This is a genomic window from Pseudomonas mucoides (genome assembly GCF_015461845.1).
GTDB classification, from domain to species: Bacteria; Pseudomonadota; Gammaproteobacteria; order Pseudomonadales; family Pseudomonadaceae; genus Aquipseudomonas; species Aquipseudomonas mucoides.
This window is the reverse complement of sequence record NZ_JACOPW010000003.1, coordinates 803,531-858,634: the sequence shown is the minus strand read 5'-3', so window position 1 is coordinate 858,634 and position 55,104 is coordinate 803,531. Positions and strand designations below refer to the sequence as shown.

The following is a 55,104-nucleotide window of genomic DNA, read 5'->3' as shown; positions in this document are numbered from 1 at the left end:
ACCCCAGCCTGCTCGAGCTGTAAGACCCATTCAGCAGTGGTCTTAAAGACTGTCGCTTGGCGGATCAGCGGAATCAACACCGCCCTGTTCGCCACTCGCAGCTTATTAGTCGCAAAGCGTGGGTCATCCGCCCACTGCGGTTGCCCGGCCACTTCAGCAAACTTGCGGAACTGACCATCGTTCCCAACGGTAAGGATGAAGTCGCCGTCCGCCGTAGGAAAATCCTGATAAGGCACGATGTTCGGGTGCGCGTTACCCAAGCGCTTGGGCGCATTGCCCGTCGTCAGGTAGTTCATCGCCTGGTTAGCCAGACAGGCGACCTGAACATCCAGCAACGCCATGTCGATGTGCTGACCGCCGCCGTCGTGATCCCGATGCGCAAGTGCTGCCAGAATCGCCACCGTCGAATAGAGCCCGGTCAAAATGTCTGTCAGCGCCACACCGACCTTCACCGGGCCGGCGCCCTCATCCCCTTCCGGCCGCCCCGTGAGGCTCATCAGGCCGCCAAGCCCCTGGATCATGAAGTCATAACCGGCACGCTTGGCGTAAGGACCGGTCTGACCAAACCCGGTAATCGAGCAATAGATCAGATTCGGATTGATGGCTTTAAGCGACGCATAGTCCAGCCCATAAGCCGCCAACCCACCGACCTTGAAGTTCTCGATCAGGATGTCCGATTTGGCGGCCAAATCACGCACCAACTTCTGACCTTCCGGACGCGTGAAGTCGATGGTGACCGATTGCTTGTTACGATTGGCCGACAAGTAATAGGCGGCCTCGCTGGTGTTCTCGCCATAGGCATCTTTTAGAAAAGGAGGCCCCCAAGCGCGCGTGTCATCGCCATTGCCCGGGCGCTCGACCTTGATCACCTCAGCGCCAAGGTCAGCCAGGATCTGCCCGGACCAAGGCCCAGCCAGTACCCGCGATAAATCCAGTACCCGCAGATGCGAAAGCGCGCCCATGGACGTTCTCCTATTAATAGAACGCCTGGATGCCGGTTTGCGCGCGACCGAGAATCAGTGCGTGGACGTCATGCGTACCTTCATAGGTATTCACCACTTCCAGGTTGACCAGATGGCGCGCGACACCGAACTCATCGGAGATGCCGTTGCCGCCCAGCATGTCGCGCGCCATACGAGCGATGTCCAGGGACTTGCCGCAGGAGTTGCGCTTCATCATCGAAGTGATCTCGACCGCCGCAGTGCCTTCGTCCTTCATACGCCCCAGACGCAGGCAGCCTTGCAGCGCCATGGTGATTTCGGTCTGCATGTCAGCGAGTTTCTTCTGGATCAACTGAGTGGCAGCCAATGGACGACCGAATTGCTGACGATCCAGGGTGTATTGGCGAGCGGTGTGCCAGCAGAACTCGGCAGCCCCCAGCGCGCCCCAGGAAATGCCATAGCGTGCGGAGTTGAGGCAGGTAAACGGCCCCTTCAAACCGCGGACGTCCGGGAAGATGTTCTCTTCAGGAACAAACACGTTGTCCATGACGATTTCGCCAGTGATGGACGCGCGCAAGCCAACCTTGCCGTGAATCGCCGGAGTGCTCAGGCCTTTCCAGCCCTTCTCCAGAACAAAACCACGGATGTCGCCGGCGTCATCCTTGGCCCAGACCACGAACACATCAGCGATCGGGCTGTTGGTGATCCACATCTTGCTGCCGGTCAGGCTGTATCCGCCTTCCACTTTGCGTGCACGAGTAATCATCGCGCCCGGGTCGGAGCCGTGGTTAGGCTCGGTCAGACCGAAGCAGCCAATCCATTCACCGGTAGCCAGTTTCGGCAGGTACTTCTGCTTCTGGGCTTCAGTGCCGAATTCATTGATCGGCACCATCACCAGCGAGGACTGCACGCTCATCATCGAGCGATAGCCGGAATCGACTCGCTCGACTTCACGAGCGATCAGACCGTAGCTGACATAATTGAGGCCGCTGCCGCCGTACTGCTCAGGGATGGTCGCGCCCAACAGGCCGACTTCGCCCATTTCACGGAAGATCGCCGGATCAGTCTTCTCATGACGGAAAGCTTCGAGAACGCGCGGTGCGAGTTTCTGCTGAGCGAATTGCTCGGCAGTGTCGCGAATCATGCGTTCTTCTTCAGTGAGCTGTTGATCCAGCAGCAGAGGATCGATCCAGTTGAAGCTAGCTTTACCGCCCATGAGTGTGTCCTCTCGAATCGGGTCAAATTGCGTGGACTGATCCTAGGCCGGGTTCGGCGTTACGGCAAACGAGGATTTTGCATACTGTTGTGCTAATTTCTCACTCCGTAACATCGCAAAATAGCCTTTATGCGATGGATTAGTGAGGTTGACGTACATGCGCAGGAAAATCCCCAGCACAACGGCCCTGATCAGTTTTGAAGCGGCTGCACGCCACGAAAGCTTCACCAAGGCTGCCCAGGAGCTTTCGCTGACCCAGGGTGCCATTTGCCGACAGATTGCCAGCCTGGAGGAATTCCTTGGCGTCGAACTGTTCCGACGCTCGCGGCGTGGTGTGAAGCTGACAGAAGCCGGACTTTCCTACAGCCGTCGCGTCGCCACGCAACTCGATGCGGTGGAGCGGGACACGTTGTCGGTGATGGGGCAACAGGGCGCCAACGTGATCGAACTGGCAGTGGTTCCGACCTTTGGCACCCAGTGGCTGCTGCCACGACTCAAGGACTTCCAGCAGAAGCATCCGGAAGTGACGGTTAACCTTACAAACCGTACCCGGCCTTTTCTGTTTGCCGACACTGACTTCGATGCAGCGATCTACTTCGGTGACGCCGACTGGTCCGGTACCGAATCCCACAGGTTGATGGGCGAAAATCCGATGCCAGTGTGCAGCCCTGCCCTATTGGGCAAGAAGACAAATCTGACATCCGCTGAGATCGCCGAACTCCCCCTTCTGCAGCAGACCACCCGCCCTTATGCATGGCGTCAGTGGTTCAACTCGCAGCACCTCAATATCCCACGGGACATGACAGGACCGCGCTACGAGCTATTCTCCATGCTTGCCCAAGCGGCCATGCATGACATGGGCATCGCGCTGATTCCACCGTTCCTTATTCAGCGTGAATTGGCCGAGAAGCGCCTGGTGATTGCCAACCCGCAGGCACTGTCGAGCATCAAGGCTTATTACCTGATGATTCCCGAGCGAAAGGTGGAATCGGCGTCCTTAAAGGCATTTCGCGACTGGCTGCTCAATCAGGCGAACAGCTACAACCTAGAGGGTTAAAGGGTTCAGCCAATTAGCTGACCCCGTAGTCAGCATAATAAAAGCCCTACAGATATAACTATATGTCGCATATACACAGACTGTGTGGACAAGCAGCACAAACGTCCCACAAGCGCCTGATGACGTGGCTTTGCGCCGCTATCGGCAGGCAATGACGCCTCATTCACAGTAAAGATATGTAATTTGTCAATTTTCAACAAAGTCCCTTACAAGTCACGGCCTGCAAGGGCTTGAGCCAGTTAGTTGCGACATTCGGTCACGGGGTGACTTGTAGTTAATTTTCCGTCACCCGTCATAATCCCTTGAAGGGCACAAAGTTCGCCTGCAAAATGCCGCGCCCCGCCCTGATTCGGCGGGATCGTGCTGATCGGCCGCCCCAGCCGCACCATCCGAAGTGCCTGGGTTTACTCAATAAGATCACGCAGGAGATTTGACGTGCACATTGGTGTTCCTCTCGAAACCCAGACGGGTGAAACACGGGTTGCTGCAACCCCGGAAACCATCAAGAAGCTGATCGGCCAGGGTCATAAAGTCACTGTGCAAAGCGGCGCCGGCATTAATGCCAGCGTTGTCGACAGTGCTTATGAAGCGGCAGGCGCAACGATTGGCAGCGCCAACGATGCGTTTGGTGCCGAGCTGATTCTCAAGGTGGTCGCTCCCAGCGACAGCGAACTGGCGCAGATTAAAAGCGGCACCGTTGTCGTGGGCATGCTCAATCCGTTCAGCAATGAAACCATCGCCAAGCTGGCCGACCGCGGCATCACCGCCTTCGCCCTGGAGGCCGCGCCACGCACCTCCCGTGCGCAGAGCCTGGATGTGCTGTCCTCGCAAGCGAACATCGCCGGCTATAAAGCCGTGTTGTTGGCCGCTCATCACTATCCGCGCTTCATGCCGATGCTGATGACCGCTGCGGGCACCGTGAAAGCGGCGCGCGTGCTGATTCTCGGCGCGGGCGTGGCCGGCTTGCAGGCGATTGCGACTGCCAAGCGTCTGGGCGCGGTAATCGAGGCCTCGGACGTACGTCCGGCGGTGAAGGAACAAATCGAATCCCTGGGTGCGAAGTTCGTCGACGTGCCGTACGAAACCGATGAAGAGCGCGAATGCGCCGTCGGTGTCGGCGGTTACGCGCGGCCAATGCCCGCCAGCTGGATGCAACGTCAGGCCCTGGCCGTGCATGAACGCGCCAAGCAGGCTGACATCGTCATCACCACCGCACTGATTCCCGGCCGCAAGGCCCCGACGCTGTTGAGCGCGGAAACCGTGGCGCAGATGAAGCCGGGCTCAGTGGTCATCGACCTCGCGGCGGCTCAGGGCGGCAACTGCCCACTGACCGTGGCGGATCAGGTCGTAGTCGAGAATGGCGTGACCATTTGCGGCCCGACCAATCTGGCCGGTGCAGTGGCGGCAGACGCTTCGGCGCTGTATGCACGCAACCTGCTGGACTTCCTGAAGCTGGTCTTCAACAAAGACGGCCAGTTCGAAGTGAACCTCGAAGACGATATCGTCGCCGCGTGCCTGATGTGCCGCGACGGCCAAGTCATCCGCAAAAACGCCTAAGCAGGGATTCAGACGATGGAAGAGCTTATCTCCCCCGGTATCTACAACCTGATCATCTTCGTGCTGGCGATTTATGTCGGTTATCACGTGGTCTGGAACGTTACACCTGCACTGCACACGCCATTGATGGCCGTGACCAACGCCATCTCGGCCATCGTTATCGTCGGCGCCATGCTGGCGGCGGCGCTGACCGTCACGCCCCTGGGCAAAACCATGGGGACCCTCGCGGTGGCCCTGGCGGCGGTGAACGTGTTTGGTGGCTTCCTGGTAACCCGCAGGATGCTTGAGATGTTCAAGAAAAAAGCCCCGAAAGTCGTAAAAGAAGAGGCGCCCAAGTAATGAGCATGAACCTTGTCACGACGCTCTACCTGATCGCGTCGATCTGCTTCATCCAGGCCCTTAAAGGCCTGTCGCACCCAACCACGTCCCGGCGCGGCAATGTGTACGGCATGCTCGGCATGGCGTTGGCGATCCTCACCACCGTTGGCCTCATCTACAAGCTGGGCGCCGAGCTGGCCACTGCCGGTATCGGTTACGTCATCGTCGGCCTGCTGGTCGGCGGCACCGCCGGCTCGATCATGGCCAAGCGCGTCGAGATGACCAAGATGCCGGAACTGGTCGCCTTCATGCATAGCATGATTGGTATGGCCGCCGTGTTCATCGCCATTGCTGCGGTTGTTGAGCCGCAGTCCCTGGGCATCGTCAAGCAACTGGGCGACGCGATTCCAGCGGGTAACCGTCTGGAGCTGTTCCTCGGCGCAGCCATCGGTGCAATCACCTTCTCCGGTTCGGTGATCGCTTTCGGCAAGCTGTCGGGCAAGTACAAGTTCCGCCTGTTCCAGGGCGCACCGGTACAGTTCGGCGGCCAGCACAAGCTGAACCTGCTGTTGGGCCTGGCAACGCTGGGCCTCGGCGTGACCTTCATGCTGACGGGCAATCTGAGTGCCTTCGCCTTGATGCTGGCCCTGGCCTTCGTGCTTGGCGTGCTGATCATCATCCCGATTGGCGGCGCGGACATGCCGGTCGTCGTGTCGATGCTCAACAGCTACTCCGGCTGGGCGGCGGCGGGTATCGGCTTCTCGCTGAACAACTCGATGCTGATCATCGCCGGTTCGCTGGTGGGCTCCAGCGGTGCGATCCTCTCGTACATCATGTGCAAGGCGATGAACCGTTCCTTCTTTAATGTGCTGCTTGGCGGCTTCGGCAACACAGCCGATGCGGGTCCGGCCGGCGCCAAGGAAGCCCGCCCGGTGAAATCCGGCTCGGCTGACGACGCGACGTTCCTGCTGACCAACGCCGACACCGTGATCATCGTTCCTGGCTACGGCCTGGCGGTGGCACGGGCGCAACACGCGCTGAAAGAACTGACCGAGAAGCTGACCCATCGTGGCGTGACCGTGAAGTACGCGATCCACCCGGTTGCCGGTCGGATGCCTGGCCACATGAACGTATTGCTGGCCGAGGCCGAAGTGCCTTACGACCAGGTGTTCGAGATGGAAGACATCAACTCCGAGTTCGGTCAGGCCGACGTGGTGCTGGTGCTGGGCGCCAACGACGTGGTCAACCCGGCCGCGAAGAACGATCCGAAATCGCCGATTGCCGGCATGCCGATTCTGGAAGCGTTCAAGGCCAAGACCATCATCGTCAACAAGCGCTCGATGGCCAGCGGCTATGCCGGTCTGGACAACGAACTGTTTTACCTGGACAAGACCATGATGGTTTTTGGCGACGCCAAGAAAGTCATCGAAGACATGGTCAAAGCCGTCGAGTAACCCTCATCGGCACACAGAACGCCCCGACTCGTCGGGGCGTTTTTGTTTGCGCAAATCGTCCAACAAAACTACGCTTTTGTTACCGATCCGGTAATGGTGTTTTGCTCAAAAGGCCCGAAATAGACGCCTCGTTTGCGACCTTGGTAGCGGGACAGGAGTCGGTGTAATTCACTAGACTGCGCATCCTGCTTCCCGTTGCCCGAGATAACAATCCATGTACCGTGACCGTATTCGCCTGCCTTCCTTGTTGGATAAAGTGATGAGCGCCGCCGACGCCGCTGCTCTGATTGAAGACGGCATGACCGTCGGCATGAGTGGCTTCACCCGCGCCGGCGAAGCCAAAGCCGTCCCCCAGGCATTGGCCGAGCGCGCCAAGGTCTCGCCGCTGAAAATCACCCTGATGACCGGCGCCAGCCTGGGCAACGACCTCGATAAACAGCTCACCGAAGCCGGCGTACTGTCGCGACGCATGCCGTTCCAGGTCGACAGCACCCTGCGCAAGGCTATTAATGCGGGCGAGGTGATGTTCATCGACCAGCACCTCTCGGAAACCGTGGAGCAACTGCGCAACCAGCAACTCAAGCTGCCGGACATCGCGGTGATTGAAGCGGTGGCAATCACCGAGCACGGCCATATCGTGCCGACCACGTCGGTTGGCAACTCAGCCAGCTTCGCGATTTTCGCCAAACACGTGATCGTCGAGATCAACATGGCGCACAACCCGAATCTCGAAGGCCTGCACGACATCTATATCCCGACTTATCGCCCGACCCGCACGCCGATTCCGCTGGTGAAAGTTGATGACCGTATTGGCAGCACCGCCATCCCGATCCCGCCGGAGAAAATCGTCGCGATCGTGATCACCAATCAGCCGGACTCGCCGTCCACCGTATTGCCACCCGACGCCGATACCCAAGCCATCGCGGACCACCTGATCAACTTCTTCAAGCAAGAGGTGGCCGCCGGGCGCATGACCACCAAGCTCGGCCCGCTGCAGGCCGGCATCGGCACCATTGCCAACTCGGTGATGTGCGGCCTGATTGATTCGCCGTTCGAAGACCTGACCATGTACTCCGAGGTGCTGCAGGATTCGACCTTCGACCTGATCGACGCCGGCAAACTGAGCTTCGCATCCGGCAGCTCGATTACCTTGTCGAGTCGTCGCAACGCTGACGTGTTTGGCAACCTCGAGCGCTACAAGGACAAACTGGTCCTGCGCCCACAGGAAATCTCCAACCACCCTGAAGTCGTGCGCCGACTGGGTATCATCGGCGTCAACACGGCGCTGGAGTTCGACCTGTACGGCAACGTCAACTCCACCCACGTCTGCGGCACACGGATGATGAACGGCATTGGCGGCTCGGGCGACTTCGCGCGCAATGCGCATTTGTCCGTCTTCGTCACCAAATCGATCGCCAAGGGCGGCGCGATCTCCAGTGTCGTGCCGATGGTCAGCCACGTTGACCACACGGAACATGACGTCGACATCCTCGTTACCGAGATCGGCCTCGCCGACTTGCGTGGACTGGCACCCCGGGAACGGGCGCGAGTCATCATCGACAACTGCGTGCACCCGGACTATCGCCAGGCCCTGGACGACTACTTCACCGCCGCTTGCGCGATTGGCGGGCATACGCCACATATCCTGCGTGATGCACTGAGCTGGCACATCAACCTGGAAGAAACCGGGCGCATGCTCAGGGCGTAATTGGTACAGATGGAGGCTGACGCAAACACAATTTCGTCAGCCTGCCGTTGCCAACGAAAAATCTGTTTAAAACTGTACTGCTGTACTGGTCATTTCCTACCGTAAATACCTACCTTTTCAGACCAAACGAGCAAAAATGCACGATATCGGTGCGGACAGGTACAGTTGCCTCAATTTCGACCAGTACACCCACTATTAACAGTTAACTGGTCCCTCACAATACAGGTGAACTGTATCTACAGAGACTAGGCAAACGAGAGGATCATGGGCACCAGTTAAACCACTACCTAATCCCGCCACAAGCGGAAGGATGTCAATCATGGAACGTACACTCAGTTCCGACCTGTTCTTCGAAGACACTGCTGCAAAAACCCAGGCTTCCATGCCTCTGCGCGTTATCGCCAACCTGATGCTGTGGCAGCGCCGCATCTCCAGCCGCCACCAACTGGCTCGCCTGGATTCGCGTCTGCTGGCTGACGCCGGGATTAGCGAAGCACAACGCTACGAAGAGCTGAGCAAGCCGTTCTGGCGCTAACTTAGCGTCGCTGGCCCTGACCCATCGGGTCCACTGCCAGCATCCCAGATTGAAAAAACAAAGCCCGTCGTGGGAAACCACGACGGGCTTTGTCGTTTTGGGTCCGTGAAATCCGAAAAACAAAGAGAGCTCTATAAAACCAGTACAGTTAGTTAATAACTGACATTGTACAAGTACAATTTCAGCGCGGTGTGCCTGTTTCGCAAGAACAGAGGGGATCACCATGGAATCTCATTCCAAGCACAAGGATCGCGCCATGAATAACTTACAAGATGTTTCCGCTCTTGCGCCGCAATCGAAACCTCGTTTCACCACACTTCAACATGCGTGGACAGCGCTCTCCCGTTGCCTGGAACGGGCCAGAACCCGGCGCTTGTTGGGGCGACTCGACGCGCAGCAATTGTCAGACCTGGGCATCAGCCACGCCGACCGCCTCAACGAACTGGATAAACCGTTCTGGCGCTAATGTTCTGCCAGTACAGACGGGGCTGTTTGAATGGATAAAAGCGCCTAATATTCGATCAGAACGTGGCGAGCGCTGTAGGACAGACGTCTGATCCCGCAGATACCTCGCCACCTCTCAATCGGTTTTACAAAGGAGTTACACCATGTCCCGTCTTCGCTTTCTCAGTGTCGCAGCCCTGCTTGCCGTGGCTGCCAATGCTCACGCCTCCAGCTTTATCGTGACCACTGACTCTGTCGTCAGAGCGTTAAAGGCCACATCCGATGCAACCACCGACGTCGTTTCATCTTCGTTCAAGGACAACAAGATTGTGCGTGAAGCTCGCGATGATGCCGCCAGCTTCGTCGCCAGCGAAGGCGGCATCCGTGGCGTAAAACTGGAAAGTGCACTCGATTACATTCGCCACCAGTCGCCACAGCTGAACGCATCCGATGCACAACTGGCACAAGCCATCCTGACCATCTAAGCGACACTCCTGACGCGGGACACGCCCAACGTGTCCCTATGTTTCGGCGCTGGCTCTAGCCCGGGTGTTGCGCTAGCCTTGGGACTCGCTTTCAGCTAACGAGTCTCATGCATTTTCATTCAAGGTTGCTGTTCACACCCCTATTGCTTGTGGCCTGCTGGTCGGGCTTGGCACACGCTTTCGATGCCTTCAATCTTTCTACACAAGGCACTGTCGCCAGTGGTTATGGCTCCAGTCTGGTGACCTCCGCGCCCTTCGACCGTAAACTGCTGCTCGCCGCGCACGATGATGCCGCTGCCTTCATCGCCAGTGACGGCCAATTGCGCGGAGCACAGCTGGAATCGGCCCTGATTTACCTGCGCCATTCCCGGCCAAAACTTCATGCAAGCGACCTTGAACTGGCACAAGCAATTCTCGTCCAATAGTTATCCTTGTTTCTCCGGAGTTGTTCCATGCGTAACCCGCTGATTGCCGCCACCCTTGGCCTGCTGTTGTTGGCTGACGTGGCCCAGGCCCATACCCTGGTTGCCACCAGTAACATGCTCATTCGTGCCACTCAGCGCACGCTTGATTTCACCTCGGACACCACCACCTCCATCCGTGACTCGAAGATCATTCGCGAAGCCCACGATGACGCCGCCAGTTTCGTCGCCAGCGATGGCGATATCCGCGGCGCGCACCTCGAAGCGGCCTTCAATACCCTACGCATTCGCGTGCCGGAAGCCCGGGATGCCAGTGACCAGGTACTCGCCGAAGCCATCCTCGCACTGTGAGGCCGTCAGCCGCCTGGCTGCTGGCCGGGGTCATGATGCTAATCGGCAGCACGGCCCACGCCAGCCTGCAATTACAGCTCAAGACTGAAGGCCTCAGCCCCGCACAACAGCAAGCCAGCCAGGCATTGCTCGATGAAGCCATGCAGGCGCTGCCGCCACGGTTCATCGAGCAACTGGACCGGCGTATCGATGTCGGCTGGACCGACGACATGCCGAGCAACGCCTACGGCCAGGCGACGCTGGTGTCCGAACTCGACTTGAATCGCAACCTGCTCGCCAGCCTCACCGACGGCAGCGCCGCGACCCGCAAAACCAATCGCCCCCACGGCACCGTCCGCCGCGAAATGCTCGCCACGGTGCTGCACGAACTGACTCACATCTATGACCGTTCGCGCCTTTGGCCAGATGCCGAGCGCAAACTGATTCAACACTGCACCCGACGGAGCAACAGCGCCGGACTGGTGGGAATTCCCGATCAGTGCCGTGGCCAGAATGATCGGCGCTTCACCCTCAGCGACGATCCGCGCCTCCTCGACCTCGCTGGCTGGCAACAATACGTCGGCCGTCGCGGTGAACGTGAACAGCACAACCGGCAGATAGCGCGCAGCCCGGACATTTACGAAACGGACAGCCCCAAAGAGTTCGTTGCGGTCAACATGGAGTATTTCCTCCTCGACCCGAGCTACGCCTGCCGTCGTCCGGCGCTGTACCGCTACTACCAGGAACACTTCGGCTGGGCGCCGGCGGCGAAAGACACCTGCGCCAAAACCTTCGCCTTCCTCAACGCCGGCAATGACTTTGCCAAAACACCCCTCGGGCAGGTTGATCCGGAACGGGTCTATGCCGTCGACTACTTGCTGGCCGAAGCCAATCAGAACTGGGTCAGTCGCTGGGGTCACAGCATGTTGCGGCTGGTGATCTGTGCGCCGGGACGACCACGAGGCCCCGACTGCCGTCTCGATCTGGACCAGCATCTGGTCTTGTCCTACCGCGCCTTCGTTGGTGATGTGCAGCTCTCGAGTTGGGACGGACTGGTCGGCAAATACCCGTCGCGCCTGTTTGTCCTGCCGCTCGCCCAGGTTATCGACGAGTACACCAAGACCGAACTGCGCAGCCTGGCTTCGGTGCCGCTGAACCTGTCGCGCAACGAGATCGAAGATGTGGTGGAACGTGCCGCCGAGATGCACTGGAGTTACGACGGCAACTACTTCTTCCTCTCCAACAATTGCGCGGTGGAAGAGCTGAAACTGCTGCGAGGCGGCACCAACAACCCAAAACTGGTCGGGCTCGATAACATCATGCCCAACGGCTTGCTGGCGGTGCTGAAGGGCCGGGGGCTGGCCGACACCAGCGTGCTGGACGATCCACGCGAAGCGCTACGACTGGGCTATCGCTTCGACTCCTTCCGTGACCGCTATCAAGCCATGTTCGACGTCCTGAAAAAGCGCTTGCCGATCAAGCAGGACAAAGTCGAGGACTGGCTGGCATTGAAAGCGGTCGAGCGCCGGCAATGGTTCGAGCAGGCGGACCTGCGCACCAGCGCGGCATTGCTGTTGCTGGAACAAGCTGCCTTCCGCCAACAATTGCTGCTGGCCCAGGACGAAGTGAAGCAACGCTACCTCGGCGCGCGAAATCTGGAAAACGGCGGCATGGACAAGGCCAATGCGACCTTGCAACAGCTCCTCGCCAATAGCGGCTACCTCAGTCGCCCGGCTGAACTGCTTGGCAGCGGCGGTTACGGGTTGCCCCAACCGAGTGAATGGCAACGCCTGGAATCGGAAAGCAGCCTGCGCCAAAAGCAATTACTGATGCTGACGGGCGATCTGGACAAGGAAGTTCGCGCACTGCTCGAACCGGATCGTGCAGCGGAAATGGCCGCCAATGAAGCCAACCTGAAGCAGGTTGGCGAACATCTACGCAAGCTGCACAAAGCAGCCGGCGGGTTGGAACTGCCATAAGAAAAAGGGCTTCGTGGAAAATCCGCGAAGCCCTTTTTTTGCACGTTAGATCAAAGCACCCCTTCCAGAACTTCGTACACAATCCCGGTGCCGACGGCGATCAGCACAATGTCGCTCCCTGCCCGGCGCCATTCGTACCCCGGGTAATACGGCAGGCGACCCAGCGCTCGATTGTCCAGACGCTCACCGTAATAGCCGTGAGGCAATGGCCGGCCGCGCTCCAGATGAATGCCTGGAGGTGGCGGCGCACCGCGCACGAAATACTCGTGGTGTTCGTGGATCGTCTGACGCACCGGACCGAAGTCGCGCGGCGGTGGGCCACCGCGATGGTTGTCCTGATGATCGCGGTGATCATCACCATGATTGTCGCCATGGTTATCGTACTGACCCTGTTGCGGGCCGCCGTGGTCGTGATTGTCGCGCTGATCGGCGTTCGCGTGCAGCAACGGGGTCGCGCTCAGCATCAGCACACCCAGGCTGGCAATCAGACGTTTCGGCATTTTCATCGGGTCTTTCCTCACGGCACCTACAGCAAAAAGGGCTTCAGAACGTAGTCCTGAAGCCCTCGGTCTTGCTGTTTAGTCTGTGCCGCGTGGCGCTAATTCCTCTGTATCAGGAACTTTACCTTCAGCTGACGCGAGCCTTACGCACGCCTTCTGCCAGCGCCGCGCAAAGGCTCAACACGCCATCAATCGCCTGATCAGGCGTTGAAGCATTGGCGATGTGATCGATTAATGCCGAGCCCACCACAACACCGTCCGCCAGACGCGCAATGGACGCGGCTTGCTCTGGAGTCCGAATGCCGAAACCGATGCTGATCGGCAAATCAGTGTGGCGACGCAGACGGGCAACCGCCTCTTCAACGTGTTCCAGCGTCGCCGCGCCCGCGCCGGTCACACCCGCCACCGACACGTAGTAAACAAAGCCGGAGCTGCCGTTCAGAACGGTCGGCAGGCGCACGTCATCGGTGGTCGGCGTGGTCAGACGAATGAAGTCCAGGCCCGCAGCCTGAGCCGGGTCGCACAACTCGCCGTTATGTTCCGGCGGCAAGTCGACCACGATCAGACCATCAACGCCGGCCTCTTTGGCGTCGGCAATGAAACGCGGCACGCCATACATGTGGATCGGGTTGAAGTAACCCATCAACACCAGCGGCGTCTCGGTGTTGCCTTCACGGAACTCGCGAACCATTTGCAGGGTTTTCGCCAGGTTCTGCTTGGCGCCCAAGGCGCGGATGTTGGCCAGCTGAATCGCCGGGCCATCGGCCATCGGATCGGTGAAGGGCATGCCCAACTCGATCACATCGGCGCCCGCCGCGGGTAAGCCTTTAAGGATCGCCAGGGAAGTGTCATAGCTCGGGTCGCCGGCGGTGACGAAGGTCACGAGGGCGGCGCGGTTCTGTTCCTTGAGTTCGGCAAAGCGCGTTTGCAGGCGGCTCATCAGTGTTTCTCCTGCGTCGATTGTTCCATATGGTGCATCACGGTTTGCATGTCTTTGTCGCCACGGCCGGACAGGTTGACCACCATCAGGTGATCTTTCGGCAGGGTCGGTGCGCGTTTGAACACTTCGGCCAAGGCGTGGGCGCTTTCCAGTGCAGGAATGATCCCTTCCAGGCGGCAGCATTTGTGGAACGCATCGAGGGCTTCGTCGTCGGTCACCGAGGTGTACTGAACGCGGCCGATGTCATGCAACCACGCATGTTCCGGGCCGATACCCGGGTAGTCGAGGCCGGCGGAAATCGAGTGGGCGTCGATGATCTGGCCATCGTCGTCCTGCAACAGGAAAGTACGGTTGCCGTGCAGCACGCCCGGTACGCCGCCATTCAGGCTGGCCGCATGCTTGCCGGTTTCGATGCCGTAACCGGCGGCTTCAACACCAATGATCTCGACGCTCTTGTCGTCAAGGAACGGGTGAAACAGGCCCATGGCGTTGGAACCGCCGCCGATGCACGCCACCAGGCTGTCCGGCAGACGGCCTTCCTGGGCTTGCAGCTGTTCACGGGTTTCCTTGCCGATCACGGCCTGGAAGTCGCGAACCATCGCCGGATAAGGGTGCGGACCGGCCACGGTGCCGATCAGGTAGAAGGTGTTGTCGACGTTGGTCACCCAGTCACGCAGGGCTTCGTTCATCGCGTCTTTCAACGTACCGGTGCCGGATACTACCGGGATCACTTCGGCGCCCAACAGCTTCATGCGGAACACGTTGGCTTGCTGACGTTCGATGTCGGTGGTGCCCATGTAGATCACGCAATCGAGGCCAAAACGCGCGGCCACGGTGGCAGTGGCCACGCCGTGCATGCCTGCACCAGTTTCAGCGATGATGCGTTTCTTGCCCATGCGCCGCGCCAGCAGGATCTGGCCGATGCAGTTGTTGATCTTGTGCGCGCCAGTGTGGTTCAGCTCTTCGCGCTTGAGGTAAATCTTCGCGCCGCCGCAGAACTCGGTCAGGCGTTCGGCATAGTAAAGAGGGCTTGGACGTCCGACATAATCACGCTGGAAGTAGGCCAATTCTTCTTTGAATGCCGGATCTTCCTTGGCCGCTTCGTATTCGCGGGCCAGGTCAAGGACCAACGGCATCAGGGTTTCGGCGACGTAGCGGCCACCGAACGCGCCAAACAGGCCGTTGGCGTCGGGGCCGGTGCGCAGATTAGTCTGGGTCATGGGTCGCTCCAGTGAATGCGTGAGATGACAATGGACTTAACTCTACCCCTGACGCCCCGACCTGAAAACCGATAAGATCGCCGCAACCTGTCAGGAAAACTCACAGATCACATGAGCCACGACCTTCCCCCGCTGAACGCCCTTCGCGCCTTTGAAGCCACTGCTCGTCTGAACAGCGTCAGTCAGGCCGCCGAACAGCTGCACGTCACCCATGGCGCGGTCAGCCGCCAGCTCAAGGTGCTCGAAGAACACCTCGGGGTCAGCCTGTTCGTCAAGGACGGTCGCGGCCTTAAACTCACAGATGCCGGCATTCGATTGCGCGACGCCAGCGGCGAAGCGTTCGAGCGGTTACGCACGGTGTGTGCGGAGCTGACGCGAAGCACCGCCGATGCGCCCTTCGTGCTCGGCTGCTCGGGAAGTTTGCTCGCACGCTGGTTTATTCCACGCCTGGGACGGCTGAATGCAGACCTGCCAGATCTGCGCCTGCACCTGTCCGCCGGCGAAGGCGATCTCGATCCACGTCGGCCGGGGCTTGATGCATTGCTGGTGTTTGCGGAGCCGCCATGGCCCGCGGACATGCAGGTCTATGAATTGACCAGTGAGCGGATCGGCCCGGTCATGAGCCCGCGATTCGCCGGCTACGAAAGGTTGCAAGGCGCGCCGGCCACAGCGCTGCTGAACGAACCGTTGCTTCACACCACCTCACGACCCCAAGCGTGGCCGAGTTGGGCGCAGCAAAGCGGCCTCGACGCCAAGGCGTTGAAGTACGGTCAGGGATTTGAGCATTTGTATTACTTGCTGGAAGCCGCTGTGGCCGGACTTGGAGTGGCGATTGCGCCGGAGCCACTGGTGGCCGAGGACGTGAAGGCCGGTCGCCTGGTTGCGCCATGGGGCTTCAGTGAAACCCCGGCGCAACTGGCATTGTGGCTACCCAAGCGCGCCGCGGACGGGCGGGCTCGGCAACTGGCGCAGTGGCTCAAGAACGAACTGCACCGAGCGGATTAATCCCCGCGTTTGCACAGCAGGTAGGCCGCTAGAAGACCCAACGCACCCACGGCAACACCGGCCGTCGTCCAAGGGTGTTCCTGGGCGTAGTCCCGAGTGGCGATCCCGGTTTCACGGGTTTTGACTTTGACGTCTTCGTACGCATCGCTGAGCAGATGACGGGAATGTTTCAGCGCGCTTTCGGCGTTGGCTTTCAGGGTTTTGAGGGTTCTACGCGACTCGTCCGACGCATCGTCCTTCAGGCTTTCCAACGATTTCAGCAGACTCTCGATTTCGGCTTCCATGCTTTGCAATGAGGCTTTACGTAATGAAGTGTTGGCCATGGTGGCTCTCCTGCATTGATTGAGTGGCGTGTGTTGGTTGGGACTTCAGGGGTTGGAGAAAGTGCAGTAAATCTGCACGTCCCTTTCAGATTGGCCGACGCCAGTAAGACGAAAAATCACTGCTAGGCTGTAATTCACACCCTGAGGAGAACGCCATGACTGACCATCACACCTACAAAAAAGTCGAACTGGTCGGCTCGTCCACCAGCAGCATTGAAGACGCCATCAATAACGCACTGGCCGAAGCCAGCAAAAGCCTCAAGTACATGGAATGGTTTGAAGTGACCGAAACCCGCGGGCACATCAAAGACGGCAAGGCGGCGCACTTTCAGGTGACGCTCAAAGTCGGGTTCCGGATTGCCAGCAGCTGAGTTTGAGCTAGTCTTCTGAACTTGCGCGCTGGCCGAGTGCCATAGGGAATGGCAAAGCGCTACATGTGTGTATCCGGCGAATCGCTGGATGCCCCTATTGATCCGACCAGGGAATGCGACCGATGAAGAAATTTATGTTGGCAGTTGGTTTGTTGAGCCTTGCGGGTACTGCGTTTGCGGGCGGCAAATCGTGCGAAGAGCTGAAAGCCGAAATCGCTGCGAAGCTGGATGCCAAGGGCGTTGCCGGTTACTCGCTGGAAATCGTCGATAAAGGTGCCGCTGCCGGCGGGAAAATTGTCGGCAAATGCGAAGCGGGCACCAAGGTCATCGTCTACAAGAAGTAACCTGATTGCGCTTTAAATGAAAAAGCCGACGCACTGCGTCGGCTTTTTTATGGGCGCTTTAATCTCAGCCCTTCATGACCTGTGCCAGCAGTTCATAGGAGTGGACACGGTCGGCGTGCTCATACAGATCGCAGGTAAAAATCAGCTCGTCGGCTTGGGTCTGCTCAACCAGCACATCCAGCTTGGCGCGGATTTTCTGCGGGCTGCCCACCATGGCCAATCCGAGGAAATCACTGACCGCTTCGCGCTCATGCGGCAACCACAACCCGTCCATGGTTTTCACCGGCGGACGTTGCACCAGACTCTGTCCACGCATCAACGCGAGAATCCGCTGATAAACCGACGTCGCCAGGTAATCGGCCTGCTCATCGGTATCCGCCGCCACCAGTGGCACGCCGAGCATCACGTAGGGTTTATCCAATACCGCTGAAGGCTTGAAGTGATTGCGGTAGACGCGAATCGCCTCATGCATGAAACGCGGTGCGAAATGGGAGGCGAAGGCGTAGGGCAACCCGCGCTCGCCGGCCAGTTGTGCACTGAACAGACTGGAGCCCAGCAGCCAGACCGGGACATTGGTGCCGGTGCCGGGCATGGCGATGATCCGCTGGTCCGGGGTGCGCGGGCCGAGGTAACGCATCAGTTCGGCCACGTCTTCCGGGAAATCGTCGGCGCTGCCGGAACGTTCGCGGCGCAGCGCGCGGGCAGTCATTTGATCGGAACCGGGCGCGCGGCCCAGGCCCAGGTCAATACGCCCCGGATACAGACTTTCCAGAGTGCCGAACTGCTCGGCGATCACCAACGGCGCGTGGTTAGGCAGCATTACGCCACCCGAACCGACCCGAATGGTCGACGTGCCACCCGCCAGATAACCCAGCAACACCGACGTCGCCGAGCTGGCGATGCCGTCCATGTTGTGGTGTTCGGCGACCCAGAAGCGGTTGTAGCCGAATTTTTCGACGTGTTGCGCCAGGTCCAGGGAGTTGCGCAGCGACTGGGCCGCGCTGCCGTTTTCACGCACGGGCACCAGATCAAGGGTCGAGAACTTGATGTCGGACAGTCGTTTCATAAACCTGCTACTCCAATTGAGGTCGCAGGTTTTTTCTCGTAAACGAAAACCTGCCGAATCCATAAGCGTGTTTCATCAATAAGGGCATATACCCGAGTTTCAATAGCCAAGGCAAAAAAACCTACGTAAACGGTAGGAATTAACCCGATCGGGTGAACTTTGCACCGCCGACTATCCTCAGAACCCTTAGCAACCGAAAACCACGAAGGCGCGACGCTCGTGCCGGGAACTTGAGGAGGCAGATATGGCTATTACGAAGAAAGCATCGGCTCATTGGGAAGGTGACCTGAAAACCGGCATCGGCTCGATCTCCACTGAAACCGGCGTGCTCAGAGAAGCGCCTTACGGCTTCAAGGCGCGCTTCGAAGGCGGCAAGGGCACCAATCCGGAAGAGTTGATCGGTGCCGCACACGCGGGCTGTTTCTCGATGGCGTTTTCAATGATTCTGGGCGATGCCGGTCTCAAGGCTGACAGCATCGACACCAACGCCGAAGTCACCCTGGATCAGGTGGACGGCGGTTTTGCGATCACCGCCGTGAAGTTGATCCTCAAGGCGAAAATCCCTGGGGCGACTCAGGCGCAATTTGAGGAACTGAGCAATAAAGCCAAAGAAGGCTGCCCGGTTTCCAAAGTGTTGAATGCGAAAATCAGTCTGGATGCGACGCTGCTCAGCTGAGCCGCAGTCTCGGATAAAAGATCGCAGCCTCAAGCAGGTTGCGGTCTTTTTTTGCGCTCGGACAAAACCTGACCCGCGAAAATGTGGTCGAATAAATGACAGCAGTGAAAGCGCATTACCCTGCGCACTGCTTCAAAGGAGCTTCAACCATGAAACGTTTTGCCTTGACGGTTATCTGTTGCGCACTGGCTACATCGGCCTTTGCAGCGCCGAAATCGTGTGAAGAACTCAAGAACGAGATCGAAATCAAGATTCAGGCAAACGCCGTGCCCTCCTACACGCTGGAAATTGTCTCGAAGGAAGAAGCCGAGAAGCACGACATTGCGATGATTGTCGGCACGTGTGACAACGGTACCAAAGCCATCATCTATCAAAAAAATGACCGCTGATTCGCCTCACATGAGGCAATAGGACTCACTGTCTTCAGCGACGATCTCGCGCTTGGCGTTGTACAACCGGGCACCAGGCGTAAACACGATCGACTGGCCGACCAGCACATAACGCTGACCGGCTTCGAAATGATCGTACTTGATGGTCAGGTAGCACAGCCGTTCCGTTGGACCGTCCATGACCCCCAACCCGCCACCACCGGGGATTTCAAAGTCGAATCGAACGAGCAAGACGTGGCTGCCGGGCGTAACCTGGAAAAAACGCCCGTCGTTCAACCGCTGTTTATCCAGTCGCTCGGCCATCAACAACTTGTCGTTCGGGAATGGCGTAGAAAAGTCGACCCAGGCCATCTGCGGATTAACCGCCGGCAATGGGCTCTGACAGCCAGCAACCACACTGGCGGCGAGCAACAGCATCAACCTGCGCATGATGAATGTCCCACTGATTCGGACATTCAGCATAACGCTGATCAGGTGTGTTGGCAGCCTGCCGGTGTGCCTTGGCCAATCACTTTTCGCTGTTGGTTATAGAGTTTTGCCCACGGCCGAAAACCGATGTTCCCCGCTTGCAGCTGATAGCGTTCACCAGCGTTGAAGTCGCTGAATTTCACATTCAGCTGGCAGTCACGCCACAACGGCTCGGCGTCAGGACCGATGTTGGTCGGCTGAACCGCGAACTGGTAGCGCACCGTCAGCTCATGACTACCGGGCTGCACCTGGAAATAGCGCTTGTCGTCGGAGGCTTTGTCATCGACTTCCACTGCTTGCAGTGCCGTGTCTTGCTGTTTTGATTCCAGGTCAATCCACGCTTGCGCCGGATCGTGGTGAGGGAATCCGAATCCAGCACAGCCCGTCAGCAACAACAGGCCCCCCGTCAGCATCAACTTGTGCATAGCGCAGCTCCAGTCAGGCGGGATAGTCTTGCGGGCAGACTTTCCAGGGATGATTTTATTTTGATCAGGCCGTTTCCAAGCCTTGGGTTACTTGATCGCGTTTTGCGCGTTTTGTTTCCGGGTGTGTTGCTTTTGTTGCTCAACGGTTGTGCCAGCGTCAGCTATTACGGCCAATTGGCCAGTGGCCAGCTGCAATTGCTGCGGGCCCGTGAGCCGGTTGCCGAGGTGATTGCCGATCCATCCCGCGATCAGAAACTTCGTGCGCACCTGGCCCAATCGCAAAAAGCCCGGACATTCGCCAGTGAGCATCTGCACCTGCCGGACAATCAAAGCTATCGCCTGTACGCCGATATAGGCCGTCCGTTCGTGGTCTGGAATGTCTTCGTCACCCCGGAATTTTCCCTGAAGCCGCAAAACCATTGCTTCCCGATCGCCGGCTGCGTCGCCTATCGCGGCTACTACAGCCAGAGCGCCGCCCGAGGCGAGGCCGCCGTGCAGCGCCTGCAAGGTATGGACGTTTCGATTGGGGGTGTCGAGGCGTACTCGACGCTTGGCTGGTTCAACGATCCGATCATCAGCTCAATGATGGGCTGGGGCGACGAGCGGCTGGCGACCCTGATTTTCCATGAGCTGGCGCATCAACGTGTTTATGTGAAGGATGACACCGAGTTCAACGAGTCTTTCGCCAGCTTTGTCGAGCAGGAAGGCACGCGCCAATGGCGCGCATCCCGAGGCCTGCCACCGGACAACGGCGCCCAGGTGCGGCGCCGGGATCAATTCACCCGATTGGTGCTGGAGACTCGCACGCGCCTTGAAACGCTTTACGCCCTGCCCTTGCCTGTGGATCAGATGCGCCAACGCAAGGCCGCTGAGTTCGAGCGACTGCGCAGCGAATACCGGCAGTTACGTGACAGCCAATGGGCGGGGGACAGACGCTATGACGCCTGGGTTAATGCGCCGATGAACAATGCCCGGCTGGTGCCGTTTGGGTTGTATGACCAATGGGTGCCGGGGTTTACGGCGTTGTTTCGGCACGAGGGTGGAGATTGGGTGAGGTTCTATGCGGCGGTCGAGAAGCTAGGGGTGCTGCCGGTTGGGGAGCGGAAGGCGGCGTTGAAGGCGTTGGCAGAATCTGGAGCTTTTGCTGGCTGAGCGGCCTCATCGCGAGCTTGCTCGCGATGGCGATCCAACTAGCGCTGCAAAAACGCCCGATGCATCTCATCCAGCGTTTCAAAGTGATAAGTCGGTGCTTCTGCACTCAACTCTTCGTGGCTACCAAACCCATACCCCACAGCCGCCGAGTCCAGCCCATTACTGCGCGCACCGATCAGGTCATGCTTACGATCGCCAATCATCAGGGTATTGGCAGGATCCAGCCCCTCTTCAGCCATCAAATGCGCAATTAACTCGACCTTATTCGTCCGCGTGCCATCCAGCTCACTGCCGTAGATCACCTTGAAGTGCTTCGCGAAATCAAAGTGCCGGGCGATTTCCCGGGCAAAGACCCATGGCTTGGACGTCGCGATGTATAACTGACGCCCTTGCCCACCCAAGGTTTCCAGCAGCGGGGTGACGCCGTCGAACACGCGGTTCTCGTAGAGGCCGGTGACCTTGAAACGTTCGCGATAAAAACTCACCGCCTCCCAGGCCTTGGGCTCATCGAAGTCGTAAAACTGCATGAACGCCTGCAACAACGGCGGGCCGATGAAGTGTTCCAGCTTGGTCAGGTCAGGCTCATCGATGCCCAGTTTGCTCAGGGCAAACTGGATCGAACGTGTGATGCCCTCGCGCGGGTCGGTCAGGGTGCCATCGAGGTCGAATAAAACGGTTGGGTAATGCATGAATAATCCTGGGCAATAGCGGGGCGGAGTCAGAGCTGGTCGTAACCTTCAGCCAGATGCAAATCCTTGAGCTTCGCGTAATTCGCCGCGCTGTAGGTAAAAAAGGCTTTTTCCTTGTCGGTCAGCGGGCGGATCTGTTTCACCGGGCTGCCCACATACAGGAAGCCGCTATCCAGACGTTTGCCCGGTGGCACCAGGCTGCCAGCGCCGATGATCACGTCATCCTCGACCACTGCACCGTCCATGACGATGCTGCCCATGCCGATCAGCACCCGGCTGCCCACGCTGCACCCGTGCAGCATGACTTTATGCGCGATGGTCACATCGTCGCCGATCAGCAACGGAAAACCATCGGGATTGAACGGGCCGGCATGGGTGATGTGCAGCACGCAGCCGTCCTGAACACTGGTACGCGCGCCGATGCGGATGCGGTGCATGTCGCCGCGGATCACTGTCAGCGGCCAGACAGAGCTGTCTTCGCCGATTTCAACGTCGCCGATTACCACCGCCGATCCGTCGACAAAAGCGCCTTTGCCCAGCAGCGGCGTGTGGTTCTGGTACTTGCGAAGGTTCACGATAGGGTTTCTCTCTGTTGCTGATAGCTGCGGTGAGCGTCGATTGTAATTAAGATGGCCGCATGTTTCTTCCAGCCAAGGTGCCAACCGTGAGCGTGAACAACCCTCTTTTGCAGTCCTACGACCTGCCGCCGTTCTCGGCGATCCGTGCCGAACACGTGCAACCGGCCATTGAACAGATCCTGGCTGACAACCGCGCCGCCATTATCGAGATCCTCAAGACCCAGGGCAAACAACCGACCTGGGCCGGCCTGGTGCTGGCGATGGACGAGCTCAATGATCGCCTGGGCGCCGCCTGGAGCCCGGTCAGCCATTTGAATGCCGTGTGCAACAGCGCCGAATTGCGTGAAGCCTACGAATCCTGCCTCCCGGCCTTGAGCGCCTACTCCACCGAGCTGGGCCAGAACCGCGAACTGTTCGAAGCCTTTGAAGCCCTGGCCAACAGCCCGGAAGCCGCCGGTTTCGATGTGGCGCAGAAAACTATCCTGGAACACTCCCTGCGCGACTTCCGTCTGTCGGGTATAGATCTGCCGGAAGCCGAGCAGAAACGCTACGCCGAAGTGCAGAGCAAGCTCTCGGAACTGGGCAGCCGTTTCTCCAACCAACTGCTCGACGCCACTCAGGCATGGACCAAACACGTCACCGATGAAGCCACCCTCGCCGGCCTGACCGATTCGTCCAAGGCGCAAATGGCCGCCGCCGCACAGGCCAAGGGCCTGGAAGGCTTTCTGATCACCCTGGAATTCCCGAGCTACTACGCGGTGATGACCTACGCCCAAGACCGTGCCCTGCGCGAAGAAGTCTACGCCGCCTACTGCACCCGTGCGTCGGACCAGGGCCCGAATGCCGGTCAGAACGACAACGGCCCGGTCATGGAAGAAATCCTCGACCTGCGTCAGGAACTGGCCAGACTGCTCGGCTTCGCCAGCTTCTCCGAACTGAGCCTGGCCACCAAAATGGCTGAGTCCAGCGATCAGGTGCTCAGCTTCCTGCGCGACCTGGCCAAGCGCAGCAAGCCATTCGCCGCGCAGGACCTGGAACAACTCAAAGCCTACGCCGCCGAACAAGGCTGCCCGGACCTGCAAAGCTGGGACAGCGGTTTCTACGGTGAAAAACTGCGCGAGCAGCGTTACAGCGTTGCCCAGGAAGCGCTTCGCGCCTACTTCCCGATCGACAAAGTGTTGGGCGGCCTGTTTGCCATCGTGCAGCGTCTGTACGGCATCGAGATTGCCGAACAGAAAGGCTTCGACACCTGGCACCCGGACGTTCGCCTGTTCGAAATCAAGGAAAACGGCCAGCACGTCGGCCGCTTCTTCTTCGACCTCTATGCCCGCGCCAACAAGCGCGGCGGTGCATGGATGGACGGCGCCCGTGACCGTCGCCGCACCGCTGAAGGCGTGCTGCAAAACCCGGTGGCCAACCTGGTGTGCAACTTCACCCCGGCCGACAGCGGCAAGCCTGCGCTGCTGACCCACGATGAAGTCACCACCCTGTTCCACGAATTCGGTCACGGCCTGCATCACCTGCTGACCCGCGTCGAACACGCCGGCGTTTCCGGCATCAACGGCGTGGCCTGGGATGCGGTCGAGCTGCCGAGCCAGTTCATGGAAAACTGGTGCTGGGAGCCGGAAGGCCTGGCGCTGATCTCCGGTCACTACGAAACCGGCGAGCCCCTGCCTCAAGACCTGCTGCAGAAAATGCTCGCGGCGAAAAACTTCCAGTCCGGCCTGATGATGGTGCGTCAGCTGGAGTTCTCGCTGTTCGACTTCGAACTGCACGCCACCCATGGCGATGGTCGCAGCGTGGCTCAGGTGCTCGAAGGGGTGCGTGACGAGGTGTCGGTCATGCGTCCACCGGCCTACAACCGTTTCCCGAATAGCTTTGCGCACATCTTCGCTGGTGGTTACGCGGCGGGTTACTACAGTTACAAATGGGCGGAAGTACTGTCGGCGGATGCGTTCTCGAAGTTCGAAGAAGAAGGCGTACTCAATGCCGAGACCGGTCGAGCGTTCCGCGAAGCCATCCTGGCCCGCGGTGGTTCCCAGGAGCCGATGGTGCTGTTCGTCGACTTCCGTGGCCGTGCGCCTTCGATTGACGCACTCTTGCGCCACAGCGGCCTGAGTGAGGACGCGGCAGCATGAGTGAGGGACCTGTGATTACCAAAAAACGCTTTATCGCCGGGGCGGTCTGCCCGGCATGCAGCGAGCCGGACAAACTGATGATGTGGAACGAAGACGAGGTCCCGCACCGCGAGTGCGTGGCCTGCGGTTATTCCGACACGTTGAATGAACAAGGTCTGTCCGTACCCAAGGAATTGGGCACGCGGGTCAATACGTCGGCGCTGAAAGTGCCGGACGCCAAGGTTCAGGCCGTGCAGTTTTTCCCGAACCCCAAGCTAAAGAAAAAGCCGGACGAGCAACACTGAGTCAGCACCACCTTCCCCTCGTTCAAGGGCGGAAGGTGGTATTTATCTACCGCACCTGCACCGCGCTTCCTGCTTAGGCTGAATCCTTCAGTCGCCATTCAAGTAGGACGCCATGCCTGATACCAACCCCTTTTTGCAATACTGGGACCTCCCGCCGTGGTCAGCCATCCGAGCTGAACATCTGGTGCCGGCCATCGAAACAATCATTGCTGACAACCGCCGGATCATTGCTGAAATAACGGCCAGCCAATCCGCTCTCCCGACTTGGGATGATCTGGTGCTGGCCATTGATGACCTCGATGCGCGCCTGGATGAAGCCATGGGTATCATCGAAACGCTCATGTCGGTCAAACACGACGACAACACATGGGGCGCTGCGAGTCTGCGGTGTGGCGAAGCCCTGGCGCATTACAAAACAGAGAAGATGGGTCATCGCGCGCTTTGGCGAGCCTACCGGGATCTCGCGCAAAGTCCTGCCGCCCAGAATTACGATGACGCGCGCAAAGCCGTCCTGAGCAAAATTCTGCGCGAGTTTCACTTGTCAGGGATCGAGTTGTCCGTCGAACAACACCAGAAGCTGAAGCAACTGAACGTCGAAATCGGCCTGCTCGAACGTTTGTTCTTGAGCAATTTGCAAAGCGCCAGTGCGGCCTGGTGCAAGCAGATCGACGACGTCACGCAGCTCAAAGGCTTAACCCAGGCCACTCAGGATCGCCTTGCGCTCAATGCCCGGCATGCAGGGCAGTCCGGCTGGCTGATCCACCTGGACCAGGACACCTATCATCGAATCATGACGTATGCCGAAAATCGTGCACTTCGCGAAGAGTATTTTGTCGCCTACTCCACTCGAGCTTCCGATCAAGGTCCTGACGCCGCCGGGCAATTCGATAATGAACCAGTGCTTGAGCGCCTATTGTCCCTTCGTCACCAGAAAGCCCGGTTGCTCGGGTATGAAAACTTTGCGCATCTGAACCTCGCAACAGAGATGGCGGAGTCCACGACGCAAGTCAGCGCGTTCCTGCGTCGACAGGTGACACAGGTGATACCTGCGCTTGCGCAGGACACACAGGCGCTCAAAGCATTTGCGCTGGAGCGCGGCATCAGTGAAGTCCGCGCCTGGGACCACGAATTTCTGGCCGAACAGTTCCGCCAGCAAAATATCGGTGGTGACTTGAAAAACCTGCGTGCTTATTTTCCGCTGGACGGCACATTGCGGCGGCTCTGCCTGTTCTGTGAACGCATGTTTGCCATCCAGATCGTCGAGCAGACAACGTTCAGTCATTGGCATGACAGCGTGCGCCTCTTCGAAGTCAGCGAGCATGGGCAGGTGATCGGGTACATCTACCTTGATCCTTTCCACCGAGAGGAGGCTGCGGACTATCCCTGGACCGCCACCCGCCGCAATCGACGGATAAACGCCGAGGGTCGACTGACGCGGCCAATCGCTGTGCTCCATGGAAACTTCACACCTGGCGTCAACAAGCAGCCCTGCCTGCTCGCGCACCAGGATCTGAGGGTACTTTTCCATGAGTTCGGTCATTGCTTGCAACACGTTCTGACCCGTTCGCCTCACCACAGCCTTTCCGGCATTTCCCAACTGGGGCGTGATAGCGCGGAGTTTACCGGTCAATTGTTCGAGCTTTGGTGCCTGTCAGGCGAATTTCTGCTGTGGCTGGCGGCTCATTATCAAACCGGTGAGCGCTTGAGCGAGGAGCGAATCAACAAAGCGCTGGCTGCTGTTCAAACACAGACCAGCCGGCAAACAGCCAGCCTGTTGATGGGCGCCTTGCTCGACTTCGAATTGCACCACTGCCGGGGTGATGGCCGTAGCATTCAGCAAGTGTTCGAGGATGTTCAACGCGAGATTACCGACCTGCAACTGCCGTCATACAGCCGGTTCGCCAATGGGTTCGATTACATGGTGACCGGTTACGCAGCCTCGGTTTACGCCTACCAGTGGTCGGGCGTCCTGGCGACCGAGGCGTTCAAACGGTTTCAACTGGATTGGGTCTTTAACCCGCAAACAGGCAAGGCTTTTCGTGAAGTATTTTTTTCACCGGGCGACTCACGCTCGCTGCTGACCGCCCTGAAAGAGTTCCTTGGAGGGTCAGTCACCGACGACGTTTTTGCGGTGTTGCCAGAGGCCATTGCCCGCTAAACACACGGTTACTCAATATGGGCCGACTTGAACCAACTCTTCATCGAACACATGGCGAACGGGCTGGTGCTGCAATCGCCATTGGCCAACGCGGTGCGAAGCTTGTCGACATCGGCCTGCATCATGTAACGCACGCCATCCTTGAAATGAGTACTGTCGCCAAAGCCGCCCTCAGTCATCTCGTTCAGGGCGTCTTCCTTGCTCCAGCCCTGGATCACGACCCGGTACATGGCCGCCATCAACCCCGTACGATCGGAACCGTGCTTGCAATGCATCAACACAGGACCGTGGGACTCGGCCGCCTGAATGGCACGAAGGGCCTTGAGTACATCTGCATCATCCACGTGATTGGTGCGGTAGGGCAACTGGACCTGGGTGATCCCTGGTGTCGACAGCCAGCTTTTATCCGACTCGGGCAGGAAATTGATGACGGTTCCTACCTTCAGCTTTTCCAGCAAAGGAACGGCTCCACGGTCAGGCAATGCGCTGCGATAGAGCGTCGGGGACATTCGAAAGAGGTTGTATCGCACCTCGACCGATTGAGCCCACTCAGCCGGGCGGGGTGAAGCGCTGTCATCCGCATGGGCCAGGGTCAGGTTGAAAAGTGCAGCCATTGAAAGCAAAAACGTCGCAGGCAAGAGGCGCAGTCGGGACATGCTCGGACAACCCTGTTGAATAAGTACTGCATAGCTTCTGCTGTGAGCAGTCAAAGGCCTGTGAGCCATCCGTCAAAGAATCGTGAATTGAACAGCGGCCCCCGTTTCTTCTTGTTGCCTATAAATTCCACTCATAAAAAAACGACACGGATAAGTTCCGTGTCGTTTTAGAAGTCATCCCTGGACCCGTGGCTTTTCAACAGTCATTGATTGCACTGGTCAAACTGCAATCAAGGATTAATAATCTTTGCATACGCCTTCGCCAACGCAATCAAAACAACTTTGTCTTGCGCGTCGATTGCACCATCCCCGTTGACATCAGCTGTGTTGGTCATGGTGAAGGTGACGCCTCCATCATTCGACACGGCCTCGCGGGTGCTGGAGTCCAACAGAGAATAGGTGAGCGCCTGGTTTTCAGGGTCATAACCTTCTTCCTTTAACGCAAACTGCATGGAAACCCTAACTTCTTTTGGACTAACGATAGAAGGCGCCTGTAGTTGTAAAAACACACCGCGCTGATTGTAGCCAGACATTTATTAAATCCTTTTAATAGTGAGCACACGACAACTTCGTGTGAAACGAAGAATACTGACAACAGAGAATAAAGTGCCACGCACTTTATGTTTCTCATAATGACGAGGCGCGAAAGTTGTCAGGTGCCGAACGGCACTGGTCGATGGCGCCAAGGCCGTATACTGTATGCACATACAGCTAAAGGATCTTGTCGATGGCTACCCCTTTGCCACCTCGCGGTCGCGGCACCGCCACCAACCCGCACAACCGCTTCGCGCCGAATCGTTCGGTGGTCGAGGATGACGGCTGGTATCAGGAAGCGCCGGTCACCCAAGGCACCGAGGTGCGCATCGAAACGGCGAAAACCATCATTACCCGCAATAACTCGCCGGACTTGCCCTTCGATCGCTCGATCAATCCCTATCGCGGTTGCGAACATGGCTGCATCTATTGCTATGCGCGTCCAAGTCACGCCTATTGGGACATGTCGCCGGGGCTGGATTTCGAAACCAAACTGATCGCCAAGACCAACGCCGCAGAGGTGCTGGAAGAACAGCTGAGCAAACGCGGCTATCAATGTGCGCCGATCAACCTGGGTTCCAACACCGATCCATATCAGCCCATCGAGCGCGAGCACAAAATCACCCGTAATACCCTCGAAGTGCTGCTGCGTTACCGTCATCCGGTGACGATCATCACCAAAGGCTCGCTGATTCTTCGTGACCTGGACCTGCTGGCCGAACTCGCCAGCCAGCGACTGGTCGCGGTGATGATCAGCCTCACCACGCTGGACGATGAACTCAAACGCATCCTCGAACCGCGCGCCGCCGCACCCAAGGCCCGGTTACGGGCGATCCGCGTGATGCGTGAAGCGGGTATTCCGGTTGGTGTGTTGTGCTCGCCGATGATTCCGATGATCAACGACAGCGAACTCGAGAGCCTGCTGACCGAGGCCCATGCTGCCGGTGCGCAGAGTGCGGCCTATATGATGTTGCGCCTGCCACTGGAAGTTGCGCCGCTGTTTGAAGAATGGCTGGCGGCCCACTATCCGCAGCGTGCCGCCCATGTGTTGAGCCTGATCCGCCAGAGCCGTGGCGGGGAACTCTATGACAGCCGATTTGGCTCCCGGATGCGCGGTGAAGGACCATTCGCCGACCTGCTCGCGCAACGGTTTGCCAAAACCGTCAAACGCCTGGGGCTCAATCGCCGGGAAGGTTTCGATCTGGATTGTGAAGCCTTCTGTCCGCCGGGTCGCCAGATGTCATTGATTTGAGGACAATTGACCTATGGTTGAGTAGTGGGAAACGAACAGCCCACTCAGGCCGGTCACATTTTTTGTGACCTGGAACACACGTTCTAGAGCGCTTGATTCAGTTTGAGTTAAGTTTCGACCGCTACCTTGTTCATCGAGTGACTGACGGGTCGGATTTTGCGACCTGAATGTTTTTTAAACAGCCACTGGCTTCACACCGGACAAAACGGGACACTTTCCTGGCTCCGTCTATGAGGATGAATTCATGAGTGACAAGGATAAACAGCCGTTGGCTGCGTCGGCTTCAGCCCAACCCGAGGCGGAAACCGCCGATGCAGCGCTGCAGCACATCGTTGACGGCTTTTTGCATTTCCATCACGAGGTCTTTCCACAGCAGGAAGAGCTCTTCAAAAAACTCGCCACGGCCCAAAGCCCCCGGGCGATGTTCATCGCCTGCGCCGACTCGCGCATCGTTCCTGAACTGATCACACAAAGCGCCCCCGGCGATCTGTTCGTGACCCGTAACGTCGGCAACGTTGTGCCACCTTACGGGCAAATGAACGGCGGTGTTTCCACCGCCATCGAGTACGCGGTTCTCGCCCTCGGTGTGCAACACATCATCATTTGCGGGCACTCCGACTGCGGCGCGATGCGCGCGGTACTCAATCCGCAGAGCCTGGAAAAGATGCCGACGGTCAAAGCCTGGTTGCGTCATGCCGAAGTGGCAAAAACCATGGTCCAGGAAAATTGTCATTGCGCTGATGAAAACGAAAGCATGCACATCCTCACCGAAGAGAATGTGATCGCTCAGCTACAGCATTTACGCACGCATCCATCGGTGGCCTCGCGCATGGCCAACGGTCAGCTGTTTATCCATGGCTGGGTCTACAGCATCGAAACCAGCGAAATCAAAGCTTACGACGCGGACCAGGGGTGTTTCCTGCCGCTCGATGGCAGCCATCCGATTCCGGTGGCAACGCCCAAAGCGCGTTTCTAACACCTCCTAAATCCCCGTGTGGTTGAGTCGAGGCTGCTGATTTAGCAGCCCGGCTTCGCCATGCCTGAAAAATGTCGGGAGCTTCACTATGCGTGCTGCGCAACTGAAAGCTGTTTTGCCTCGGGAGCTGCTGGCCTCGGTGGTTGTGTTTCTGGTCGCCCTGCCCCTATGCATGGGCATCGCCATCGCTTCAGGATTACCGCCCGCCAAGGGCTTGATCACCGGGATCATCGGCGGCCTGGTCGTGGGCTGGCTGGCCGGCTCTCCGCTGCAAGTCAGCGGCCCGGCGGCGGGCTTGGCGGTTCTGGTGTTTGAACTGGTTCGCCAGCACGGCGTCGCCATGCTCGGCCCCATTCTGCTTTTGGCGGGGTTCCTGCAATTGGTGGCCGGGCGCCTGAGGCTCGGCTGCTGGTTTCGGGTCACGGCGCCAGCGGTGGTATACGGCATGCTCGCCGGGATTGGCGTGCTGATTGTGCTGTCGCAGGTGCACGTCATGCTCGACGGGGTGCCCAAGCCTTCCGGGCTGGATAACCTGGCGGCCTTTCCAGCCGCGGTGATGCAAGCCCTGCCGTCGCTCGGCTGGCAAGCCGGGTTGCTCGGGCTGTCGACGATGGCGGTGATGTGGTTGTGGGAAAAATTCCGGCCTCATTCGTTGCGCTTCGTTCCAGGTGCGCTGCTGGGCGTAGGGATGGCGACGGTCGCCAGCCTGATGCTCGCGCTGCAGGTCAAACGCGTGGAAGTCCCCGCCAACCTGGCCGAGGCCATCGATTGGCTGAAACCCGCCGACTTGCTCAATCTGGCGGACCCGACGTTGTTGGTCGCCGCGTTCGCCGTAGCGTTTATCGCCAGCGCCGAAACCCTGCTGTCGGCCGCTGCGGTAGACCGCATGCACAGCGGTCAACGATCCGATTTCGACCGGGAATTGTCGGCGCAAGGCGTGGGTAACATGCTCTGCGGTTTATTGGGTGCATTGCCGATGACGGGCGTGATCGTGCGCAGTTCGGCCAACGTGCAGGCCGGTGCTACCACGCGACTGTCGGCGATCTTCCACGGTTTGTGGCTGCTGGCGTTCGTGTTGTTGCTGTCGAGCGTGCTGCAGAGCATTCCGGTAGCGAGCCTGGCGGGTGTGCTGGTTTACACCGGCTTCAAACTGGTCGATCTCAAGGCCTTTCGAGGCTTGGGCCGTTATGGTCGGATGCCGATGTTCACCTACGCGGCGACTGCGCTGGCAATCATCTTTACTGACTTGCTCACGGGTGTGTTGATTGGCTTCGGCCTGACGCTGGCGAAACTGGCGTGGAAGGCTTCACGGTTGAAAATCAGCCTGATCGACCTGCCGGCGGATGGAGAAATGGAGTTGCGGCTGACTGGCGCCGCGACCTTTCTCAAGGTGCCAGCCTTGACCCAGGTGCTGGGCACCATTCCCGCCGGTGCGACGGTGCATGTGCCGCTCAATAACCTGAGCTACATCGATCACTCGTGCCTGGAGTTGCTGGAGGAATGGGGGCGGGCGAATGCAGCCAAGGGTTCGACGCTGCTGATTGAAGCGCGAGGGTTGAAGCGCAGGTTGGAGGGGCGGTTGCGCACTACATCCGGCGTAGGTGCTGCCGGATAAATAACCCTGTGGGAGCAAGCTTGCTCGCGATGGGGCCAGATCATCCAACATGAATGTTGGCTGACCCACCGCAATCGCGAGCAAGCTCGCTCCCACAGGTTTTGTGTTGAATCAAATCGCCGGCTGATCCAGCTCCAGGCCTACGCCCAAGCGGCGCGACATGCACGGCCAGCGTTTCCACGCGGCACCGGTATCCGGGCTGCTGAGTTTCTCGCGGTACGCTTCCACCGATTCCAAGGCAAAGCTCTGGTCGTCGAGCATCTCGTCCAGGGCGTGATGCACCACTTCGTCCAGTTGGTTGGCAAACGCCTCACCGATCAATTGGTGGGCAATCAGGTTGGCGACAGTCATGTCCAAGGGGATCAATGGCTGGCCCAGATGCTTGATGTACAGGTCATTGACCTCTTCGACAAAACGGTGTGCCAGATAGGCTTCATCCAGCAGGCTGTCGAGCCCGACGTGACCGTTCATGATGTCCGGCGGCTGAAGGAAGTACTGTTCGGCAATGTTCAGCACCGGCTTGATCTGTGACTCGATACCGGCTTCCCTGGCCACTTCATTGGCTGCTTCCAGCAGATCAGGTACTTCGTCGATGTAGGCGGCGACAAAACGTGTCAGTACGCCATTGGCGTCCGCCTCAGGCAATTGGATGGCAGGATGCAGATGAGGCAGTTTGCTTTCCAGCTGACGCGTCAGCAGGCCGGTCTCGGCTTCATGTGTTTGGGCTTTTTGGATCTGCTCGCGCAATGCGGCGGTGTTCATGAAAACTCCAGGAAACAAAGGCAATGAAATAGGGAAGACATAACTTAGCTGCCTTATGAAAAATGCTAAGACGCATTTGTCATAATTGTTTCATCCTTGAGACGCCTCCGTTATATCGATTTGCCACCACTCGTCTGCATCCTTCTCCATTCGTGACCTTGAACGCAAGTCCCAGCTGTTTCAGATCATTTACGCCATCACATTGCGAGGTCGCAGTCGCTGTCTATACTCGGGTTGGAAATGGAGTTAGCTGATGACGCCCGACTGCACACGCAGCAAGGCCCGGCGATTCAAGTTCGTAGTCTGAAAAAGCCGCTCCCTTGCCGCAGGTGAAAGCCGGCGGGATAACAAGAACGATAAGGGGAACCCGCAATGATGCGACATCCACACGTCTGGATGGGCCTCCTGTTGTGGTCGATTTTCAGTCAGGCGCAAGCCGCCTGGACTGTGAATATGGCGCCGGGAGCGACTGAAATCAGTCACGCAGTATTTGACCTGCACATGACCATTTTCTGGATCTGTGTAGTGATCGGCATCATCGTCTTCGGCGCCATGTTCTGGTCGATGATGGTCCACCGCCGCTCGACCGGGCAGGTGGCCGCAAAATTTCATGAAAGCACCACCGTCGAAATTCTATGGACCATCGTGCCCTTCCTGATCCTGGTGGCCATGGCGGTTCCTGCGACGGCCACCCTGATCAAGATGTATGACGCCAGTGAGCCGGATATCGACATCCAGATCACCGGCTATCAGTGGAAGTGGCATTACAAGTACCTGGGCCAGGACGTTGAGTTTTTCAGCAACCTGACCACCCCCGCCGACCAGATCCACAACAAGGAAACCAAGGGCGAGCACTACTTGCTCGAGGTCGACAAGCCGCTGGTGTTGCCGATCGGCGCGAAGGTGCGCTTCCTGGTGACCTCCGCCGACGTCATCCACTCCTGGTGGGTCCCGGCCTTCGCGGTCAAGCGCGATGCGATCCCGGGGTTCGTCAACGAAGCCTGGACCCGTATCGACAAGCCCGGCATCTACCGCGGCCAATGCGCCGAGTTGTGCGGCAAGGACCACGGCTTCATGCCGATTGTGGTCGAGGTCAAGGAAAAGGCCGATTACGAAAAATGGCTCGCTGACCGCAAGGCTGAAGCCCTGCAACTCAAAGAGCTGACCAGCAAGGAATGGACCCTCGACGAGCTCAAGGAGCGCGGCGACAAGATCTATCACACCACCTGCGTCGCCTGTCACCAGGCCGAAGGTCAGGGCCTGCCGCCGATGTTCCCGGCGCTCAAGGGCTCGAAAATCGCCACCGGACCGAAAGAGGGCCACCTGAGCCTGGTGTTCCACGGTAAACCCGGCACCGCCATGGCGGCGTTCGGCAAGCAGCTCTCGGAAGTCGATATCGCGGCGGTCGTGACCTACGAACGTAACGCCTGGGGCAACAACAAAGGCGACATGGTCACTCCTAAAGAAGTGTTGGAGCTGAAACAGGCGGAAAGCAAATGACCCGGTCTATTGCGCGTGTAAGGAACTGGTCGGGGCAGCGCGCCCCGGCCTGCCCAGCCCATCTGTTTGCAGGAGACAGGCCATGAGCGCTGTTATCGATGACCACGGTCACGCCGACCACGCCCACGGCCCCGCCAAAGGCCTGATGCGTTGGGTGCTGACCACCAATCACAAAGACATTGGCACGTTGTACCTGTGGTTTGCGTTCACCATGTTCCTGCTGGGCGGCTCGTTCGCGATGGTGATTCGCGCCGAACTGTTCCAGCCGGGACTGCAAATCGTCGAGCCGGCGTTCTTCAACCAGATGACCACCATGCACGGCCTGGTGATGGTCTTCGGTGCGGTGATGCCGGCCTTCGTCGGCCTCGCCAACTGGATGATCCCGTTGATGATCGGCGCGCCGGACATGGCCCTGCCACGGATGAACAACTTCAGCTTCTGGCTGCTGCCCGCGGCGTTCATCCTGTTGGTGTCGACCCTGTTTACCCCCGGTGGCGGTCCGAACTTCGGCTGGACGTTCTACGCCCCGCTGTCCACGACCTACGCACCGGAAAGCGTGACGTTCTTCATCTTCGCCATCCACTTGATGGGGATCAGTTCGATCATGGGCGCGATCAACGTGATCGCGACCATCCTCAACCTGCGCGCCCCCGGCATGACGCTGATGAAAATGCCGCTGTTCGTCTGGACCTGGCTGATCACCGCGTTCCTGCTGATTGCGGTGATGCCGGTACTGGCCGGGTGCGTGACGATGATGCTGATGGACATCCACTTCGGCACCAGTTTCTTCAGTGCCGCCGGTGGCGGTGATCCGGTGTTGTTCCAGCACGTGTTCTGGTTCTTCGGCCACCCCGAGGTGTACATCATGATCCTGCCGGCCTTCGGTGCCGTCAGTTCGATCATCCCGACCTTCTCGCGCAAACCGCTGTTCGGCTACACCTCGATGGTCTATGCGACGGCGAGCATCGCGTTCCTGTCGTTCATCGTCTGGGCGCACCACATGTTTGTGGTCGGCATTCCGCTGGTCGGCGAGTTGTTCTTCATGTACGCCACGCTGCTGATCGCGGTGCCGACCGGGGTGAAGGTGTTCAACTGGGCCAGCACCATGTGGCAAGGCTCGCTGACCTTCGAGACGCCGATGCTGTTTGCGGTGGCGTTCGTGATCCTGTTCTCCATTGGTGGGTTCTCCGGGTTGATGCTGGCCATCGCCCCGGCGGACTTCCAGTACCAGGACACCTACTTCGTGGTCGCGCATTTCCACTACGTACTGGTGCCCGGGGCGATCTTCGGGATTTTCGCCTCGGCCTATTACTGGATGCCGAAGTGGACCGGCCACATGTACGACGAAACCCTCGGCAAGCTGCATTTCTGGCTCTCGTTCATCGGCATGAACATGGCGTTCTTCCCGATGCACTTCGTGGGGCTGGCGGGCATGCCGCGGCGGATTCCTGATTACAACCTGCAATTTGCCGACTTCAACATGGTCTCCTCGATTGGCGCGTTCATGTTCGGTGCGACGCAGATCTTCTTCCTGTTCATCGTGATCAAGACCATTCGCGGCGGCCCGCCAGCACCGGCCAAACCGTGGGATGGCGCGGAAGGCCTGGAGTGGAGTATTCCGTCACCGGCGCCGTATCACACCTTCACCACGCCGCCGGAAGTGAAATGAACACCCTGTCCCTTGTAGGCGTGAGCCTGCGCGCGATTCAGGCGACGCGGTGTGCCAGATACGCCGCTATCGCGAGCCAGCTCGCTCCCACAGGGTTCGGTGTTGAGGGCTTACACCATGGCTGACTCGATTTCGATGAAAAAACTGGTCACCCGCCTGTTGCTGGTGGTGGTGGCGATGTTTGTCTTCGGGTTTGCCCTGGTGCCGATCTACGACGTGATGTGCAAGGCGTTCGGCATTAACGGCAAGACGGCCGGGCAGTACGAGGGCGAGCAAACGGTCGACACTTCGCGCCAAGTGCGCGTGCAGTTCCTGTCGACCAACACCGCTGACATGCCCTGGGATTTCTATCCAAAGAGTGAAGAGCTGACGGCCCATCCGGGGGCGGTGAACGAGATGATTTTCATCGCGCACAACCCGACCGACAAGCCGATGAGCGCCCAGGCCGTGCCGAGCATCGCGCCCAGCACCGCGGCGGCATACTTCCACAAGACCGAATGTTTTTGTTTTACCCAGCAAGTGCTGCAGCCCGGTCAACGGATCGAGATGCCGGTACGTTTCATCGTTGACCGTGACATGCCCAAGGATGTGAAGCACCTGACGCTGTCTTACACGCTGTTCGATATCACCGCACGCCATCCACCCGTGGCGGTTGCCGCCAGTACCGGTGGCTAGGCGCTAATGCGTGCCCGATAAGGAGAACAATAAATGGCAACTCATGAACACTATTACGTACCGGCCCAGAGCAAATGGCCGATCATCGCCACGCTCGGCATGCTCACCACCGTGTTCGGCCTGGCCACCTGGTTCAACGATCTGAAAGCCGCACGCCCGGAATCCCACGGCCCGCTGATCTTTTTCGTCGGCGGCCTGTTGCTGGCGTACATGCTGTTCGGCTGGTTCGGCACGGTGATCAAGGAGAGTCGCGGCGGCTTGTACAGCGCGCAGATGGACCGTTCCTTCCGCTGGGGCATGAGCTGGTTCATCTTCTCGGAAGTGATGTTCTTCATCGCTTTCTTCGGTGCGCTGTTCTATGTACGGCACATCTCAGGCCCCGCACTCGGGGGCGAAGGCCCGAAAGGCATCGCCCACATGCTCTGGCCGAACTTTCAGTTCACCTGGCCGCTGCTGCACACCCCGGACCCGAAACTCTTTCCTCCGCCCAAGGAAGTCATCAGCCCGTGGGGCCTGCCGCTGCTCAATACTATCTTGCTGGTGAGCTCCAGCGTGACCGTGACCATCGCCCACCACGCCTTGAAAAAGGGTCATCGGGGCGCACTGAAAATCTGGCTGGCGATCACCGTGTTGCTGGGCTGTGGTTTCCTCGGGTTCCAGGCTGAAGAGTACATGCATGCCTACCACGAACTGGGCCTGACCCTGGGTTCGGGCATCTACGGTGCGACGTTCTTCATGCTCACCGGTTTCCACGGCGCCCACGTGACCATCGGCACCATCATCCTGTTCGTGATGCTGATGCGGATCATGCGCGGACACTTCGATAACGAGCACCAGTTCGGTTTCGAGGCGGCGAGCTGGTATTGGCACTTCGTGGACGTGGTGTGGATCGGGTTGTTTGTTTTCGTCTACGTGCTCTGAGCCATTACCAAGGCGCCGTAGAGACCAACTGGCCGCTATAGAAACCCCAGGCGATCAAGCCGACGGTGGTGGCGGCCAGGGCAACACGGACACTCAAGGCAATGACGAGGCGGTTTGAGCTGCTGTCGTCCTTGACCAGAAAAAACAGGCCGCTGAACAGGCTGACAACCGTGGCAATCAGCATCAGGACGATGGCTGCTTTGAGCATGGTGAGACTCCGGGGGAAAGGCGATGCACTTGAGTATAGCTATCGCGACTCACGACTTTTTGGCCACGCCATGAAGCGCTTCCGGCCGGGCATCGTGCCGACACTGGTGGTCGCCCTGTTGCTGCCGCTGCTGGTGTCGCTCGGGTTCTGGCAACTGAGCCGGGGCGCGGAGAAAAGCGCGCTGCTGCAAAGCTATGCCGAGCGCCGTGCCGCCGAACCGATGGCCAGCACCGAACTGCAACTCACCGAAGACCTGGCCTTCCGCCGCGTTCATCTGCATGGCCAGTTCGACGCCGCGCACAGCCTGTTGCTGGACAACCGCCAGCGCGACGGCAAGGTCGGCGTGGAGCTGCTGCAACCGTTTCAGGACCAGGCGACCGGGCTCTGGTTGCTGGTCAATCGCGGCTGGTTGCCTTGGCCGGACCGGCGCACACCGCCGCAGTTCACCACGCCCAAAGAGGCCTTGAGTCTCGATGCCTGGGTCTACGTTTCCCCCGGCGCGACCTTTCAGCTGCACGCCGATCCGAGCGCCACCACCTGGCCTGAATTAGTCACCGCCGTCGAGCCGCCGAAGCTCTGGACGGCGCTGGGCCGTGAAGGGTTTGCCTACGAATTACGCGCAGAAACGGGTCCCGCGACGTACCAGGCCGATTGGCCAGTCGTCGCCATGGGCCCGGAAAAACACATCGCTTATGCCGTGCAGTGGTTCGCCATGTCGCTTGCCCTGTTCGGCCTCTATCTCTACCTCGGTTGGCACAACGCAAAGGAGAAACACCATGGGAGCGGCCATGAATCCACCCAGCATGTCTGAAGCGAAAACGCCGGCGAGTCGACGCAAGGGTCGCTTGCAGTTGCTGTTGATTCTGCTCGGGGTCATCGGTCCGATGATCCTTGCCACCGGCATGTACAAACTGCAGTTCTGGGTGCCAGACGGGCGCAGCTATCACGGCGAATTGATCGGCAACGGTCAGACCCGCGCCGACCTCGGTGTGCAGGCCCAGGAGGATCGCTGGCAAATGCTGGTGACTGCGCCGAAGGATTGCTCGGTGGATTGCCAGCAACTGGTGTACCTGGCGCGGCAGATTCAGATCGGCCTTGGCCGCGATGCGTCCCGCGCCAGCCATGCACTGGCCGCCGCACAGCCGCTGACGGCGGATTACGACGCCAAGCTGACCCGCGAATACCCGCAATTGCAACGCTACCCCATGGACCTCACCACCTTCAGCAAGGCGACCGGAGACAAAACCGCACCGCAGCTGTGGATCATCGACCCCCACGGCAACCTGGTGCTGCGCTATGACCCGACGGTGAAGGGTAAGGACCTGCTCAACGACCTGCGTCATCTGCTGAAACTGTCGAACATCGGATAAGGGCATCGTCATGGCCAAACCTGGATTTCGCCTCGCGCTGTTTGCCACCTTGCTGGCACTGATTGTGGTGTTGCTCGGCGCCTACACCCGCCTGACCCACGCGGGCCTCGGCTGCCCGGATTGGCCGGGTTGCTACGGCTTTATCAGCGTGCCGAAAAGCGAAGCCCAACTGGCCCATGCCGAACTGCATTTTCCCGATACACCGGTGGTGGCCCACAAGGGCTGGAACGAGATGATCCACCGTTACTTTGCCGGCACGCTGGGGATGCTGATCGCGGTGTTGGCCGGTCGCGCCTGGGTGCATCGTCGTCATCCGGGGCAACCGGTGAAGTTGCCGCTGTTTCTGCTGGCCGTGGTGTTCGCCCAAGCCGCGTTCGGCATGTGGACGGTGACGCTCAAGCTCTGGCCGCAGGTGGTGACCGGGCATTTGCTCGGCGGCTTTGCCACGCTGAGTCTGCTGTTTCTACTGACGTTGAGGTTGTCCGGCGTACTGCCGGCGCTGACAGTGCCACGACGTTTGCAGTACTGGGCAACGGCCGGGTTACTGCTGGTGATCCTGCAAATCGCCCTCGGTGGCTGGGTCAGTTCCAACTATGCCGCCGTGGCCTGCATCGATTTCCCGACCTGCCATGGGCAGTGGATTCCACCGGCCGATTTCGCCAATGGCTTCCATCTGACTCAGCACATCGGCCCGAATTATCTCGGTGGGCAACTCGACAGCGACGCGCGCACGGCGATTCATCTGACGCACCGCATCGGCGCGCTATTGGTCACACTCGTGCTGCTCGGGCTCGCCTGGCAGCTGAAAGTCGTCGGCATGACACGCCTCGCGGGGCTGGTGCTGGTCGCCCTCGCCACACAAATCACCCTCGGTATCAGCAACGTGCTGTTCCATCTGCCGCTGCCCGTGGCCGTCGCCCACAACGCCGGCGGCGCGGCCCTGTTGCTGACGATGGTGCTGGTCAATTATCACGCGCGAACCCGTCTGGTTCGGGTCAAGCAGCAATCCCCCGCGCGCTGGCGGTTCAGCCCGCGTAAACACTCGGCCGGGCCCATAACAATAAAAGGAGAGATGCCATGGCGACTCTGATCGGCGAACGTCACAGTCAGGCAATCTGGCGCGACTATCTGGAGCTGACCAAGCCGAAAGTGGTGGTGCTGATGCTCATCACCTCGCTGGTCGGCATGTTCCTCGCGACCCGCGCCGGAGTGCCGTGGACGGTGCTGGTGTTCGGCAACCTGGGGATCGCCCTGTGTGCCGGCGGTGCGGCGGCGGTCAACCATGTGGTGGACCGGCGCATCGACGCGGTGATGGCCCGCACGCACAAACGTCCGTTGGCCGAAGGCCGGGTGTCTCCGGCGGCGGCGCTGACGTTTGCCTTGGTATTGGCCGTGCTGGGCCAAGCCGTGCTGCTCGCGTTCACCAATGCGCTGACGGCGTGGCTGACCCTGGCTTCGCTGTTGGGCTATGCGGTGGTCTACACCGGTTTCCTGAAACGCGCGACACCGCAGAACATCGTCATCGGCGGCCTGGCAGGGGCGGCCCCGCCACTGCTGGGCTGGACCGCTGCGACCGGCCACGTCAGCGCCGAACCCCTGCTGCTGGTGCTGATCATCTTCGCCTGGACCCCGCCACACTTCTGGGCCCTGGCGATCCATCGCAAAGAGGAATACGCCAAGGCCGACATTCCGATGCTGCCGGTGACCCACGGTGAGCACTACACCAAGGTTCACATCCTGCTTTACACCTTCGCGTTGCTGGCCGTCAGCCTGATGCCCTACGTGATCCACATGAGCGGCATGCTCTACCTGATTTGCGCGCTGGGGCTGGGCGCAAGGTTTCTGCAATGGGCCGTGGTGCTGTACCGTGGCACTCGGCCGCACGCGGCGATCAACACGTTCAAGTACTCTATTTATTACTTGTTCCTGCTGTTTATCGCGCTGCTCGTAGACCACTACTTACTGTTGAACCTATGACTCGAACCCAGAAAACCGTCTTCATTCTCGTCGCCCTGATCGCACTGGTCCTGGGCCTGACCATCAACAAAGTGCTGTCCGGCAAAGGCCAGGGCGACCCGACGGCGCTGATCGATGCCGGCATTATCTTGCTGCCGCAAAGCCGCAACCTGCCGGACGTGAAGATGACCGATCAGGACGGTAACCCGGTGACGGTCAATCAGCTGAAAGACAAGTGGAGCCTGCTGTTCTTCGGCTACACCTTCTGTCCGGACATCTGCCCGACCACCCTCGCCCAGTTGCGTCAGATCAAGAGCGAGTTGCCACCGGAAGCAGCGGCCAAGCTGCAGGTCATTCTGGTCAGCGTCGACCCGAACCGTGATACCCCGGCTCAGCTCAAGCAGTACCTGGGCTACTTCGACCCGCAGTTCAAAGGCCTGACCGCCTCGTCGGTGGATGACATTCAGAAGCTGGCCAATGCGGTGAGCATTCCGTTTATTCCGGCCGACACCAGCAAGCCCAATTACACGGTGGATCACAGCGGCAATCTGGCGGTGATCGGGCCGGACGGCACGCAGCGCGGGTTTATTCGGGCACCGTTGAACAACGTGAAATTGGTGGCGCAGTTGCCGGTAATGCTGAACCGTAAGTGACACTGAAAAACCTGTGGGAGCGGGCTTGCCCGCGATGGCGGTGCATCAGCCAACCTTGATGTTGAATGACAAGGACTCATCGCGGGCAAGCCCGCTCCCACAGGGGACGGTGTTTCGGACATAAAAAATGGGGCGCATTCAATGCGCCCCATTTTTGTTAAAGCTTCAGATCAGAACGCCGGCAATACCGCGCCTTTGTATTTCTCAAGAATGAAGGCTTTGACTTCCGGGCTGTGCAGCGCAGCAACCAGTTTCTTCATTGCCTCGCTGTCCTTGTCGTCCGGACGAGCCACCAGGATGTTCACGTACGGCGAGTCGCTGCCTTCGATGACCAGCGCGTCCTTGGACGGATCGAGCTTGGCTTCCAGCGCGTAGTTGGTGTTGATCAGCGCCAGGTCGACCTGGGTCAGCACGCGCGGGATGGTCGCGGCTTCCAGTTCACGGAATTTCAAGTCCTTGGAGTTCTCGGTGATGTCCTTCACGGTCGACAGGATGTTGTTCGAATCCTTCAACTTGATCAGGCCAGCCTTCGCCAGCAGCAACAGCGCACGGCCGCCGTTGGTGGCGTCGTTCGGGATCACCACGTTGGCGCCGCCCGGCAATTCGGTCAGTGCCTTGTACTTGCTGGAGTAAGCGCCCAGCGGTTCCAGGTGCACACCGGCAACGGCGACCAGGTTGGTGCCCTTGGCCTTGTTGAACTCATCGAGGTATGGCTGGTGCTGGAAGAAGTTGGCGTCCAGACGTTTTTCCGCCACTTGCACGTTCGGCTGAATGTAGTCGGTGAAGACTTTGACCTTCAGGTCCACGCCTTCTTTGGCCAGGGCCGGTTTCACGAACTCAAGGATTTCTGCGTGCGGAACCGGGGTCGCCGCGACCGTCAGGGTGTCGGCGTGGGCGGAAAAGGCTGCAACGGCAGCGAACGCGACGAGTAGTTTCTTCATTCAGCTAACTCCATATGAGGCACCCGTTTGGCGCCTGCCAGCGAATGGCCGGCTCATGACTTATTTACGAGAACTGTTTATTTTCTGGAAAAATGCACAACCAATTTGTCGCCAACGGTTTGCAGCACCTGGACCAGCACTAGCAGCAACACCACCGTCACCACCATGACGTCGGTCTGGAAACGCTGGTAGCCGAAGCGGATCGCCAGGTCACCCAGACCACCTGCGCCGACCACACCGGCCATGGCCGTGTAGGACACCAGTGTAATCGCCGTCACCGTAATCGCCGCGAAGATGCCCGGACGGGCTTCTGGCAGCAAGGCATTGGTGATGATCTGACGTGTCGTCGCGCCCATCGCCTGAGTCGCTTCGATGATGCCGCGATCCACTTCACGCAACGCGGTTTCCACCAGGCGGGCGAAGAACGGCGTAGCGCCTACCACCAACGGCGGAATCGCACCAGCGACACCCAGCGACGTACCGGTGATCAGCACGGTGAACGGAATCATCACGATCAACAGAATGATGAAGGGCAGCGAACGCAGAATGTTCACCACCAGCGACAGCATCGCGTAGACGCCTTTGGCTTCCAGCAACTGACGCGGGCTGCACAGGAACAGCAGCACGCCCAGCGGCAAGCCGAGCAACACGGTGAACAACAACGAACCACCGAGCATCAGCAAGGTATCGCCGGTGGCCAGCCAGATTTCGAACCAGTCGATATTGGCAAAGAAAGCAGTCAGGGCTTCCATTAGCGCAGCACCTCCATGTGGACGTCAGCCGCGGTGAAACGGGCAAATGCCGCGTCCATGTCGCCACCGGTGACGGCCAGGGTGAGTTGCCCGTAAGGGACGTCTTTGATGCGGTCGATACGACCGGCCAGGATGCTGTAGTCCACACCGGTTTCCCGGGCGACGGTACCCAGCAACGGCGCGTAGGTCGCTTCGCCCTGGAAGGTCAGACGCACGATGCGGCCCGGCACGTGAGCAAAGTCATCGCGCTGTTCGCTTTCGTCGATCTGCTCGTCTTCCTGCACGAAGCGCTTGGTGGTTGGGTGCTTGGGATGCAGGAACACCTCGGCCACCGAACCTTGCTCGACGATTACACCGGCGTCCATGACTGCGACCTGGTCGCAAACGCGGCGGATCACGTCCATCTCGTGGGTGATCAGGACGATGGTCAGCTTCAGCTCGCGGTTGATCTCGGCCAGCAATTGCAGGACCGACGCCGTGGTCTGCGGGTCGAGGGCGCTGGTGGCTTCGTCGCACAACAGGATTTTCGGCTTGGTCGCCAGGGCGCGGGCAATGCCGACGCGCTGCTTCTGGCCACCGGACAACTGCGCCGGGTACTTTTTGGCGTGCTCGGACAACCCGACCCGCGCCAGCAACTCGGCCACGCGCAGATCGATCTCGCTGCGCGACAGCTCGCCGGCCAGGGTCAGCGGCAACGCGACGTTGTCAGCCACAGTCTTGGACGCCAGCAGGTTGAAGTGCTGGAAGATCATCCCGACTTGCTGACGGAAGCGCCGCAGGCTATTGGCGTCCAGCGCGGTGACTTCTTCGCCGTCGACGAAGATCTTGCCGCCACTGGAATTCTCCAGGCGATTGATCAGACGCAGCAGGGTACTTTTTCCCGCGCCGGAATGGCCGATCAGGCCGAAGACCTGACCGTTCTCAATCGTCAGACTGGTCGGATGCAGGGCGGGAATATCCTTACCGGCGACGCGGTAGGTTTTATGGACGTTTTGAAACTCGATCACGTAGCGAACCTTGTGGGGCGCGTTAGAAAAGGATCAGCGGTTAGCCGGGCGCGCATTTTAGCCTGTCCGTATAGAGGTTATTAGCATTTATTCCGCATTCAACCTTCGATTTGGCAATAACGCGATCAAAGGTCATAAAAAAGGAACGGCTAAAAACCGCATCAGTCACTAATAAGGCAACTCGAAAACGCCCCCGGTGCCGTGCCTGGGGTATGCACAAGAATCCTGGCTACGGCGGGAATCGCAACGAGGAGTTTAGCCTGATGAGTAACAAGAAGCCTGCCCCCGGCAAAAGCGCTCTGGCCGGTACCGATACCCTGGACCGCGGCAACACCAATACCAAGCTCGACAGCCTGGAGAAATTTCGCTCCGACGCCACCGAACAGGCCCTGCGCACCAATCAGGGCGTAAAGGTTTCGGACAATCAGAACACCCTGAAAGTCGGCGCCCGCGGGCCTTCGCTGCTGGAAGACTTCATCATGCGTGAGAAAATCACGCACTTTGACCATGAGCGCATCCCGGAACGCATCGTCCATGCCCGCGGCACCGGCGCGCACGGCTACTTCCAGACGTACGAAAACCACTCCGTGCTGACCAAGGCCGGTTTCCTGCAGGATCCGGGCAAGAAGACGCCCGTGTTCACGCGCTTTTCCACGGTACAAGGCCCACGCGGGTCAGGCGATACCGTGCGGGACGTACGAGGTTTCGCCGTGAAGTTCTTCACCGACGAAGGCAACTTCGATCTGGTGGGCAACAACATGCCGGTGTTCTTCATTCAAGACGCCATCAAATTTCCGGACTTCGTGCATGCGGTCAAACCGGAGCCACATAACGAGATTCCTACCGGCGGCTCGGCTCACGACACCTTCTGGGACTTCGTCTCTTTGGTACCGGAATCGGCGCACATGGTGATCTGGGCCATGTCCGACCGGGCCATCCCGAAAAGCTTGCGCAGCATGCAAGGCTTCGGTGTGCATACGTTTCGGCTGATCAACGCCGAAGGCAAATCGCGCTTCGTCAAATTCCACTGGCGCCCTACTGCCGGCACGTGTTCGCTGGTGTGGGATGAGGCGCAAAAGCTGGCCGGCAAAGACACCGACTTCCACCGTCGCGATCTCTGGGAAGCCATCGAGATGGGCGACTACCCGGAGTGGGAACTGGGCGTGCAGGTCATCGAAGAGGAAAACGAACACAGTTTCGACTTCGACATCCTCGACCCTACCAAGCTGATTCCCGAGGAAACCGTCCCCATCACCCCGCTGGGCAAAATGGTGCTTAACCGTAACCCGGACAACTTCTTCGCCGAAACCGAGCAGGTTGCGTTCTGCCCGGGCCATATCGTGCCGGGGATCGACTTCTCCAACGATCCGTTGCTGCAAGGTCGGCTGTTTTCCTATACCGATACGCAGATCAGCCGACTCGGCGGGCCGAACTTTCATGAAATCCCGATCAACCGGCCGGTAGCACCGTTCCATAACGGTCAGCGCGATGCGATGCACCGCACCACCATTGACAAGGGGCGGGCATCCTACGAGCCGAATTCCATTGACGGCGGTTGGCCGAAAGAAACACCGCCCGCCGCGCAGGACGGCGGTTTCGAGAGTTATCCGGAGCGCATTGATGCCAACAAGATCCGGCAGCGCAGCGAATCGTTCAGCGACCACTTCTCCCAGGCACGACTGTTCTTCCACAGCATGAGCAAGCACGAGCAGGAACACATCATCTCGGCGTATAGCTTCGAACTCGGCAAAGTTGAGCGTGAGGCCATTCGCGCGCGTGAGGTGAACGAGATCCTGGCCAATATCGATCTGGAACTGGCCAAACGCGTGGCCGCCAACCTGGGCTTGCCAGCGCCGAAAGCCGGGACGGTAGAGGTGCCAAAAATATCCCTGGAGCGCTCACCAGCCCTGAGTCAGGCGAATTTGCTGCCGGGCAATATAAAAACCCGCAAAGTGGCGATTCTTGCGGCCAACGGTGTCGATGGTGCAGCGATTGATGTGATGAAGAAGGCGCTGCAGGCCGAAGGTGCGCACGCCAAATTGCTGGGGCCTACCTCCGCACCGGTAAAAACCGCCGATGGCAAAATGTTGCCGGTGGATGCGTCGATGGAAGGTTTGCCTTCGGTGGCGTTTGATGCGGTGTTTGTGCCCGGTGGTGCGGCGTCGATCAAGGCGTTGAGCGGTGATGGTGTGGCGTTGCATTACCTGCTGGAGGCGTACAAGCACTTGAAGGCGATTGCGCTGCATGGCGAAGCGAAGCAATTGCTGGATGTGTTGAAACTGCAGGTTGATGCGGGGTTGATCGTTGGGGCGGATGCGAAGTTGATCAAGCCGTTTTTTGCAGCGATCGGCCAGCATCGGGTTTGGGATCGGGAACCTAAGGCCAAGGCGATTCCGGCTTGAGGATTTGTATCAGTAGTTAGGACGCTATCGCGAGCAGGCTCACTCCTACAGGGTTTTGTGACCCATGTAGGAGTGAGCCTGCTCGCGATGTTTTTAGGGTTTACGCGGACTCAGGACCATCTGCGCCGGAATGTTGCGCAGGATCTGCTTTTCCAGCTTCAGATCGAAATCCGGATCGAGCTTCTTCACCCGCTTGGTCAGCAACGTGGCCAGCCAAGGGTAATCGTCGGTGCGTGGCGCCTGAATGCTCACGTCGCACTGATAATTCACTACATCAGCGGCGATGGCATCCAGTTGACGGCGAAGTTTCGCCATATCGTTGAGATTCAACGCGACCGTGGTGCTTTCAGCGGTTGGATCAATCACCTTCGCCTGGGGTTTGGCTTCGGCGGCTTTCAGATCGGCTTCCGCTTTATCCAGCTCGGCTTTGCGGGCCGTGACGATGGCGTTATTGACCCCACCGGTCAGCGCCGGCGCTTTGGGCATCAGGACCCGGGCACGGCTCAGCGCGGTGGCGGCGGCGTTCACATCACCTTTCTGCAGCACGATCTGGCTACGGCGCAGGTAGGCCTCGGCCAGTTGCCGTTGGTACTGCTCAAGGGATTGATCGTTAGGGGACTGGGCCTGCAAGGCAGCCAGTTGATCCTCGGCGGTGGCCAGCTCATTGCTGGCGAGGCTTTGTTCCAGCTGTGCGATGGCCGTAGCTCGAGCGTCCGTGGCCTCGGTGGCCGCCGGCGGCGTGCTTTGGCAGGCGCCCAGCAGCAAGGAAAATGCGACAAGGAGCAGATAACGTGAGGCGAACGGCTTCATTCCTGCGACTCTCTATTTGCGCAAAAAACGAGCAAGTCTACACCCCTCGACGGGGCAGGACAAAACTCAGCAGAAACAGTGCGGCCGCCGTCACAACAATCGAGGGGCCCGCCGGTGTGTCCTTGAACCACGACAGTGCCAGCCCGCCACAGACCGCGAGCATGCCCAGCAGGCTCGCGCCCAGTGCCATCTGCTCCGGTGACCGGGCGTGACGTTGTGCCGCAGCCGCAGGGATGATCAACAGCGAGGTAATCAGCAAAACGCCGACGATTTTCATCGCCACCGCGATCACCACGGCGATCAGCAGCATCAGCGCCAGGCGCAACGACGCCACCGGCAACCCTTCGACCTTGGCCAACTCTTCATGGACGGTGATGGCCAGCAACGGCCGCCACAACGTCACTAACAGCGCCAGTACCGCCGCGCTGCCGCCGAGGATCCAGGCCAGATCGGTCGGACTGATCGCCAGCAAGTCGCCGAACAGATACGCCATCAGGTCGATCCGCACTTCGTGCATGAAGCTTAGTACCACCAGGCCCAGAGAGAGCGTGCTCGGTGCGAGAATTCCCAAAAGGGTGTCAGACGCCAGCGGCTGGCGTTGTTGCAAGGTCACCAGCAGCACCGCCAACAGCAAGCAGCCCACGGTCACCGCCACGGTCGGGCTAACGTCCAGCAAGAACCCCAGCGCTACGCCGAGCAACGCCGCGTGAGACAAGGTGTCGCCGAAATAAGCCATGCGTCGCCAGACCACGAACGATCCCAGCGGGCCCGCCACCAGCGCCAAAGCCAAACCTGCAAGCAGGGCGTAGAGCAGAAAATCAGCCATGCTTGCAGCTATCTCCGTGAACGTGGGGTTGAGCCGCCGTGACGACCGAGCCATGCAAGTCATGGGCGTGATCGTGGTGGTGGTGATAAATCGCCAGGCTTTGGGCGTTCTTGCCGAACAGCTCGACGAAGGCCGGATCGCCGCTGACTTGCTCAGGATGGCCGGAGCAGCAAACGTGGCGATTGAGACAAACCACCTGGTCGGTGGTGCTCATCACCAGGTGCAGATCGTGGGAAACCATCAGCACGCCGCAGCCGTGACGGTCGCGCAGTCGTGTAATCAGGCTATAGAGCTCGGCCTGGCCGGCGACGTCGACGCCTTGCACCGGCTCGTCGAGCACCAACAGTTCCGGCTCGCGCAGCAGTGCCCGTGCCAGCAGCACCCGCTGCATTTCACCACCGGAAACGCTTTGCACCGGGCTGTCGATCACCTGCTCGGCGCCGACTTCCTTGAGCGCAGACAACGCCATGGCACGGTCCACGCCCGGCACCAGCCGCAAGAAGCGCAGCACCGAGAGCGGCAGCGTCGGGTCGACGTGAAGTTTTTGCGGCATGTAACCCACACGCAGCTTCGGCTTGCGCCAAACCGTGCCGCTGTCCGGTTTCAACAGGCCGAGCACCGCGCGCACCAGTGTGGTCTTGCCGGCGCCATTCGGGCCGATCAGGGTGACGATCTGCCCCGGCTCGACGCTCAATTCGATGTTATCCAGCACGGATTGCCCGGCAAACGTGACGGCAACCTGCTCGAGGCGGATCAGCGCGTTGCTCATCAAGCCCCCTGGCAGCCCGAGCAGAGACCGACCACTTCAACGGTCTGGCCTTCGACGATAAATCCAACCTCCTTGGCGCTGCCAACGATGGCGTCGCTGATGGATTTTTGTTCGAGCTCAATGGCGGCGTGGCATTCGCGGCAAATCAGGAACTGCCCTTGATGGGCATGGCCTGGATGATTGCAGCCGACGAAGGCGTTCAGGGAGGAGATGCGGTGCACGAGGCCGTTTTCCAGGAGAAAATCCAGCGCGCGGTATACGGTGGGCGGCGCGGCACGACGGCCATCCTGCTCACTGAGCACCGCGAGAATGTCGTAGGCACCCAGCGGTTTGTGGCTTTGCCACACCAGTTCCAGCACCCGCCGGCGCAACGCAGTCAGGCGCAGACCCTGACGTGCGCACAGGACATCGGCCTCAGACAGAGCGCTATGCACGCAATGAGAGTGGTCGTGGGGACGGCTGGCAATCGGTGTTTTAGGCATGAGCGGCGACGAGTTTTGTGAGAGACGTTATTATGTTACCCGTTCTCGCCTCTTCGAGTGGTCATCGTGTCCCGACTTTTTTCTATCTTTGTCGCATTTGTCGCCAGTTTTCTGCTGATCGGTTCGGCACACGCCGAGGTCAAAGTCCTCACCAGCATCAAGCCCCTGCAGTTGATTGCCGCTGCGGTGCAGGACGGCGTGGCGATTCCGGAAGTGTTGCTGCCGCCGGGCGCTTCGCCCCATAACTATGCCTTGCGCCCTTCCGACGTACGGAAGGTGCAATCGGTCGATCTGTTGTACTGGATCGGGCCGGACATGGAAGGTTTCCTGCCGCGCGTGCTGAATGGTCGGACGCTGCCGAGCGTTGCGGTGCAGGATTTGCCGGGGCTGACATTGCGTCGCTTCGCCGAAGACAGTCACTCCCACGCGGAAGAAGCCGATGAGCATGACCACGATCACCGTCCTGGCAGCCTGGACGCGCATTTGTGGTTGTCACCGGTCAATGCCCGGGTGATCGCCGCCAAGATGGCCGCCGACCTCAGTGCGGCGGATCCTGCCAACGCGGCGCGTTATCAGAGCAACCTCAAGGCGTTCGACGAGCGGTTGGATGCCTTGGACCTGCGCCTGAAGGCACGGCTCGCCGGGATCGCGGGCAAGCCGTATTTCGTGTTCCATGAAGCGTTCGACTATTTTGAAGACGCTTATGGCCTGAAGCACACAGGCGTATTCAGCGTTGCGGCCGAAGTCCAGCCGGGTGCCCAACACGTCGCAACGATGCGCACGCGGTTGCAGGAAGTCGGCAAGACCTGCGTATTCAGCGAACCGCCGTTGCGTCCGCGCCTGGCAGAGACGCTGGTCGCGGGTTTGCCGGTGAAACTGGCGGAACTGGATGCGTTGGGTGGGTACACGCCAGCGACTGCTCAGGGGTATGAGCAGGTGCTGGAGAAGCTGGGGAATGATTTGGCGGGGTGTCTGGAGTCGTTGTAACCAATACAGAACCTGTGTGGCGAGGGGGCTTGCCCCCTGGTCACAATTTAAAGGGCAAACGGCAGCGGTGTGCTGACCTTCTGCCGCTGTGCCAACCGCAGCTGAAATTCCATCGGGTCGTGAATTAACACGTCCTGCCCGGCGAACGATTCCGCCGCGATCAACCGCGATAACCAGAACCGCACACACGCCACGCGCAGCATCGTCGGCCACAGCTCGGCTTCAGCCGCCGTGAACGGACGCAACGCCGCATAAGCCCCCAGCAATGCCCGCGCCCGCGGCCCATCGATCAAACCGTCATCGTCCGAACACCAGTCGTTCAAGGCAATCGCCACGTCGTAGAGCATCGGCCCCGAGCAGGCGTTGTAGAAGTCGATCAACCCGGTCAGGTGGGTGCCTTCGAACATCGCATTATCGCGGAACAGGTCGGCATGGATATTGGCCCGCGGCAGCGCCAGGATTTTTGCCTTCTGCTCGGCGATTTCATCCAGCGCCCGTTTCAGCAGATCGCTTTGTTCGGCGTTCAGGTGCGAAAGAAACTGCGTGCCCTCCTCCAGCATCCAGTCCAGACCACGATCGGTTTTGCGCTTGATCATGTTGGCCTGGGTCGCCAGATGCAGGTGCGCAAGCAACTCGCCGACCTGCGCGCAGTGCTGCGCATTGGCCTGCTTGATGTGCTTGCCGGCCAATCGCGGTTGCAACAGGGCAGGCTTGCCGGCCAGTTCGCGCAGGGCCACGCCGTCGGTGGTGCGCAGCGCGTAAGGCACCGGCAAATCGGCCTCGTGCAGAACGTCGAGCAGTTCAATGAAGAACGGCATTTCATCGACCGGGCCGCGCTCGACCAGGGTCAGGACGAATTCGCCCTGCTCCAGGCTGATGAAAAAATTGGTGTTTTCGCTACCGGCAGCAATCCCCTGGAAATCGAGCAGGCGGCCGAGGCCATAAGGGGCGAGAAAAGCTTCCAGCTCGGGCCGAGCCAGGGGGGTGAACACAGACATGTTTAAACTGCCAGTACGGGCGCCGCTTGTGAGCCGACGCCGATTGAAATTAAGAAACTACTTCCAGGTGAAAATTTCCCACGCCGGAATCAGCATATCCGGCTGATCCGAGCGGATGTAGTTTGCCTCTGTACCATCGGCGCGTACGAGGAAATACGGCTTGCCGCCTTTGGGCGTGACTTTGATGGCATACAGAAAACCATTTTGACGGTACTCCTGAATGACCTTGTCCCCTTCCATGCGGATCGTCACTTGCGGTTCCTGTTTCGAAACATCGTCCGCCGCCATGGCGGCCAATGGAACAGTTGCAAACAAGCCAGCCAGCAACAGGCGATTTAGTGTGCGCATGATAACCTTGTCCCTTTGTCGTCAACGGTCCCGCTATTCTAGCGCCGGACCCGCCGAAAAGGTTGATCCTGCTCATGAGCCAAGCCCCCCTCGTCCTGGTGGACGGTTCTTCTTACCTGTACCGCGCCTTTCACGCCCTGCCGCCGCTGACCACTTCCAAAGGTTTGCCGACCGGTGCGGTCAAAGGTGTGCTGAATATGCTCAAGAGTCTGCGCAAGCAGTACCCGGACAGTCCGTTTGCCGTGGTGTTCGACGCCAAAGGCGGGACGTTCCGCGACGAGATGTTCGCCGAGTACAAGGCCAACCGCCCAAGCATGCCCGACGACATGCGCGTGCAAATCGAGCCGCTGCACCAGAGCGTGATCGCTTTGGGCTTCCCGCTGCTGTGCGTCGAAGGCGTCGAGGCCGATGACGTGATCGGCACCCTGGCCCGCAGCAGCGCGGCGGCGGATCGCCCGGTAATCATCTCCACCGGCGACAAGGACATGGCGCAACTGGTCGACGGCCACATTACCTTGGTCAATACCATGACCGGTAGCAGCATGGACGTGGAGGGCGTGAAGGAGAAATTCGGGGTCGCTCCCGAGCAGATCATCGATTATCTGGCCCTCATGGGCGACTCTTCCGACAACATCCCGGGCGTTCCGGGTATTGGCCCGAAGACCGCTTCGGGCCTGCTGGTGGGCGTGAATGGCGGCCTGACCGAGTTGTATGCACAGCTCGACATCGTCCCGACCCTGCCGATTCGCGGCGCGAAAACCTTGCCGGCCAAGCTTGAAGAGCACAGGGAGATGGCTTTCCTCTCCTATCAACTGGCGACCATCAAGATCGACGTGCCGCTGGACATCGGTCTCGATGACCTGCAAATGGGCAAACCGGACCACGACAAGCTCGCCGAGTTGTACACCCTGCTGGAGTTCAAGAGCTGGTTCGAAGACAACCAGCGCGACGCCAAGCGTTCCGGGCAGGAAGTCACCGCGCCGGTAGCTGAAGAAGTCGCCACCGAGACTGAACTCAACTACACAACCATCCTCACCCAAGCTGAATTCGACCTGTGGCTGAAGAAACTCAACGACGCCAAGCTGATCGCCTTCGACACCGAAACCACCGGCATTGATGCGCAGCAGGCGCAATTGGTCGGCCTGTCTTTCGCTGTACAAGCCAACGAAGCGGCCTACATCCCGCTGACCCATTCCTACATGGGCGTGCCGGATCAGCTGGACCGTGACACCGTCCTTCGTGCGCTGAAGCCGATTCTGGAAGACCCGAACAAGCTCAAGGTTGGCCAGCACGCCAAGTTCGACATGAATATCCTGGCCAACTGCGCCATCGGCGGTGACCAGAGCTGCGGCATCACCGTGCAGGGCATCGCTTTCGACACCATGCTCGAATCCTACGTGCTGGATTCCACGGCAACCCGTCACGACATGGACAGCCTGGCGCTCAAGTACCTGAATCACACCACCACCAGCTTCCAGGACATCGCCGGCAAGGGCGCCAAGCAGCTGACTTTTGACCAGATCTCTCTGGAACTGGCCGGGCCTTACGCCGCCGAAGACGCCGACGTGACCCTGCGCCTGCACCAAACCCTGCAGGAAAAACTCAATGCCATCCCGAGCCTGAGCAAAGTCCTGAGCGAAATCGAAATGCCGCTGGTACCGGTCCTGGCGCGGATCGAGCGCCAGGGTGCGCTGGTCGACGCCAATCTGCTGGGCATTCAGAGCGTGGAACTGGGCGAGAAGATGGTCGCGCTCGAGCGTGAGGCGTTCGCCATCGCTGGCGAAGAATTCAACCTCGGCTCACCCAAGCAATTGGGCGTGATCCTGTACGAAAAACTCGGACTGCCGGTGCTCAGCAAAACGGCCAAGGGCCAGGCCTCCACCGCCGAAGCCGTGCTGGCGGAATTGGCCGAACAGGATTTCCCGCTGCCTAAAGTGCTGATGCAGTACCGCTCGATGAGCAAGCTGAAAAGCACCTACACCGATCGGCTGCCGGAACAGATCAATCCGCGCACAGGGCGGATTCACACCTCCTACCATCAGGCTGTCGCGGCGACCGGGCGTTTGTCGTCCAGTGATCCGAACCTGCAGAACATTCCGATCCGCACCGCCGAAGGCCGGCGCATTCGTCAGGCGTTTGTTGCCCCCACAGGCTACAAATTGCTGGCGGCGGACTACTCGCAGATCGAACTGCGGATCATGGCCCACCTGGCCAAGGACGAAGGTTTGTTACATGCGTTCCGCAATGATCTGGACGTGCACAAGGCCACCGCCGCTGAAGTTTTCGGCGTGGAACTGGCCGACGTCACCACTGATCAGCGCCGCAGTGCCAAGGCGATCAACTTCGGCTTGATCTACGGCATGAGCGCGTTTGGCCTGGCCAAGCAGATCGGCGTGGATCGCAAACAGTCTCAGGCCTACATCGACCGTTATTTCGCCCGCTATCCGGGCGTGCTGCAATACATGGAGCGCACGCGCGCCCAGGCGGCCAAGCAAGGTTTCGTTGAAACGATCTTCGGTCGTCGCTTGTACCTGCCGGAAATCAACGCGAAAAACCCGGCCCTGCGCAAAGGTGCCGAGCGCACGGCGATCAACGCCCCGATGCAAGGCACGGCGGCGGACATCATCAAGAAAGCCATGGTGGCGGTGGATAACTGGCTGACCTCGTCAGGTCTCGACGCCAAAGTCATCCTGCAGGTGCACGATGAATTGGTGCTTGAGGTGCGTGAGGATCTGGTCGATCAGGTTCGCGAAGAAATTCGTATCCACATGAGTGATGCGGCGAAGCTGGACGTCCCGCTTCTGGTGGAGGTTGGGGTCGGGAATAACTGGGATGAGGCTCACTGAGCCGTCTGAACAGTCGT

The 55,104-nt window shown here is 59.3% G+C and carries 59 protein-coding genes (1 of these 59 running past the window's edge); 35 read left to right on the top strand and 24 right to left on the bottom strand.

Going from position 1 to position 55,104, the window contains the following annotated elements; translation table 11 throughout:
* Both H8F22_RS18815 and H8F22_RS18810 read right to left on the bottom strand, forming a co-directional pair.
* Positions 1–962 carry the 5' portion of a CaiB/BaiF CoA transferase family protein gene (locus H8F22_RS18815; RefSeq protein ID WP_027926096.1) on the bottom strand. It extends 259 nt beyond the left edge of the window, so the window shows 962 of its 1,221 coding nt (coding positions 1–962); it begins with the start codon at positions 960–962; the stop codon falls past the left edge of the window.
* A 13-nt stretch (positions 963–975) separates the two neighbouring features.
* Positions 976–2,157 (bottom strand): acyl-CoA dehydrogenase, encoded by a 1,182-nt coding sequence (locus H8F22_RS18810; protein WP_027926097.1) that lies wholly within the window; start codon positions 2,155–2,157, stop codon positions 976–978.
* A 157-nt stretch (positions 2,158–2,314) separates the two neighbouring features.
* On the opposite strand from H8F22_RS18810, the gene H8F22_RS18805 reads away from it, so the two are divergent.
* The 11 genes from H8F22_RS18805 (at position 2,315) to H8F22_RS18755 (ending at position 12,446) form a co-directional block, all read left to right on the top strand.
* Complete coding sequence (locus H8F22_RS18805; protein WP_194940536.1) at positions 2,315–3,214, top strand: LysR family transcriptional regulator; 900 nt, start codon at positions 2,315–2,317, stop codon at positions 3,212–3,214.
* Positions 3,215–3,649: 435 nt separating this feature from the next.
* Positions 3,650–4,771, top strand: coding sequence for a Re/Si-specific NAD(P)(+) transhydrogenase subunit alpha (locus tag H8F22_RS18800; RefSeq protein WP_027926099.1), 1,122 nt, complete (start codon positions 3,650–3,652; stop codon positions 4,769–4,771).
* Positions 4,772–4,786: 15 nt separating this feature from the next.
* Complete coding sequence (locus H8F22_RS18795; protein ID WP_007947884.1) at positions 4,787–5,110, top strand: NAD(P) transhydrogenase subunit alpha; 324 nt, start codon at positions 4,787–4,789, stop codon at positions 5,108–5,110.
* Positions 5,110–6,543, top strand: a complete 1,434-nt coding sequence (locus H8F22_RS18790; protein WP_027926100.1) for an NAD(P)(+) transhydrogenase (Re/Si-specific) subunit beta — start codon at positions 5,110–5,112, stop codon at positions 6,541–6,543. The genes H8F22_RS18795 and H8F22_RS18790 overlap by 1 nt, the downstream gene beginning before the upstream one ends.
* A 214-nt stretch (positions 6,544–6,757) precedes the next feature.
* Positions 6,758–8,251 (top strand): acetyl-CoA hydrolase/transferase family protein, encoded by a 1,494-nt coding sequence (locus tag H8F22_RS18785; RefSeq protein WP_027926101.1) that lies wholly within the window; start codon positions 6,758–6,760, stop codon positions 8,249–8,251.
* Between the two features lie 319 nt (positions 8,252–8,570).
* On the top strand, positions 8,571–8,786 hold the full coding sequence (locus H8F22_RS18780) for a DUF1127 domain-containing protein (protein ID WP_007947887.1): 216 nt from the start codon (positions 8,571–8,573) through the stop codon (positions 8,784–8,786).
* A gap of 256 nt (positions 8,787–9,042) precedes the next feature.
* The gene (locus H8F22_RS18775; protein ID WP_027926102.1) at positions 9,043–9,252 is read left to right on the top strand and encodes a DUF1127 domain-containing protein; all 210 of its coding nucleotides are present in this window, start codon (positions 9,043–9,045) and stop codon (positions 9,250–9,252) included.
* Positions 9,253–9,394: 142 nt separating this feature from the next.
* Positions 9,395–9,715, top strand: a complete 321-nt coding sequence (locus H8F22_RS18770) for a DUF2388 domain-containing protein (protein WP_194940535.1) — start codon at positions 9,395–9,397, stop codon at positions 9,713–9,715.
* A 107-nt stretch (positions 9,716–9,822) separates the two neighbouring features.
* Entirely contained in the window at positions 9,823–10,140 is a 318-nt protein-coding gene (locus H8F22_RS18765) for a DUF2388 domain-containing protein (RefSeq protein ID WP_027926104.1), read from the top strand.
* A 27-nt stretch (positions 10,141–10,167) separates the two neighbouring features.
* Positions 10,168–10,488 carry a DUF2388 domain-containing protein gene (locus H8F22_RS18760; RefSeq protein ID WP_027926105.1) on the top strand — a complete coding sequence of 107 codons (321 nt, stop codon included), beginning with the start codon at positions 10,168–10,170 and terminating at the stop codon, positions 10,486–10,488.
* On the top strand, positions 10,485–12,446 hold the full coding sequence (locus H8F22_RS18755; RefSeq protein ID WP_059181872.1) for a DUF7844 domain-containing protein: 1,962 nt from the start codon (positions 10,485–10,487) through the stop codon (positions 12,444–12,446). Before H8F22_RS18760 ends, H8F22_RS18755 begins: the two co-directional genes overlap by 4 nt.
* 50 nt (positions 12,447–12,496) lie before the next feature.
* Here the strand turns inward: H8F22_RS18755 and H8F22_RS18750 are convergent, their stop codons facing one another.
* From H8F22_RS18750 to trpB, 3 genes are all read right to left on the bottom strand, one after another.
* A complete protein-coding gene (locus tag H8F22_RS18750; RefSeq protein ID WP_027926107.1) occupies positions 12,497–12,952 on the bottom strand; it encodes an anti-virulence regulator CigR family protein in 456 nt (151 codons plus the stop codon).
* 121 nt (positions 12,953–13,073) lie between these two features.
* Complete coding sequence (gene trpA / locus H8F22_RS18745) at positions 13,074–13,886, bottom strand: tryptophan synthase subunit alpha (protein WP_027926108.1); 813 nt, start codon at positions 13,884–13,886, stop codon at positions 13,074–13,076.
* Entirely contained in the window at positions 13,886–15,106 is a 1,221-nt protein-coding gene (trpB, locus tag H8F22_RS18740; protein ID WP_027926109.1) for a tryptophan synthase subunit beta, read from the bottom strand. Before trpB ends, trpA begins: the two co-directional genes overlap by 1 nt.
* Positions 15,107–15,217: 111 nt before the next feature.
* Here trpB and H8F22_RS18735 point away from each other — a divergent pair, with 111 nt between their 5' ends.
* Positions 15,218–16,111: a LysR family transcriptional regulator gene (locus tag H8F22_RS18735; protein WP_027926110.1), complete on the top strand. Its 894-nt coding sequence runs from the start codon at positions 15,218–15,220 to the stop codon at positions 16,109–16,111.
* On the opposite strand, the gene H8F22_RS18730 is transcribed toward H8F22_RS18735, so the two are convergent.
* Positions 16,108–16,434, bottom strand: coding sequence for a DUF883 family protein (locus H8F22_RS18730; RefSeq protein ID WP_140665532.1), 327 nt, complete (start codon positions 16,432–16,434; stop codon positions 16,108–16,110). The genes H8F22_RS18735 and H8F22_RS18730 overlap by 4 nt on opposite strands.
* A 155-nt stretch (positions 16,435–16,589) precedes the next feature.
* Here H8F22_RS18730 and H8F22_RS18725 point away from each other — a divergent pair, with 155 nt between their 5' ends.
* Both H8F22_RS18725 and H8F22_RS18720 read left to right on the top strand, forming a co-directional pair.
* Entirely contained in the window at positions 16,590–16,805 is a 216-nt protein-coding gene (locus H8F22_RS18725; protein WP_008027736.1) for a dodecin, read from the top strand.
* Between the two features lie 122 nt (positions 16,806–16,927).
* Entirely contained in the window at positions 16,928–17,149 is a 222-nt protein-coding gene (locus H8F22_RS18720; RefSeq protein ID WP_027926112.1) for a DUF1161 domain-containing protein, read from the top strand.
* A gap of 64 nt (positions 17,150–17,213) precedes the next feature.
* On the opposite strand, the gene H8F22_RS18715 is transcribed toward H8F22_RS18720, so the two are convergent.
* Positions 17,214–18,215, bottom strand: a complete 1,002-nt coding sequence (locus tag H8F22_RS18715; RefSeq protein WP_027926113.1) for an LLM class flavin-dependent oxidoreductase — start codon at positions 18,213–18,215, stop codon at positions 17,214–17,216.
* Between the two features lie 244 nt (positions 18,216–18,459).
* Between H8F22_RS18715 and H8F22_RS18710 the strand changes: the two genes are divergently transcribed.
* Positions 18,460–18,891 (top strand): OsmC family protein, encoded by a 432-nt coding sequence (locus H8F22_RS18710; RefSeq protein WP_027926114.1) that lies wholly within the window; start codon positions 18,460–18,462, stop codon positions 18,889–18,891.
* Positions 18,892–19,040: 149 nt separating this feature from the next.
* On the top strand, positions 19,041–19,280 hold the full coding sequence (locus H8F22_RS18705) for a DUF1161 domain-containing protein (protein WP_027926115.1): 240 nt from the start codon (positions 19,041–19,043) through the stop codon (positions 19,278–19,280).
* 6 nt (positions 19,281–19,286) lie between these two features.
* On the opposite strand, the gene H8F22_RS18700 is transcribed toward H8F22_RS18705, so the two are convergent.
* Both H8F22_RS18700 and H8F22_RS18695 read right to left on the bottom strand, forming a co-directional pair.
* Entirely contained in the window at positions 19,287–19,709 is a 423-nt protein-coding gene (locus H8F22_RS18700) for a PA0061/PA0062 family lipoprotein (protein WP_027926116.1), read from the bottom strand.
* Between the two features lie 41 nt (positions 19,710–19,750).
* A complete protein-coding gene (locus H8F22_RS18695; protein ID WP_027926117.1) occupies positions 19,751–20,173 on the bottom strand; it encodes a PA0061/PA0062 family lipoprotein in 423 nt (140 codons plus the stop codon).
* A gap of 60 nt (positions 20,174–20,233) precedes the next feature.
* Here H8F22_RS18695 and H8F22_RS18690 point away from each other — a divergent pair, with 60 nt between their 5' ends.
* Positions 20,234–21,325, top strand: a complete 1,092-nt coding sequence (locus tag H8F22_RS18690; protein ID WP_027926118.1) for an aminopeptidase — start codon at positions 20,234–20,236, stop codon at positions 21,323–21,325.
* Between the two features lie 38 nt (positions 21,326–21,363).
* On the opposite strand, the gene H8F22_RS18685 is transcribed toward H8F22_RS18690, so the two are convergent.
* Both H8F22_RS18685 and H8F22_RS18680 read right to left on the bottom strand, forming a co-directional pair.
* On the bottom strand, positions 21,364–22,014 hold the full coding sequence (locus H8F22_RS18685; RefSeq protein ID WP_027926119.1) for an HAD family hydrolase: 651 nt from the start codon (positions 22,012–22,014) through the stop codon (positions 21,364–21,366).
* Positions 22,015–22,043: 29 nt separating this feature from the next.
* Positions 22,044–22,589 (bottom strand): gamma carbonic anhydrase family protein, encoded by a 546-nt coding sequence (locus H8F22_RS18680; RefSeq protein WP_027926120.1) that lies wholly within the window; start codon positions 22,587–22,589, stop codon positions 22,044–22,046.
* A 62-nt stretch (positions 22,590–22,651) separates the two neighbouring features.
* Between H8F22_RS18680 and prlC the strand changes: the two genes are divergently transcribed.
* The 3 genes from prlC to H8F22_RS18665 all read left to right on the top strand — a co-directional run bounded on the left by prlC (position 22,652) and on the right by H8F22_RS18665 (position 27,172).
* The gene (gene prlC / locus H8F22_RS18675) at positions 22,652–24,730 is read left to right on the top strand and encodes an oligopeptidase A (RefSeq protein WP_172825922.1); all 2,079 of its coding nucleotides are present in this window, start codon (positions 22,652–22,654) and stop codon (positions 24,728–24,730) included.
* Positions 24,727–25,014, top strand: coding sequence for a YheV family putative zinc ribbon protein (locus H8F22_RS18670; protein WP_008152496.1), 288 nt, complete (start codon positions 24,727–24,729; stop codon positions 25,012–25,014). Before prlC ends, H8F22_RS18670 begins: the two co-directional genes overlap by 4 nt.
* Positions 25,015–25,126: 112 nt before the next feature.
* Complete coding sequence (locus tag H8F22_RS18665; protein ID WP_027926122.1) at positions 25,127–27,172, top strand: M3 family metallopeptidase; 2,046 nt, start codon at positions 25,127–25,129, stop codon at positions 27,170–27,172.
* Between the two features lie 8 nt (positions 27,173–27,180).
* Here H8F22_RS18665 and H8F22_RS18660 read toward each other — a convergent pair whose 3' ends face one another.
* Together H8F22_RS18660 and H8F22_RS18655 are read right to left on the bottom strand one after the other, a co-directional pair.
* A complete protein-coding gene (locus H8F22_RS18660; protein WP_027926123.1) occupies positions 27,181–27,828 on the bottom strand; it encodes a dual specificity protein phosphatase family protein in 648 nt (215 codons plus the stop codon).
* Positions 27,829–28,058: 230 nt separating this feature from the next.
* Positions 28,059–28,361 (bottom strand): hypothetical protein, encoded by a 303-nt coding sequence (locus tag H8F22_RS18655; RefSeq protein ID WP_059181876.1) that lies wholly within the window; start codon positions 28,359–28,361, stop codon positions 28,059–28,061.
* 194 nt (positions 28,362–28,555) lie between these two features.
* Between H8F22_RS18655 and H8F22_RS18650 the strand changes: the two genes are divergently transcribed.
* From H8F22_RS18650 to H8F22_RS18640, 3 genes are all read left to right on the top strand, one after another.
* Positions 28,556–29,614, top strand: a complete 1,059-nt coding sequence (locus tag H8F22_RS18650) for a PA0069 family radical SAM protein (RefSeq protein WP_194940534.1) — start codon at positions 28,556–28,558, stop codon at positions 29,612–29,614.
* A 244-nt stretch (positions 29,615–29,858) separates the two neighbouring features.
* On the top strand, positions 29,859–30,590 hold the full coding sequence (locus H8F22_RS18645) for a carbonic anhydrase (protein WP_027926126.1): 732 nt from the start codon (positions 29,859–29,861) through the stop codon (positions 30,588–30,590).
* 88 nt (positions 30,591–30,678) lie between these two features.
* On the top strand, positions 30,679–32,205 hold the full coding sequence (locus tag H8F22_RS18640) for a SulP family inorganic anion transporter (protein WP_194940533.1): 1,527 nt from the start codon (positions 30,679–30,681) through the stop codon (positions 32,203–32,205).
* A gap of 111 nt (positions 32,206–32,316) precedes the next feature.
* Here H8F22_RS18640 and H8F22_RS18635 read toward each other — a convergent pair whose 3' ends face one another.
* The gene (locus H8F22_RS18635) at positions 32,317–32,967 is read right to left on the bottom strand and encodes a hypothetical protein (protein WP_194940532.1); all 651 of its coding nucleotides are present in this window, start codon (positions 32,965–32,967) and stop codon (positions 32,317–32,319) included.
* 372 nt (positions 32,968–33,339) lie between these two features.
* Here H8F22_RS18635 and coxB point away from each other — a divergent pair, with 372 nt between their 5' ends.
* The 4 genes from coxB (at position 33,340) to H8F22_RS18615 (ending at position 37,732) form a co-directional block, all read left to right on the top strand.
* Entirely contained in the window at positions 33,340–34,467 is a 1,128-nt protein-coding gene (coxB, locus tag H8F22_RS18630) for a cytochrome c oxidase subunit II (protein ID WP_027926129.1), read from the top strand.
* An 82-nt stretch (positions 34,468–34,549) separates the two neighbouring features.
* The gene (ctaD, locus tag H8F22_RS18625) at positions 34,550–36,136 is read left to right on the top strand and encodes a cytochrome c oxidase subunit I (protein ID WP_027926130.1); all 1,587 of its coding nucleotides are present in this window, start codon (positions 34,550–34,552) and stop codon (positions 36,134–36,136) included.
* Between the two features lie 117 nt (positions 36,137–36,253).
* Positions 36,254–36,811 carry a cytochrome c oxidase assembly protein gene (locus H8F22_RS18620; RefSeq protein ID WP_027926131.1) on the top strand — a complete coding sequence of 186 codons (558 nt, stop codon included), beginning with the start codon at positions 36,254–36,256 and terminating at the stop codon, positions 36,809–36,811.
* A 33-nt stretch (positions 36,812–36,844) separates the two neighbouring features.
* A complete protein-coding gene (locus H8F22_RS18615) occupies positions 36,845–37,732 on the top strand; it encodes a cytochrome c oxidase subunit 3 (RefSeq protein WP_027926132.1) in 888 nt (295 codons plus the stop codon).
* Positions 37,733–37,736: 4 nt separating this feature from the next.
* Here the strand turns inward: H8F22_RS18615 and H8F22_RS18610 are convergent, their stop codons facing one another.
* Positions 37,737–37,940, bottom strand: a complete 204-nt coding sequence (locus tag H8F22_RS18610) for a twin transmembrane helix small protein (RefSeq protein WP_027926133.1) — start codon at positions 37,938–37,940, stop codon at positions 37,737–37,739.
* Between the two features lie 70 nt (positions 37,941–38,010).
* On the opposite strand from H8F22_RS18610, the gene H8F22_RS18605 reads away from it, so the two are divergent.
* Genes H8F22_RS18605 through H8F22_RS18585 form a run of 5 tightly spaced genes read left to right on the top strand, consistent with a single transcriptional unit; the run spans position 38,011 to position 41,919 of the window.
* On the top strand, positions 38,011–38,751 hold the full coding sequence (locus H8F22_RS18605) for an SURF1 family protein (protein WP_059181880.1): 741 nt from the start codon (positions 38,011–38,013) through the stop codon (positions 38,749–38,751).
* Positions 38,717–39,310 (top strand): hypothetical protein, encoded by a 594-nt coding sequence (locus H8F22_RS18600; protein WP_027926135.1) that lies wholly within the window; start codon positions 38,717–38,719, stop codon positions 39,308–39,310. The genes H8F22_RS18605 and H8F22_RS18600 overlap by 35 nt, the downstream gene beginning before the upstream one ends.
* Positions 39,311–39,320: 10 nt before the next feature.
* The gene (locus H8F22_RS18595) at positions 39,321–40,400 is read left to right on the top strand and encodes a COX15/CtaA family protein (RefSeq protein ID WP_027926136.1); all 1,080 of its coding nucleotides are present in this window, start codon (positions 39,321–39,323) and stop codon (positions 40,398–40,400) included.
* A complete protein-coding gene (gene cyoE / locus H8F22_RS18590) occupies positions 40,388–41,287 on the top strand; it encodes a heme o synthase (protein ID WP_059181881.1) in 900 nt (299 codons plus the stop codon). Before H8F22_RS18595 ends, cyoE begins: the two co-directional genes overlap by 13 nt.
* A complete protein-coding gene (locus tag H8F22_RS18585) occupies positions 41,284–41,919 on the top strand; it encodes an SCO family protein (RefSeq protein WP_059181882.1) in 636 nt (211 codons plus the stop codon). Before cyoE ends, H8F22_RS18585 begins: the two co-directional genes overlap by 4 nt.
* 170 nt (positions 41,920–42,089) lie before the next feature.
* Here H8F22_RS18585 and H8F22_RS18580 read toward each other — a convergent pair whose 3' ends face one another.
* From H8F22_RS18580 to H8F22_RS18570, 3 genes are all read right to left on the bottom strand, one after another.
* On the bottom strand, positions 42,090–42,860 hold the full coding sequence (locus tag H8F22_RS18580) for a MetQ/NlpA family ABC transporter substrate-binding protein (RefSeq protein WP_027926139.1): 771 nt from the start codon (positions 42,858–42,860) through the stop codon (positions 42,090–42,092).
* Between the two features lie 77 nt (positions 42,861–42,937).
* Positions 42,938–43,612 carry a methionine ABC transporter permease gene (locus H8F22_RS18575; protein ID WP_027926140.1) on the bottom strand — a complete coding sequence of 225 codons (675 nt, stop codon included), beginning with the start codon at positions 43,610–43,612 and terminating at the stop codon, positions 42,938–42,940.
* Positions 43,612–44,619 carry a methionine ABC transporter ATP-binding protein gene (locus tag H8F22_RS18570; RefSeq protein WP_027926141.1) on the bottom strand — a complete coding sequence of 336 codons (1,008 nt, stop codon included), beginning with the start codon at positions 44,617–44,619 and terminating at the stop codon, positions 43,612–43,614. The genes H8F22_RS18575 and H8F22_RS18570 overlap by 1 nt, the downstream gene beginning before the upstream one ends.
* Positions 44,620–44,831: 212 nt before the next feature.
* On the opposite strand from H8F22_RS18570, the gene katE reads away from it, so the two are divergent.
* Positions 44,832–47,021: a catalase HPII gene (gene katE / locus H8F22_RS18565; protein WP_081744022.1), complete on the top strand. Its 2,190-nt coding sequence runs from the start codon at positions 44,832–44,834 to the stop codon at positions 47,019–47,021.
* Between the two features lie 93 nt (positions 47,022–47,114).
* Here katE and H8F22_RS18560 read toward each other — a convergent pair whose 3' ends face one another.
* The 4 genes from H8F22_RS18560 to zur are packed head-to-tail and all read right to left on the bottom strand — an operon-like array spanning position 47,115 to position 49,908.
* Positions 47,115–47,831, bottom strand: coding sequence for a PA5502 family lipoprotein (locus tag H8F22_RS18560; RefSeq protein WP_027926143.1), 717 nt, complete (start codon positions 47,829–47,831; stop codon positions 47,115–47,117).
* A 37-nt stretch (positions 47,832–47,868) separates the two neighbouring features.
* Positions 47,869–48,657, bottom strand: coding sequence for a zinc ABC transporter permease subunit ZnuB (znuB, locus tag H8F22_RS18555; RefSeq protein WP_027926144.1), 789 nt, complete (start codon positions 48,655–48,657; stop codon positions 47,869–47,871).
* The gene (znuC, locus tag H8F22_RS18550; RefSeq protein ID WP_027926145.1) at positions 48,650–49,426 is read right to left on the bottom strand and encodes a zinc ABC transporter ATP-binding protein ZnuC; all 777 of its coding nucleotides are present in this window, start codon (positions 49,424–49,426) and stop codon (positions 48,650–48,652) included. The genes znuB and znuC overlap by 8 nt, the downstream gene beginning before the upstream one ends.
* A complete protein-coding gene (gene zur / locus H8F22_RS18545) occupies positions 49,426–49,908 on the bottom strand; it encodes a zinc uptake transcriptional repressor Zur (RefSeq protein ID WP_027926146.1) in 483 nt (160 codons plus the stop codon). The genes znuC and zur overlap by 1 nt, the downstream gene beginning before the upstream one ends.
* Positions 49,909–49,974: 66 nt before the next feature.
* On the opposite strand from zur, the gene H8F22_RS18540 reads away from it, so the two are divergent.
* Complete coding sequence (locus tag H8F22_RS18540; protein WP_027926147.1) at positions 49,975–50,895, top strand: zinc ABC transporter substrate-binding protein ZnuA; 921 nt, start codon at positions 49,975–49,977, stop codon at positions 50,893–50,895.
* A 47-nt stretch (positions 50,896–50,942) separates the two neighbouring features.
* Here H8F22_RS18540 and H8F22_RS18535 read toward each other — a convergent pair whose 3' ends face one another.
* Both H8F22_RS18535 and H8F22_RS18530 read right to left on the bottom strand, forming a co-directional pair.
* Positions 50,943–51,893, bottom strand: a complete 951-nt coding sequence (locus tag H8F22_RS18535; RefSeq protein WP_027926148.1) for a homoserine kinase — start codon at positions 51,891–51,893, stop codon at positions 50,943–50,945.
* Positions 51,894–51,950: 57 nt separating this feature from the next.
* Positions 51,951–52,241: a DUF2782 domain-containing protein gene (locus H8F22_RS18530; protein ID WP_194940531.1), complete on the bottom strand. Its 291-nt coding sequence runs from the start codon at positions 52,239–52,241 to the stop codon at positions 51,951–51,953.
* 74 nt (positions 52,242–52,315) lie between these two features.
* Here H8F22_RS18530 and polA point away from each other — a divergent pair, with 74 nt between their 5' ends.
* Positions 52,316–55,087, top strand: coding sequence for a DNA polymerase I (polA, locus tag H8F22_RS18525; RefSeq protein WP_194940530.1), 2,772 nt, complete (start codon positions 52,316–52,318; stop codon positions 55,085–55,087).
* Positions 55,088–55,104: the final 17 nt, after the last annotated feature.

Bases quoted from the DNA above. Each gene is read 5' to 3' on its own strand.
- H8F22_RS18810 (WP_027926097.1), bottom strand. From the start codon at position 2,157: ATGGGCGGTAAAGCTAGCTTCAACTGGATCGATCCTCTGCTGCTGGAT.
- H8F22_RS18805 (WP_194940536.1), top strand. From the start codon at position 2,315: ATGCGCAGGAAAATCCCCAGCACAACGGCCCTGATCAGTTTTGAAGCG.
- H8F22_RS18795 (WP_007947884.1), top strand. From the start codon at position 4,787: ATGGAAGAGCTTATCTCCCCCGGTATCTACAACCTGATCATCTTCGTG.
- H8F22_RS18790 (WP_027926100.1), top strand. From the start codon at position 5,110: ATGAGCATGAACCTTGTCACGACGCTCTACCTGATCGCGTCGATCTGC.
- H8F22_RS18785 (WP_027926101.1), top strand. From the start codon at position 6,758: ATGTACCGTGACCGTATTCGCCTGCCTTCCTTGTTGGATAAAGTGATG.
- H8F22_RS18780 (WP_007947887.1), top strand. From the start codon at position 8,571: ATGGAACGTACACTCAGTTCCGACCTGTTCTTCGAAGACACTGCTGCA.
- H8F22_RS18775 (WP_027926102.1), top strand. From the start codon at position 9,043: ATGAATAACTTACAAGATGTTTCCGCTCTTGCGCCGCAATCGAAACCT.
- H8F22_RS18770 (WP_194940535.1), top strand. From the start codon at position 9,395: ATGTCCCGTCTTCGCTTTCTCAGTGTCGCAGCCCTGCTTGCCGTGGCT.
- H8F22_RS18765 (WP_027926104.1), top strand. From the start codon at position 9,823: ATGCATTTTCATTCAAGGTTGCTGTTCACACCCCTATTGCTTGTGGCC.
- H8F22_RS18760 (WP_027926105.1), top strand. From the start codon at position 10,168: ATGCGTAACCCGCTGATTGCCGCCACCCTTGGCCTGCTGTTGTTGGCT.
- H8F22_RS18750 (WP_027926107.1), bottom strand. From the start codon at position 12,952: ATGAAAATGCCGAAACGTCTGATTGCCAGCCTGGGTGTGCTGATGCTG.
- trpA (WP_027926108.1), bottom strand. From the start codon at position 13,886: ATGAGCCGCCTGCAAACGCGCTTTGCCGAACTCAAGGAACAGAACCGC.
- trpB (WP_027926109.1), bottom strand. From the start codon at position 15,106: ATGACCCAGACTAATCTGCGCACCGGCCCCGACGCCAACGGCCTGTTT.
- H8F22_RS18735 (WP_027926110.1), top strand. From the start codon at position 15,218: ATGAGCCACGACCTTCCCCCGCTGAACGCCCTTCGCGCCTTTGAAGCC.
- H8F22_RS18730 (WP_140665532.1), bottom strand. From the start codon at position 16,434: ATGGCCAACACTTCATTACGTAAAGCCTCATTGCAAAGCATGGAAGCC.
- H8F22_RS18725 (WP_008027736.1), top strand. From the start codon at position 16,590: ATGACTGACCATCACACCTACAAAAAAGTCGAACTGGTCGGCTCGTCC.
- H8F22_RS18720 (WP_027926112.1), top strand. From the start codon at position 16,928: ATGAAGAAATTTATGTTGGCAGTTGGTTTGTTGAGCCTTGCGGGTACT.
- H8F22_RS18715 (WP_027926113.1), bottom strand. From the start codon at position 18,215: ATGAAACGACTGTCCGACATCAAGTTCTCGACCCTTGATCTGGTGCCC.
- H8F22_RS18710 (WP_027926114.1), top strand. From the start codon at position 18,460: ATGGCTATTACGAAGAAAGCATCGGCTCATTGGGAAGGTGACCTGAAA.
- H8F22_RS18705 (WP_027926115.1), top strand. From the start codon at position 19,041: ATGAAACGTTTTGCCTTGACGGTTATCTGTTGCGCACTGGCTACATCG.
- H8F22_RS18700 (WP_027926116.1), bottom strand. From the start codon at position 19,709: ATGCGCAGGTTGATGCTGTTGCTCGCCGCCAGTGTGGTTGCTGGCTGT.
- H8F22_RS18695 (WP_027926117.1), bottom strand. From the start codon at position 20,173: ATGCACAAGTTGATGCTGACGGGGGGCCTGTTGTTGCTGACGGGCTGT.
- H8F22_RS18685 (WP_027926119.1), bottom strand. From the start codon at position 22,014: ATGCATTACCCAACCGTTTTATTCGACCTCGATGGCACCCTGACCGAC.
- prlC (WP_172825922.1), top strand. From the start codon at position 22,652: ATGTTTCTTCCAGCCAAGGTGCCAACCGTGAGCGTGAACAACCCTCTT.
- H8F22_RS18670 (WP_008152496.1), top strand. From the start codon at position 24,727: ATGAGTGAGGGACCTGTGATTACCAAAAAACGCTTTATCGCCGGGGCG.
- H8F22_RS18665 (WP_027926122.1), top strand. From the start codon at position 25,127: ATGCCTGATACCAACCCCTTTTTGCAATACTGGGACCTCCCGCCGTGG.
- H8F22_RS18660 (WP_027926123.1), bottom strand. From the start codon at position 27,828: ATGTCCCGACTGCGCCTCTTGCCTGCGACGTTTTTGCTTTCAATGGCT.
- H8F22_RS18655 (WP_059181876.1), bottom strand. From the start codon at position 28,361: ATGTCTGGCTACAATCAGCGCGGTGTGTTTTTACAACTACAGGCGCCT.
- H8F22_RS18650 (WP_194940534.1), top strand. From the start codon at position 28,556: ATGGCTACCCCTTTGCCACCTCGCGGTCGCGGCACCGCCACCAACCCG.
- H8F22_RS18645 (WP_027926126.1), top strand. From the start codon at position 29,859: ATGAGTGACAAGGATAAACAGCCGTTGGCTGCGTCGGCTTCAGCCCAA.
- H8F22_RS18640 (WP_194940533.1), top strand. From the start codon at position 30,679: ATGCGTGCTGCGCAACTGAAAGCTGTTTTGCCTCGGGAGCTGCTGGCC.
- H8F22_RS18635 (WP_194940532.1), bottom strand. From the start codon at position 32,967: ATGAACACCGCCGCATTGCGCGAGCAGATCCAAAAAGCCCAAACACAT.
- coxB (WP_027926129.1), top strand. From the start codon at position 33,340: ATGATGCGACATCCACACGTCTGGATGGGCCTCCTGTTGTGGTCGATT.
- ctaD (WP_027926130.1), top strand. From the start codon at position 34,550: ATGAGCGCTGTTATCGATGACCACGGTCACGCCGACCACGCCCACGGC.
- H8F22_RS18620 (WP_027926131.1), top strand. From the start codon at position 36,254: ATGGCTGACTCGATTTCGATGAAAAAACTGGTCACCCGCCTGTTGCTG.
- H8F22_RS18615 (WP_027926132.1), top strand. From the start codon at position 36,845: ATGGCAACTCATGAACACTATTACGTACCGGCCCAGAGCAAATGGCCG.
- H8F22_RS18610 (WP_027926133.1), bottom strand. From the start codon at position 37,940: ATGCTCAAAGCAGCCATCGTCCTGATGCTGATTGCCACGGTTGTCAGC.
- H8F22_RS18605 (WP_059181880.1), top strand. From the start codon at position 38,011: ATGAAGCGCTTCCGGCCGGGCATCGTGCCGACACTGGTGGTCGCCCTG.
- H8F22_RS18600 (WP_027926135.1), top strand. From the start codon at position 38,717: ATGGGAGCGGCCATGAATCCACCCAGCATGTCTGAAGCGAAAACGCCG.
- H8F22_RS18595 (WP_027926136.1), top strand. From the start codon at position 39,321: ATGGCCAAACCTGGATTTCGCCTCGCGCTGTTTGCCACCTTGCTGGCA.
- cyoE (WP_059181881.1), top strand. From the start codon at position 40,388: ATGGCGACTCTGATCGGCGAACGTCACAGTCAGGCAATCTGGCGCGAC.
- H8F22_RS18585 (WP_059181882.1), top strand. From the start codon at position 41,284: ATGACTCGAACCCAGAAAACCGTCTTCATTCTCGTCGCCCTGATCGCA.
- H8F22_RS18580 (WP_027926139.1), bottom strand. From the start codon at position 42,860: ATGAAGAAACTACTCGTCGCGTTCGCTGCCGTTGCAGCCTTTTCCGCC.
- H8F22_RS18575 (WP_027926140.1), bottom strand. From the start codon at position 43,612: ATGGAAGCCCTGACTGCTTTCTTTGCCAATATCGACTGGTTCGAAATC.
- katE (WP_081744022.1), top strand. From the start codon at position 44,832: ATGCACAAGAATCCTGGCTACGGCGGGAATCGCAACGAGGAGTTTAGC.
- H8F22_RS18560 (WP_027926143.1), bottom strand. From the start codon at position 47,831: ATGAAGCCGTTCGCCTCACGTTATCTGCTCCTTGTCGCATTTTCCTTG.
- znuB (WP_027926144.1), bottom strand. From the start codon at position 48,657: ATGGCTGATTTTCTGCTCTACGCCCTGCTTGCAGGTTTGGCTTTGGCG.
- znuC (WP_027926145.1), bottom strand. From the start codon at position 49,426: ATGAGCAACGCGCTGATCCGCCTCGAGCAGGTTGCCGTCACGTTTGCC.
- zur (WP_027926146.1), bottom strand. From the start codon at position 49,908: ATGCCTAAAACACCGATTGCCAGCCGTCCCCACGACCACTCTCATTGC.
- H8F22_RS18535 (WP_027926148.1), bottom strand. From the start codon at position 51,893: ATGTCTGTGTTCACCCCCCTGGCTCGGCCCGAGCTGGAAGCTTTTCTC.
- H8F22_RS18530 (WP_194940531.1), bottom strand. From the start codon at position 52,241: ATGCGCACACTAAATCGCCTGTTGCTGGCTGGCTTGTTTGCAACTGTT.
- polA (WP_194940530.1), top strand. From the start codon at position 52,316: ATGAGCCAAGCCCCCCTCGTCCTGGTGGACGGTTCTTCTTACCTGTAC.